The organism is Aureimonas altamirensis (assembly GCF_001463885.1).
GTDB classification, from domain to species: Bacteria; Pseudomonadota; Alphaproteobacteria; order Rhizobiales; family Rhizobiaceae; genus Aureimonas; species Aureimonas altamirensis.
The window spans coordinates 222,270-279,940 of record NZ_BBWQ01000010.1 but is presented as its reverse complement, the minus strand read 5'-3'; the positions used below and the strand labels follow the sequence as shown (position 1 = coordinate 279,940).

Sequence of the window (57,671 nt, the reverse complement as noted above, 5' to 3'; positions counted from 1 at the left end):
CCCTGTCCATGTCCGACCGGATCGTCGTGATGAGCGAGGGGCGGATCGAGCAGGTCGGGACACCCTTCGAGATCTATAACCGGCCGGCCAGCCGCTTCGTGGCGTCCTTCGTCGGCAATCTCAGCCTTCTGGAAGGGCGATCCGCGCCCGGCGGGCGGATATTGCTGGGCGAGGAGGCCGTCGCCATCGACGGCGAACAGGGTAGGGATGGCGAAGCCGTCACCCTGGCATTGCGGCCGGAAGCCCTGTCGCTGGACGCCACCGAGCGGCGCAGCAACGGCATATCCGGCACGGTGCAGCAGGTTGCCTTTCTTGGCTCTGTCGTCCGTCTGCGCGTGGCCACCGCAGGCGGCTCGGCCCTCGTCGATACGTTCAACGACCCGACGCGTCCGCCGCCCGGACAGGGCCAGCCGGTGCGCATATTCTTCGCGCCGGAGGATGGACAGGTAATCCGCTGACGCCCTTGATATTTGCGCACCGCAACCGACATGCCCGTCACCGAAACATAAGATGAAGGTAGTCGGATGATCGTTGCCGGGCCCGTCCTCTATGCCAGAGGCGCCGACAGGACCGCCGCGCATGTCACCGTGCTTGTCGTGACGCGGGAGGGCGATACCGCCCCCCGTGTTGCGGCCGCCGGGCAGGAAGACGCGATGGCCGTGGCAGCGCGGCTGGAAGGGCACGTCGTGTGGATGCGCGACATCGCGCTTCCGGTCGGCGACGCGGCGGACTACGCCGTCGACGGGACATCCTATCGCGTTCGAACCGATCTCGGCGGTGGGCTCCGTATCGGCTTCGTGTCCTGCAACGGGCAGGAAAACGGCGACGAGGACCGAGAGCACGAGCATCGCGACGTGATGTGGCGGCGGCTTCTGACCGAGCACCAGGAGCGGCCGTTCGCCCTTCTTCTGCACGGCGGGGACCAGCTCTACGCCGACGAAGCGGTGGAAAGCCACCCCGCCATTTCGGCATGGGCGAAGGACGAGCCAGCCCGCCGGGCACAGGAACCCTTCACGCCCGACATGGAAGCTGCGCTGCGGGGCTATTTCTTCCGCCGGTACCTCGACACGCTGACACAGGCCGCCGCCGCGCCGCTTTACGCAACCGTGCCATCCCTGATGATCTGGGACGATCACGATATCTTCGACGGGTGGGGCAGCCACCCGGATGCCCTGCAACAGAGCCCCATTGCCCAAGGCATCTTCAAGGTGGCGCGGGAGATGTTCATCCTGTTCCAGGTCGGCGCGGTGGAAGGCGGCCTGCCGCGCACCTGCCTCGACCCGTCCGGCGCCACGATGACGCAATCGGCGCATTTTCCCGGCTTCTCCGTATGCCTGCCCGACCTGCGCAGCGAGCGAACCCCCGATCGGGTGATGGGGCCGGCCGGATGGGCCGCCTTCGAGCGCGCGCTGGCGGATTGTCCGGACGGCGATGCGATCCTGCTGGTGTCGAGCGTGCCGGCGCTCGGCCCTCGTCTCAGCCTGGTGGAGTCCGTACTGGACCGCATGCCGCGCGCGCAGAAATACGAAGACGACCTGCGCGACCAGTGGCAAAGCCGCAGCCACCGCACGGAATGGCGCCGCCTGCTGACGCTGCTGGAAGCCAAGGCCGTTAAGGGCAATCGTCCGCTGACGGTGATCTCCGGCGAAATCCACTTGGCGACGCGGGCCGAGATGCGGTTGGAAGATGGCTCGACCATGCACCAGCTCGTGGCGTCGGGCATTACGCATCCCAAGCCCCCGGTGGCCTTTCCGCTGGCGCTCAGCCTGCTGTCGCGGCTGGGCGAATCGCCGCTCCGTGGACGACCCATCAAGGTTTTTCCGCTGCCGGGCCGGCGCATGCCCTACATCGCGGATCGCAACTATCTGGTCATTACGCGGCGCGACGGCCGGTGGAGTGCCGAATGGGAGCTCGAAGAAACCGGCCGCACCCCCGCGCTGGCCTTGTAGCGATGCTTCCCGCGCCCTGATTTTTGGTCTCGTTTTTCAACGGGGCGGCTTGCGGGTGAAAGGGCGTTCCATGCGCTCGCCTTCAACCGACGCGAATATTGCATTCTACTTGTGCAAGATTGACAGGCGGGCAGAAGCGCGGGAGCTTGAACTACAAGATTGATAGACAATTCCACGGAGATTTCATGATCCGCCTTCTGCCACGATTGCTCGCTCTCGGACTTGTCCTGTCGGTTGCTGCCCCCGCCATGGCGCAGACGGTCCTGCTGAATGTCTCCTACGATCCGACACGGGAATTGTACCGCGACTTCAACGACGCGTTCCTCAAGCACTGGACGGGGGAAGGGAACGCACCCGTTGCGATCCGGCAATCGCATGGCGGGTCCGGGGCGCAGGCCCGCACGGTGATCGACGGTCTCGATGCGGACGTGGTCACGCTGGCGCTGGAAGCCGATATCGACGCCATCGTGTCGGCGACGCAGAAGATTCCGGCCGATTGGCGCGGACGGCTGCCGCACAACTCGGCTCCCTATACGTCGACGATCGTCTTCCTGGTCCGCAAGGGCAACCCGAAGGGCATCACCGATTGGGGCGACCTCGTGAAAGAAGGCGTGCAGGTGATCACGCCCAACCCGAAGACGTCGGGCGGCGCGCGCTGGAATTATCTGGCGGCCTGGGCCTATGCCAACAAGGAGTTCGGCAACGATCCGGAAAAGACGAAGGAGTTCGTCGGCGAGGTCTATCGCCACGTGCCGGTACTGGACACTGGAGCGCGCGGTTCCACCACGACATTCGTGCAGCGTGGCATCGGTGATGTGTTGCTGGCCTGGGAAAACGAAGCCTTCCTGGCCATCGAGGAACTGGGGCCCGACCAGTTCGACATCGTGGTGCCCTCCATTTCCATCCTGGCAGAACCGCCGGTGACGCTGGTGGACGCCAATGTCGATGCCAAGGGAACGCGCGAGGTTGCGACCGCCTATCTCGACTATCTCTACTCGGCCGAGGGGCAGACCATCGCGGCGCGCCACTTCTACCGGCCGGCAGAACCGGAAAAGGTCACCGACAAGGCCGAGCTGGAGCGCTTCCCCGATGTGGAACTGGTGTCCATCGACGACGCCCAGTTCGGCGGGTGGGTCAAGGCGCAGCCCGAACATTTCGGCGATGGCGGCATCTTCGACCAGATCTACCGGCCCGGCAACTGAACGGTTTCACGGCTGATGCATGCTCGCGGGGTGGTGCTTTCGCACCGCCCCCTTTTCCATCGCCAGAAGTTGGGCCACACTTTTGACAGCACTTAATTCGCAATCCGGCCGGCCCAAGCACGAGGCGGCCGGTGGCCGCACCGGAACAAGGTCGTTCATGGCAAGGCGCTTTACCGTCAAGCAACCCAGTGTCATCCCCGGCTTCGGGATCGCCATGGGGTTCACGCTCGCCTATCTGGGCCTGATCGTCATCGTTCCACTGGCCGCGCTGGTATTTCGCAGCGCCAGTATCGGCTGGGCAGAGTTCTGGGCGCTGGCGCTGGACCCGCGCGTCATGGGGGCGATGCGCCTGTCGTTCGGGGCCTCGCTGGCCGCAGCCGGCATCAACGCCGTCTTCGGCCTGCTCGTGGCCTGGGTGCTGGTGCGCTATCGCTTTCCCGGGCGGCGCTTCGTGGACGCGATCATCGACCTGCCCTTCGCCCTGCCGACGGCGGTCGCCGGCATCGCGCTGACGTCCCTTTATGCCCCCAACGGATGGGTCGGGCAGTTCTTCGCGCCCGGCTCTGTCCTTGGCTCGCTGTTCGGTGACGGCGGGCTGCGGATCGCCTACACGCCCCTTGGCATCGTGGTGGCGCTGACCTTCGTTTCGCTGCCCTTCGTCGTGCGCACCGTGCAGCCCGTGCTGGAAGAGTTCGACGCCGAGCTGGAGCAGGCCGCCGCTACGCTGGGGGCGGGCCGCTGGCAGATCGTGCGCCGCATCATCCTGCCGTCGATCCTGCCGGCTCTCTTGACCGGATTTGCGCTGGCGCTCGCCCGGTCCATCGGCGAATACGGCTCCGTCATCTTCATTGCGGGCAACATCCCTTACGTCTCGGAAATCGCTCCGCTGTTGATCGTCATCCGCCTGGAAGAGTTCAACTATGGCGGCGCCACCGTTGTGGCGGCTCTGATGCTGATGGTGTCCTTCGCCATGCTTCTTCTCATCAATCTCATCCAGGCCTGGAGCCGCCGGAGGTACGGTCATGCCGTCTGAGCTCGTCCATCAGCGCGGCGTCACCACCGAAAGCCGGCCCGTAAAGTGGCTTCTGATCGGTATCGCGCTCGCCTTTCTCGGCTTCTTCCTGTTCCTGCCGCTGGTCGCCGTCTTCGTGGAGGCGCTGCGCAACGGCCTTGCCATGTACTGGTCGGCGATCACGGAGCCGGATGCCGTCGCGGCCATGAAGCTGACCTTGATGGTGGCGGCCATCGCCGTGCCGCTCAACCTCGTGTTCGGCGTGGCCGCGGCCTGGGCGATCGCCAAGTTCGAGTTTCGCGGCAAGAGCCTGCTCATCACCTTCATCGACCTGCCGTTTTCGGTGTCACCGGTGATCGCCGGCTTCGTCTTCATCCTGCTGTTCGGCGCGCAAGGCTATTTCCTGCCGGTGACGCAGTCGCTCGGATTGCAGATCGTCTTCGCGCTGCCGGGCATCGTGCTGGCCACGATCTTCGTGACGCTACCCTTCGTGGCGCGGGAACTGATCCCGCTGATGCAGGAGCAGGGAACGGGCGACGAAGAAGCGGCGATCTCGCTTGGCGCCGGCGGCTGGAAAACCTTCCTGCTGGTCACGCTGCCCAATGTGCGCTGGGCGCTCCTGTACGGCGTGCTCTTGTGCAACGCGCGCGCCATGGGCGAATTCGGCGCCGTTTCCGTCATATCCGGACGCATCCGGGGCTACACCAACACGATGCCGCTGCATGTCGAGATCCTGTACAACGAATATGCCTTCTCGGCCGCCTTCGCGGTGGCGACGCTTCTTGCGCTGCTGGCTCTCGTCACGCTCGGCGTGAAAACCCTCCTGGAATGGCGCTATGCGGGCGATCTCGCCGCCGCCTCACGCAACGGTCATTGAGGATCGCGCAACATGGACATCCATCTGAAGAACATCGCCAAGGAATTCGACGGCTTTCGCGCGCTGCACGATGTGTCGCTGGATATCCGCTCCGGCGAACTGATCGCGCTGCTCGGCCCCTCGGGAAGCGGCAAGACGACGCTTCTGCGGTTGATCGCCGGTCTTGAAATGCCGTCGTCCGGCAGGGTGCTTTTCGGCAGCGAGGACGCCTCGCACAAGAGCGTCCAGGAGCGCAATGTCGGCTTCGTCTTCCAGCATTACGCCCTGTTCCGCCACATGACGGTTGCCGACAATATCGGCTTCGGCCTGCGCGTGCGGAAAGGTTCGGCGCGGCCGTCCGCCGCCGATATCCGCCGCCGTGCGCTGGAGCTTCTGGACCTCGTGCAGCTTTCGGGCCTGGAAAACAGGTATCCGCAACAGCTTTCCGGTGGGCAGCGCCAGCGCGTGGCGCTGGCCCGGGCTTTGGCGATCGAGCCGCGCATGCTGCTTCTGGACGAGCCGTTCGGCGCGCTGGATGCCCGCGTGCGCAAGGATCTCCGCCGCTGGCTGCGCGAGCTGCACGACAAGATCGGCCATACCACGGTGTTCGTCACGCATGACCAGGAAGAGGCCGTGGAACTGGCCGACCGCGTGGTGGTGATGAGCCAAGGCCGCATCGAGCAGGTGGGGTCGGGCGACGACATCTACGACCGCCCGGCAACGCCGTTCGTCTACTCTTTCATCGGCCAGTCCAACATGCTGCCGGTCGAGGTCGAGAACGGCGTCATCTCGTGGCAGGGGCGCAGCCTGGGCCAGACGCCGCAGGAAAACGGCCGATGGCAGATGTTCATGCGGCCGCACGATCTGCAGGTGGTGAACGATGAGACGGCGTTGTCCGGCCGCGTCGCCGTATCGCGCCGCGCGGGCCGCTCGCGCTTTGCGGAGTTCGACATAGAGGCCACCGGCCAGCGCATCGAAGTGGAGCTTTCGCCGGAGCTGGAGGCACGTCCCGGAGACGTCATCCATGTGCAGCCGAAGCGTTGGGTGCTGTATCCGGCAGCCTGATTTTTGCGCCGATAGCTATTGGCGTTTGCATAAATAAATACTTGGCGAAACCGAGGGTTCATTGCGCAAGGTCTGAAAGCCGATACCGTAACTGGATAGTTTTAAGTCTAGTTCGGGCTTTTACCCTCATGTCCCCCGACGTCGCCATTTCGTCCAATGGCGCGCTGGAATGCCTCGTCATTCTTGCTGCGCTTCACAGCATCCCGGTTTCGGCCGAAAACCTGGCGCATCGCTTTCGCGCCTCCGATGGCGCTTTCGGTGAAACGGAACTGCTTCTGGCCGCGCGCGCAGCCGGCCTGCGGGCGCGCGGCACGATGTCGGCGCCCGATCGGCTGGCGCAATTGCCGCTGCCGGCCATCGCAATCGATACGGACGGCCGGTTCTTCGTGCTGGCCCGTGTGGACACGGCCCGCGGCCGCGCCCTGATCCAGGATCCGGCCGTCGGCCACCCGGCCTGGGTGCCGGTCGACGCACTTTTCGCCCGCTGGTCCGGCCGCGTGGTGCTGGCGCAGGCGATGCTGGGCCGCGGCGGCGAGATGACGCGGTTCGACTTCACCTGGTTCATCCCGGCCATGGTGAAGTATCGCCGCCTTCTGGGCGAAGTGTTCGCAGCGTCCTTTGCGATGCAGATCGTTGCGCTGCTGACGCCCATCTTCTTCCAGGTCGTCATGGACAAGGTTGTCATCCACGGCAGCCTGACCACGCTGGATACGCTGGCGATCGGGCTGCTGTGCATCGGCATCTTCGAAACGTTCCTCAGCTTCATCCGTGGCTACGTCTTCACCCATACGACGTCGCGCATCGACGTCGAGCTCAGCGCACGGCTGTTCCGGCATCTGATCGCGCTGCCCATGGCCTATTTCCAAAGCCGGCGCGTGGGAGATTCGGTCGCCCGCGTCCGCGAACTGGAAAACATCCGCGCCTTCCTGACGGGTAATGTCATCACCGTCATGCTGGATTGCCTGTTCTCGGTCGTGTTCGTGGTCGTGATGCTGTTTTACAGCAAGGTCCTGACGCTGATCGTCGTTCTGTCGCTTCCGGTCTATGCGTTGATATCGTTCGTCGTCACGCCGCCGCTCAAGGCGCGGCTGGACGAAACCTTCCGGCGCGGCGCCGAGAACCAATCCTTCCTGGTCGAGTCGGTAACCGGCATCGAAACGGTGAAGGCGATGGCGGTGGAGCCGCATGTCGCCCGCCGCTGGGAAGAGCAGACGGCCGGCTACGTCCACGCCAACTTCCGCACGCAGCAATTGTCCATCGCGGCCAATGAATCCGTCGGCCTCGTCGGCAAGGTGGTCAATGTCCTGACCCTGTGGTTCGGCGCCCGCTATGTCATTTCCGGCGAGCTTTCGGTCGGGCAGTTGATCGCCTTCAACATGCTGGCGGGGCGCGTCGCGCAGCCGATCCTGCGGCTCGCCCAACTATGGATCAACTTCCAGCAGACGGGCATCTCCATGCAGCGGCTGGCCGACGTGTTGAACGCACCGGCCGAAACGGCCGGTGTCTCGCGGTCCGTCATGCCGCGCCTGCGGGGCGACATCCTTTTCGAGCGGGTGTCGTTTCGATATCGCCTCGATGGGCCCGAGGTGCTGCGGGATATCAACCTGTCGATCCGGGCGGGGCAGGTGGTGGGCATCGCGGGACGGTCGGGCTCTGGCAAAAGCACGACGGCACATCTGATCCAGCGCATGCATGTTCCCGAACGCGGACGAATCCTGGTCGATGGCCACGACATCGCTCTGGCAGAAGCCGCGTCGCTGCGACGGCAGATCGGCGTCGTGCAGCAGGAAAACCTTCTGTTCCATCGCTCGCTGCGCGACAACATCGCCTTGACCGAGCCCGGCGCGTCGATGGAGCAGGTCATCGCGGCCGCACGCGCGGCGGGCGCACATGATTTCATCCTGGAACTGCCGGAAGGCTACGACACCATCGTCGGCGAGCGCGGCGCTTCCCTGTCCGGGGGGCAGCGGCAACGGGTGGCCATCGCCCGGGCGCTCATCGGCGATCCGCGCATTCTTATCCTCGACGAAGCGACAAGCGCTCTCGACTACGAATCCGAGCATATTATCCGGCAGAACATGGCGGCGATCTGCCGGGGGCGGACCGTGGTCATCATCGCGCATCGCCTGTCGGCGGTACGCCACGCCGACACGATCATCGTGATGGACCGGGGCGAGGTCCGCGAGACGGGCAGCCACGACGAACTCGTGGCGCGGCCCGACGGCATCTATGCCCATTTGTGCGCCCTGCAGGCAACGGGAAGGGACTGACGCGATGATCGTTCATGCGCTGCGCTCTCTTCTGACGCGTTACCGCGAGGCATTTTCCGAGGCATGGTCGGCGCGCCGCGGCATGGACGCCGAGCGCCGCACCGCAGAGGAGCTCGAGTTTCTGCCGGCGGCCTTGTCGCTGCGCGATACGCCGGTGCATCCCCTGCCCAGGCGGCTGTTGTGGGGCCTTCTGATCATGCTGGTGCTGGCGCTCGGCTGGTCCATCATCGGCCGCATCGACGTTGTCGCCATCGGTCGCGGCAAGGTCGTTCCGGGCAGCGGCAGCAAAACCATCCAGGCCGCCGAACTGGCGGTCGTCAAGACGATCCACGTGAAGGATGGGCAGGCGGTGAGCAGAGGCGATCCGCTGATCGATTTCGACAGCAGCCTGACGGAAGCCGATGTGGCGCGGATCTCCGGCGATATCGAGGCCCGGCGTATCGACGAGGCCATCGCCGCCGCGATGCTGGACTGCATGCAGCGCAACATCCGGCCCGAACCTCTGGACGCCACGCTGGCGGACCTTCCGGCGGAAACCATCGAGGCGGCCAATGTCCGCCTGATGGGCAGCTACCGGTCCATGCGCAGCGAGATCGACGAGAAGAACAGCGAGATGAGCCAGCTCGATACGCAGTTGGCCGCCGCGAAGGCGTCGGTGCGGGCGCTGGAGCGCATGGTGCCGCTGTCGCGGGAAATTTCGGCAAACCTGCGCTCCCTGTCGTCCAAGGAATTCGTGGCGCGCAGCCAGTATCTCGACAAGGAGCAGTTTCGTCTGTCGCAGGAGCGGGAGCTGGTCGCCCAGCAGTTCGATGCGCGCAAGGCCTCTGCCTCGCGGGAGTTGCTGTTGCGGCAGAAGGGCACTGTCCTGGCCCGCTGGCGCCTGACGACGCTCGATACGCTACATCGCGCCCGGGAAGAGCGGCGCTCTCTAGAAAAGGATCTCGAAAAGGCGGTGAGGCGCAATCAGATGATGCATCTTGCGGCACCGGTGGACGGCACCGTCCAGCAGGTCGTCGTCAAGACGGAAGGCGGCGTTGTGCAAGAGGCGCAGAGCCTGATGATCGTCGTTCCGAAATCCGACCCGATCGAGGTGGAGGCGATGCTTCCCAACAAGGATGTCGGCTTCGTTCGGCCCGGCATGGAAGTCGAGATCAAGGTCGATGCGTTCGAGTTCACGCGATACGGCCTCGTCAAGGGAACGATCCGTACCCTGTCGACGGACTCCATCGATACGGAAAACAGCGGGCCCGTCTATGCCATGCGCATCGTCGTCGACGAGACGCCGCCCTCGATTACCCTGTCGCCGGGCATGAGCGTTTCGGCCGAGGTCAAGATCGGCAGCCGGCGCATCATCGAATACTTCCTGTCTCCCTTGAACGTCTATCTCCATGACAGCCTGAGGGAGCGCTGACAGGAGCGGTGGGGAACTAAATTAGAAGTTGAAAAACAATAATATTTTCAATCTTAGAAAGCATTGAAAAGAAGACTGAGCGGGAATAGCGTATCGATATTGGTTGAAGTTTTTATTTATCAAAGAGTGTAGAAATGTCGTTTCTTCAAATACGAACGGCGTTATGCCGTCTTGCATTGCCGGGTATTTCCAGCGCGTCGCAGCCTTCACTCTATGGGCACTGCGCCCCGTTGTTCGGGAGGGGCGATTATGAGCCCGTCCGCCGGTGAGGGTCAGTGCAGGGTCCGTGCTCCGGGTAAGGATATGTCCGAAGCGGAGGCCGCTTCGATATTCGGATATGTCACCTGGCTCTGGCTGCGGTGCCCGCTCCACTGCAAATGGCCGGTCTGGCTGCTGAACGAGCATGTGCTGCCGGGGATCAGGGCCGGTTCCTTTGCCCTGTTCGAAGACGAGCACCGGCCTCTCGGCTTCCTGTCCTGGGCAAGTCTGAGCCCGGAGGCCGAGCGCCGCTACCTGAAGAACCCCAATTCCCTGTCGCAGGAGGATTGGAGTTCCGGGGACAGGGTCTGGATCGTCGATTGCGTCGCGCCATTCGGCCATTTCCCGTCGATGTACCGGTACATCAGGAGCCATTTCAGGCAGACGCATATCGTGGTGCGGGCGCTACGCCTTCATGCCGGGGAGGAGACGGCGAAGGTGGTGGAATACTTCAATCCCGATAGTCCTGAAGTTCTTCGCCGACATAACAGAAAGGATTTCCTGCAGAATTACGAGGCCGCTTTCGGCCCGCGGGATCACCTCGTTGAATCAGGAATGCTGCGTTTCTCATAAGATATTTTTAAATTGGGAGTAGAGCTATGCCAGCAAAAGCCAGCGTGCAGGCGTCGACCGTCCAGAAGACCGCCTACGACGTTCTTGAAAAACAACTTGGCTTGCAGTCTGATTTGCAGCGGATCGCTGCCGGCAGGAGCTATCTCGCACGCGTGTCGTCCGCCATCGACGGGCTGGCAACGGAGCTGGGGCTTGGCAGCGGCACTGGTTCGACGTCATCGCAATCGCAGACGCAGGGGGTGGGAGATCTCCTGGAGGCTGCGGCCAGTGAAGCCGCCCGGATGGCGGCGCTGGAGAAGCTTTGGCAGACCCAGCAATTCGAGACCACGGGAAAGTTCGGCGACTTCAAGGCGTTCTGGAGCGGCCTGACACCCGAACAGCGCGCGTATCCGGACGATTACCTGGATAGCTGGAACCTGACCGTCTGGCAGACCGGGCGTATGCTGCGGCTTGCCGGTATCGCCGATCAGGCACTCGATTATCTCTCTCTTCAACAGGCGCTCAATAGCGGCTCCGATGCCGCGATTGCAAGAATTTCGGATTCATCGAAATATTTCACGTACGCGTTCACCGCCAAGGGCAAGGTCATCACGCCGGTCGCCGTGAAACCAACGGCGTTCGAATCCCGGCAGGCCCTTATACTGCAGGCCGCTACCGTTCCCGTGGCGCTGGTGGGTGCAATCGGCACCACCCTCGATCTGGACTTGAACGACCCTGAAAAGGGCGGCAGCAACATTGCGACGCTGATCGTGATGTGGACGCAGCTTGCCGCGGAACTGGGTTTCGCGGTGATGCTGGGAATGAACGCTTCCGCCGCCAACGCCCCCACAAGCGGCGGCCAGACGGGCGAAAGTTCCGGTATCACGGCCGCCGGATGGGTCGGCCTTGCCGGCCATGTTACGCTTGCCGCCCTCTACGTTGCGGCTATCGTGGCGCGTGCGCTGGACAACACCGAGAAGACGGGTCTTGAGAAAGACATCAACGCCCTAAAATATGCCGCCAGCGCCATAAATTTGTCGCGCCCGGCTTTCGGCGCGGCGGGCATCATCGATCCGGTGATGGGGGCCACCCCTCTGTTCAAGGGGTCGGCGACGTTCCTTGCCGGCGCCGCGCAGGTACTCAACACCACCGCGTCGATCATGACGTTGACCAATATGAAGTTCAACGACGCGGACAACCGGCTGATCGCCGCCGCAAGCGTGGACATCGCATTCCAGACGGGCATGACCGTCGCGATCATGGCCATGGCGGCGTCCGGCGTCGGCGTGCTGCCGGCAGCGTTGCTGGCCACCGCCAACTTCTCGTCGTTCGCGGTTGCCGACATGTACTACGACATGGCCGACGCAGCCGATGCCCGCTACAAGAAGACGGGCTGGCTCGGCGATCGGGCGATTACGACATATTACAGGCAGCGGGGAAACGAGGCGGTCTTCAACGGCCTGCCGGTCATCAACATCGTTACCAGCCTGATGACCATGGCCGGCAAGGGGCTGACGGACATGTCCTTCATGCAGGGCGAGATCCTGGCCTCCTACGGCACGAAGCTGGATACCGACCCGGCCTACCGCAACAACCCGCGCTATGCGTACAGCAATGCTGACGAAAAGAAGGTGGCAGCGGTGCTGGCGTTCTGGGATGACGGCTTCGAAAGCCGCTTCTCCGAATCCGAGCGCAAGGCCTACCGGGCGCAGGCCGCCCAGTTGAAGGACGAGGCCAAGGTCGACCGGGTAACCGTCTACGTCACGCGGCAACTGGATGCCGACGCGGAAATGATGGGATGGGAGATCGGCGGCGACGTCCGCAACGGTATGCGGAGCGGGCGGAGCTACCAGTTCTCGAATAGCGACCAGGCCAGCGAGGGCTGGGATCCGTTTGCCGTCGGCACCAAGGATTACAATGTCGGCAAAGCCGGCGACACCGTCGATGTGACGCAATATGTAACCTTTGCCACCCCGTTTACCGGCGTCGAGCAGGAAGTGCGCGAGAATGTCGGCAGCGGCAAGAAGAGCTCGAACCGCCCGGTCCTGCCGACGGTACTGAAGTTCAGCGACGGAGCGGCCAGCACGACCTTCGACGCCAGAATGCTTACGCCGGCTGTGGCAATGGTTACCCGCAGCAAGACCGAGTGGGTCGACAAGAAGCTCGTCACCTCGACTTATGGGATCGAAAACGTCGACGACGTCGTCGGCGAAGAAGGCGGCATCGTGCTGTCCATGGGCGCCGGAAGCGACCGCGTGATCGCCGCTGCACGGGCGATGAGCGTGGATGGCGGCCAGGATGCCGGCGCCGCCGCCAGCAAGAAAACCGGATATGTCGAGCAGGATATCGTCGACTACTCGGGCTACTACAAGTCGAACGGCCGCATCAGCGTCACGCCCGGGAAAAGAGGCGGCTTCGAAGTCTTCAAGAAGGGTGTCGTCGAGATCGGCTATCGCTACGTCAAGGAAGAAGCGCAGGGCAAGAACAAGCCGATCAAGTATACGGCCGTCACCGAATTGCGGACCTACGACCTGAAGGGCAACACGGATATTCTGAAGAATGTCGAGGGCATCGTCGGAACGCAGAATGCCGATGACTTCCGTGGTGGCATCGGCAGCATTCTCGTGGGCCTCGGCGGGGCGGACCAATTCGCCTGGATCTTCAACGATACGGTGCTCGCCGGAGACGGTAACGACTCTGTCTCCGGGGGCATGACGTCCAGCATCGGCGCCGCGCTCGCAAAGGGCAGCTACGTCGACGGGGGCGACGGCAACGACCGCATCGACATGCGGACCGGAAACGATTCGATCATAGGCGGGCTGGGCCTCGACACGATCCTCGGCGGCGACGGCGACGACATCATCATCGGCGACCTTGCCGACGAAAAGCTCATCCCGGCTGGCTATATCGCCTCGCAATATGCCGACAGCCTCTCCGGCGAGGCCGGTGCCGACACCATCATGGGCGGGGTCGGCGCGGACACGCTATCCGGCGGTGGCGGCGGCGACCTTCTTTTCGGGGGCCTCGACGACGACCTGATCTACGGCGATGCCGGCGACGACCGCATATCCGGCGATGCCGGCAACGACCGTCTCTATGGCGGTGAGGGTGCCGATACGGTCTGGGGTGGTGAGGGGAACGACCTGATCGACCTTGGCGCCGGCGCCGATTATGCCTATGCGGGCGCCGGAAACGACACCGTGCTGGGTGGCGCAGGCCCCGGCAAGCTCTATGGCGAGGAGGGCAACGACTCTCTTGTCGGCGGTGCCGACAACGATGTCATCAATGGCGGCGATGGCGACGATCTCATCTATGGCGGCGGCGGAAACGATACGCTGATCGGCAGTTCCGGCAATGATGCCCTTTACGGCGAAGACGGCGATGACTGCCTGTTCGACGATACGGGCAAGTCGCTGCTCTACGGCGGCGCCGGCGACGACGTGATCGTTCTGGGGGCCGGCTCTCTGGCGTCCAGCACCATCTCCCGCGGCAGCGTGGTGGATGGCGGCGCCGGCGGAGACATCGTCAGCGCCCGGCTGGCCTCCACCGTCGGTGCCAACCAGATGCTGCTGGGCGTGGTCGCTTCCTTGAGCGCCGGCACGGATCTGTTCGGCAACGCGTTCACGACATCCAGCATGCGGTTTGCCCAAAGTGGCGCGCCGACCGCCGTCGACGCGGCACGGGGCGTCAGCCTGATCGGTATCGAGAACCTCGAAGGCTCGGCAGGCGACGACGCACTGACGGGCGATGGCGGCTCCAACGTACTCATCGGCCGCGAGGGGAGCGACTCGATCGCGGGGCTCGGCGGCGACGACATCCTTTACGGTGGCCGTGGAATGGATGTGATGTTCGGCGGCGAAGGCCACGACATCCTGTTCGGCGACGGCGGCGACGATGTGCTGATCGGCGGAGCAGGAGGCGACACATTCGTATTCGAGGGTGCTTTCGACAACGACAATCTGGACATCGGTACGGGCGGCAGGCAGTCCGACCAGAACGGCGACATCCTGTTGTTCATGGATGTCGATTATCGCGATCTTCTGCTACGGCCGATGACGGGCAATGCGCTGGAGATCAAGCGCGTCATGACGCTGTCCGACGGGTCCTACGGCCAGGAGTTCTTTACCGGCACGCGTGATGACTCCGTGCTTGTCTCGGCCTTCGGAAACGAGGTCGACGGCTATGCCGACATCTCGCTTGTCGCACGGGCCGGCAGCGGGTGGGCAGTGCTGACGGGTGCGGCGCTGCAGGTGCTGATCGGCGAGATGAACACCTTCCTCGGCGCGGAGGGCAACCTCGCCCTCGACTGGAACAACAGCATCGACCCGGCCTGGCGGCAGAAGGTGCTGCCCGCGCAGGAAGCCCTCTGGTCCGTGCAGTCGGCAGCATAAGGTTCGGGGCAGCGCCTGCGCGCTGCCCCGCCGCATCGTTCAGGCGGCGGCCGTCACGATGATCTCGACCTTGTATTCCGGCGCGGCAAGGCGGGCTTCTCCCGTGGCGCGGGCCGGCGGGTTGGCCGGGTCCACCCATGCGTCCCACACGGCGTTCATCGCAGCGAAGTCGCCCATGTCGGCCAGCCAGATCTGCACGTAGAGCAGCTTCGACTTGTCGGTGCCGGCCTCGGCCAGAAGCCGATCGATTTCCGCCAGGATGGTCCGTGTCTGGGCGCTGACATCCTCACCCGGCTCGCCGACCTGGCCGGCAAGGTACACGGTGCCGCCATGCACGACGCCCATGCTCATGCGCTTGCCGGGCTCGATCCTGCGAATGCTCATCTTTCAGACTCCTTGTGCCTGTCGGCGCGCGGGGAACTGGGCGCCGTACGGGACCGTCTGATACGGGAATGGGCCGCCGATGGGAATGGCTTCGCGCCTCGGATCACCGGCGCGCCCGGCCAGAGAGGCCGCAAGCACATGCGCTTCGGGCCAGTGTCCATGGCCGCTGTCGATATTGATGTGCCCTGCCTTGCCGGCGTCTACCAGCGCCGCCCCCCAACTGGCCGCGAAGGATCTGGATGCCGCAAAGCTCATGTAAGGATCGTCGCGCGACGCCACCAGGATGGAGGGGAAGGGCAGGCGGGCCGTCGGCATGTCGGCGAAGCTGGCAAAGGCCGCATCGGCCCGCGCCATGCGCGCGCCATCGGCCGGCGCCACCATCAGCGCGCCGACGACATGCGCTGCGGCCGGCCGGTCGGCCAGATGCGCGATCAGCAGCGCCCCCAGGCTATGCCCCACAAGCACGTTGTGCGGATGCTCCATAAGGGCCGCTTCCAGCCGGTGCAGCCAGTCGGCCAGGACCGGACGGTCCCAGTCGTCTTGCTCCACCAGCAGCGCGCCGGCCTCCGCGCGCAGGAAATGGTCTTGCCAGTGGCCCGGGCCGGAGCCGCGGTAGCCAGGTATGACGAGCGTTCTGACCATGTGATCCATCTCCGGTCATCCTTTCCGTTGCATTGGAAAGTAAAGACCGGGCCGGCGCGACGGAAAGCCAAATATACTAATTAGGTGGATGATTGCGAAAGCGTTGCCCCCTCTTCGCCGATGCGGGAACAAATCCGCGCCTCATCGCTTACTGGCCCGTCCTCCTCGAACAGAAGCGAGCGCGTCCGTGAACGTTCAGACCCCGCCCAAGATTGCATTGCAGCAGAAGCCGGCCAAGCCGGCCGTCAGCCGTACCCGGATACAATCCGGGCGGCCTTACCCCCTGGGCGCCACATGGGATGGCCTTGGCGTCAACTTCGCCATCTTCTCGTCCGCCGCCACCAAGGTGGAATTGTGCATCTTCGATGCGCAGGGCGAACGGGAGATCGAGCGCATCGAGCTGCCCGAATACACCAACGAAATCTATCATGGTTACCTGCCCGATGCGCGGCCGGGCTGGATCTACGGCTTCCGCGTCCACGGGCCGTACGAGCCGGATGCCGGACACCGCTTCAACCCGAACAAGCTGTTGCTCGATCCTTACGCCAAGGCGCATGTCGGCGACCTGATCTGGGACCATTCGATCTTCGGTTATACGATCGGGTCCGACGATGCCGACCTGTCCTACGACGAGCGGGACAGCGCCGCCTTCGTGCCCAAGGCCCGTGTGGTGGACCCGGCCTTCACCTGGGGTGACGAGCGGCGACCGAACATTCCGTGGGAATCCACGATCTTCTACGAGGCCCACGTCAAGGGCTTCACGCAGCGGCACCCATCCGTCAGCGACCATGACCGTGGCAAGTTCGCCGCCATGATGAATGCCGACGTCATCCGGTACATCCGCAGCCTGGGCGTCACCTCGGTGGAATTGATGCCGATCCACGCCTTCGTCGACGACAGCTATCTCGTCGACAAGGGGCTGCATAACTATTGGGGCTACAACACGCTCGGCTTCTTCGCGCCGGCGCCGCGCTATCTGACCAGCCCCTTCATCAACGAGTTCAAGGAATTCGTCTCCACCTTCCACCATGCCGGCCTCGAGGTGATCCTCGACGTGGTCTACAACCACACGGCAGAGGGCAACGAACTTGGACCCACGCTCTCCTTCAAGGGGATCGACAACGCCAGCTACTACCGGCTCATGCCGGACGAGAAGCGCTATTACATCAACGACACCGGCACCGGTAACACGGTGAACACAAGCCATCCGCGCGTCATGCAGATGGTGATGGACAGCCTGCGCTACTGGGCAGGGGAGATGCGCGTCGATGGGTTCCGCTTCGATCTTGCGACGATCCTCGCGCGCGAACCGACCGGCTTTTCGGAAGAGTCGTCCTTCCTTCATGCCTGCCAGCAGGATCCGCTTCTCAGCCAGGTCAAGCTGATCGCAGAGCCGTGGGATTGCGGTCCCGGCGGTTATCAGGTGGGGCGCTTCCCCCCAGGCTGGGCCGAGTGGAACGACGGCTACCGCGATACGATCCGCGCCTACTGGAAGGGCGACGAAGGCATGGTGCCGAAGGTTGCCAACAAGATCAGCGCTTCCGCCGATCTGTTCGACAACCGGGGCCGCAAGCCATGGGCGTCGGTGAACTTCGTGACGGCGCATGACGGTTTCACGCTGCATGATCTTGTCTGCTATAACGACAAGCACAATGACGCGAATGGCGAAGACAATCGCGACGGTCACTCGCACAATCTCTCGTACAATTATGGGCATGAGGGGCCAAGCGACGACAAGGAGCTGACGGACCTGCGCTTCCGCCAGTTGCGCAACTTCTTCGCGACGCTGCTGTTCTCACGCGGAACGCCGATGATCCTTGCCGGCGACGAGTTCGCCCGCACGCAGGGCGGCAACAACAACGCCTATGCGCAGGATAACGAGATCGGCTGGATCGACTGGGACGTGACGGACGAGGGGCGCGACCTTGCCCAATTCGTTCAGAAGCTCATTCGCGTGCGCCAGGCCTTGCCCATGCTGCGGCGCGGCCGGTTCCTGCACGGCGAGTATGACGAGGAGCTGGGTGTCAAGGACGTTACGTGGCTGACACCGGCCGGCGTGGAGTTCGAAGACGAAAACTGGGCCGACGACAGCACGCGCTGCTTCGGTGTCCTGGTGGACGGCCGGGCGCAATCCGAAGGCATCCGCCGTATCGGAACCGACGCCACCATGCTCATCGTCATGAACTCCTATGAGGATGTGGTGAACTTCAAGCTGCCGGAAGCGGCCGGCGGGGTGTGCTGGCATGCCGTCATCGACACCAACCAGCCCGAAATGGACGATCTTCCCGCCTTCGATTTCGGGTCGGAATACATGGTCACGGGCCGATCCTTCATGGTGTTCCTGCTGGAGCCGGAAGAAGGTGGAGAGACGACACGGGATTGGGAACGCTCGTTTACCTACGTGTCCGAAGCCTTCATCAGGGCTGCGGCCGACAGGGTTCGCTTCACGCGGGTGGACGAGCGCCAGCAGCAGTAGAGCAAAATCAGGCAGCCATGCAGATCGTGCATGGCTGCCTCTTGTTCATGCCTCTTCTTGTTGCACATCGCAGGGTCCATATTCCGTCTCAAGAGATGAAGGAGATGGATCATGACCGAACGTAGCTTCACCAGCCGCCTGCGCAGCCTGACTGATTTTGTTGGTGGCGTCGCCGCTTGCGCCGCTGCCGCCGAAGCCGGCCGTCGTCCCAGCCGTGCCGCCCTCAAGGCCGCCGGCATCGACGCTGACCAGTATTACGGCATCAGCCGCTAAGCCGATACGGCATAGCTTGGATCGTTTCGAGAGGCCGCGCCCGGCAACGGGCGGCGGCCTTTTGCGTGTCCGCAATCATGGGTCGATTGTTTGCGCTGTGACGCCGACGTAAGGTTCGCCGATTCTTCGACAGGACGGCCGGCATGACCAGCGACGACGACTATATCTACGACGAGGAAACCGGTGAGTGGCTCCCGGCTTCCGACATCGCGGCACGCAAGGCCGACGCCGCGACGGTGCGTGATTCTGCCGGCAATGTGCTGGCGGACGGCGACCAGGTCGTGCTCATCAAGGATCTCGACGTAAAGGGCGCGGGCCAGACGCTGAAGCGCGGCACGCTGATCCGCTCCATCCGGCTGACGGGCGACGCTCAGGAGATCGACTGCAAGTTCGATGGCATCAAGGGCCTCGTCCTGCGCGCCGAATTCGTGCGCAAGAGGTAGGTGATGCTGAGCGTCGCGCAGCTTCTGCCCTTCTGCATCGCGCTTGCCATTGCCGCCGCCGTGCCCGGTCCCGGCGTCGTCGCGCTGATTGCACGCGCGCTCGGCTCCGGCTTCGGCCATGGCCTGGCCTTTGCCGGCGGCCTGATCCTCGGCGACCTTACCTATCTTGCGGCCGCCTGCTTTGGCCTGGCGATCATCGCCGAGGCTTTCGGCGAGTTCTTCGTGGTGGTGCGGATTGCGGCGTCCCTCTATCTCGCATGGCTGGCCTACAAGCTCTGGCGTAGCGCCGCACAGCCCCGCACCGTCGAGGGTGCGGCCGGCGGCAGCCTGCGGGGAAGCTTCGCGGCCGGGTATCTGATCACGCTCGGCAATCCCAAGACGATCGTCTTCTATCTCGCCTTGCTTCCCACGCTGATGGACCTGTCGCATGTATCGCTGCCCAGCTTCCTCATGCTGGCCGGTGCGACCGTGCTGGTGCTGACGCTCGTCATGACGCCTTATGCCGCATTGGCCGCCAGGGCCCGCGGCTTCATGGCCCGGCCCGGCCGCCTCGAAAGGCTGAACCGCAGCGCCGCCGCCATTCTGGCCGCGACGGCCGTCTGGACGCTCGTGCGTCGCGTTTGAGCACGTGACTTTGCCGTCGTGATGCGGCATTGATCGCGCCATGAGGTGGGTTCGGCAAATCATCGGAGATCGGCTGTCCGGCGGCGTGCTTGCCGCCCTGACGGGCTATCTGCTGGTTTTGCAGGTGCTGATGACGGGCTTTGCCTGCGGCAGCACGGTCACGCTGCAGCCCGAGGCGGGCGTCCGCTTCGTCATCTGCCACCCGTCCGATGTGGTCGGAGCCTCTTCCGACGATGGAACAACGCAGGACAGCCAGGGTCATCGATGCCCTTGCGCAGTCTGCCATATGGCAGACCCGACGCTTCTGGCGGCACTTCCACAGGGGAGCGACCTTGGACCTGCATTCGCGCGTGCCGAGATGGCCGTGCCGTTGCCGCACCGCGTGGCGGACCCGCTGCCGACACCGCATCTGTTGGGTCTGGCGCGCGATACGCGCGGACCACCGCAAGCCTCCGCCTGATTGTCGGCCGTCCGCGAATGTGCGGCGCGGCCTTATCGATTTCGGTTTCGGAGAGACATCCCATGCTTAGACACGCCTTCGCCGCGCTGACGCTCGCGGCTTCGATCCTGGCGATCGCCCCCGCATCGGCCCATGATTACACCGCCGGTTCCCTGCATATCGACCATCCCTGGTCGCGTGCCACCCCGCCGACCGCCAATGTCGGCGCGGGCTACATGACCATCCAGAACAAGGGTCCAGAGGCAGACCGTCTGGTGGGCGCGTCCACGCCGGCCGCGCAGACGGTCGAAATCCATTTCATGGAAATGGCCAACGGCGTCATGAAGATGCGCGCCGTACCCGAGGGGCTGGAGATCCCTGCGGGCGGGGAGGCGGCGCTGGCGCCCGGCGGCTACCACTTCATGCTGGTCGGCCTGGAAAAGCCGCTGACCGAAGGCGAGAAGGTGCCGCTGGAGCTGCAGTTCGAGAAGGCCGGGACGGTGTCGGTGGAACTGGCCGTCGGCCCCATCGGCGGCGGCAGCGGCCCATCCGGCCATAGCGGCCACTGACGCCCTGAACGCAGGATAAGCGATCATGTCGTCTTCACCCCGACCGGGGGTGGGCGGAGCCGTGCGCGGCCGTCCGTCCGCCGACCTGTACCGCGCCGTCTGGCGCTGGCATTTCTTTGCCGGACTGTTCGTCCTGCCGTTCCTGATCACCTTGTCGATCACGGGCGCGCTGTACCTGTTCCGGAACGAGCTGGATGCCCTGATCCATTCGGATCTGAAGCGCGTAGAAATCCAGGAGGGCGCCGCTGCGGCGGCGCCGTCCGCCATGATCTGGTCGGCGCTGTCGGTACAGCCCGGCACCGCGATCAAGTTTACCCAGCCGCCCGCCGCCGACGCCTCGGCGGAGGTGACGGTCGTCACGCCGCTCGGAGATCGTGTCGCGGTCTATGTGAACCCGTATGACGGCACGGTGCTCGGCACTCTCGCCGACCGCGGGACCGTCATGTGGACGGTGCGCTATCTGCACAGCCTGCGCTATTTCGGGCCGGTGGCCCGCGGCGTCATCGAGATCGCCGGTGGATTGTCGATCCTTCTCGTGCTGACGGGGATCTACCTCTGGTGGCCGCGCGGGCAGGCCGGCGGCGTCGTAACCGTGCGTGGAGCGCCCGCAAAGCGCGTCTTCTGGCGCGATACGCATGCCGTTCTGGGCGTCGTCCTCGGCGGCTTCATCGTGTTCCTGGCCATTACCGGCATGCCATGGTCCGGCGTGTGGGGCGCGCAGGTGAATGCGTGGGCCAACGGCACGAATTTCGGCTATCCGTCGGGCGTGCGGGTCGACATACCCATGTCGCAGGTGAAACTGTCCGAAGAGGGGACGACGACCTGGTCTCTGGATCAGGCCCGGGTGCCGCTGTCCGCGCCACCCGCGACCGCCGCACCGGTGCCCATCGGCATCGACGATGCGGTCGCCGAATTCGACAGGCTGGGCCTGCACGCCGGCTATGCCGTCAACATTCCGTCCGGCCCCACCGGGGTCTACACCGGCTCGGTCTATCCGAACGATCTTGCGCAGCAGCGCGTCGTGCATCTGGACCAGTATACAGGCGCACCGCTGCTGGACATGTCCTATGCGGATTACGGGCCGCTGGGGCGCTGGCTGGAGTTCGGCATCAATGTCCACATGGGCCAGCAGTTCGGCCTTTTGAACCAGTTGCTGCTTCTGGCGGTCTGTATCGGCAATGTGGTCCTTGCGGTGTCGGCCGCCATCATGTGGTGGAAACGCCGGCCGGCGGGCTCCATGGGGGTGCCGCCCTTGCCGGGGCAACGCGGTGCCTTTGCCGGCATCCTCGTGATTCTGGCCATCGGCGGCATCGTCTTTCCGCTGGTCGGCGCAGCCCTCGTGACCATGCTGGCAATGGATATCCTCGTCGTGCGTCTTACACGCGCGATGCGCCGAAGACGGACCAGTCCGTCAGCGACGTAAGGGTTTCGAGCCCGAGCGTGCCCAGCCAACTATTGCCCATCGGGTCCAGCGCGGGAGAGTACACCGCGATCGAGGCCCGGTGGGGCGCAATGGCGAGGATGCCGCCGCCGACGCCGGATTTGGCCGGCAGGCCGACGCGATAGGCGAAGTCGCCGGAGCCGTCATACTAGCCGCACAGCATCATGATGGACAGGATGCGCCGCGCCCGCCGTGCGGCGGCGCGGGTGCGCTCGTCCTTGGCATGCGGGTCGTCCTGCATCAGAAAGCGGCCGGCGCGCGCCAACCCACGGCAGCTCATGGAGATGGCGCATTGGCGCACATAGGCATCCATGACCTTTTCCACCGGGTGGGTCAGATTGCCGAAATGGCTGGCCATGAACATCAGGGAGCGGTTCAGGTCGCCGCCCGTGCGGTCGCTTTCGGCCACGGCCTCGTCGATCTCGACCGTCTCGTCGCCGACCAGGTGTCGGACGAAGCTCTCCACGTGCCGGTTGGGGCCGGCACGGCCCGGCAGGCCCACCAGCATGTCGCAGACCACCAGCGCACCGGCATTGATGAACGGGTTGCGCGGAATACCCTTGTCGCGCTCCAGATCGATGATGGAATTGAAAGGATCGCCGGACGGTTCGCGGCCCAGCCGCTTCCAGACATCGTTGTTCAATGCCTCCAGCGCAACCTCCAGGGCGAAGACCTTGGAGATCGACTGGATGGGAAAGGAAATGCCCGCATTGCCGGCGGCGATGGTTTCGCCCTCGCGCGTGAAGACGGCGATGCCGAAGGCGTCGAAATCGCCCTTGCGCGGCTTCGGCTTGCCCTTCGCCTGCGCTGCCGCGATGGCTTCCTCGTAAAGCGATGGCGTGGCCTTGCGCACGCGATCCGCAACCTCGTCGACAATGGAGCGAAGCTTCGTTTCGTTACCTGCGATGTCCAAGAGGGTCTTTCCTTTCAAGCGCTGCAATGCTGGAAAGGGTCATAGGGCGCCAAGGCGCGCCTTCCATGTCAGCCGCCGCAATCGAAGGTCAGCCCATGCCGCATATCGCATCCATCGCCGTATTCTGCGGCTCCAACTTCGGCGGCGACGATGCCTATGCGCAAGGGGCGCGGCAATTGGGGCGCAGCCTTGCGGCCAACGGCATCCGCCTTGTCTATGGCGGCACGACCAAGGGTTTGATGGGCCAGGTGGCCGACGCGGCGCTGAAGGGCGGGGGCCAGGTGCATGGCGTCATCACCCGCCGCCTGCACGAAAAGGGACACAGCCATTCGGGGCTCAGCGAAGCCGAGATCATGCCCACCCTGCGGGCCCGCAAGGAGCGGATGGCCGAGTTGGCGGACGCCTTCATCGCCTTGCCGGGCGGCATCGGCACCCTGGAAGAGTTCATGGAAGTCTGGACGATGAACCAGTTGGCCGAGATCGACAAGCCGGCCGGCCTTCTGGACACCAAGGCTTTCTTTGCGCCGTTCCTGAGCTTCATCGACCACATGGTGACCGAGCGGTTTCTGCCGGCGGCGCACCGCCATTCCATTGCCGTGGACGCCGATGCCGACGCACTGGTGCGCAAGCTGAAGGAGTTTCAGCGGGTGGATGTGCCAAAATGGCTGTAAGGCGCTATGTGATCGTCGGCTGATCAATCGACAGGAGGCTTCCCATGATGAAGCGTCGACTGGGTATCCGTGGGCCCGAGGTTTCGGCTCTCGGTTATGGGTGCATGGGGCTGAACTCCGGCTATTCCGGAACCATCGGCCGGCAGGACGGCGTGACGCTGATCCGCCAGGCCTTCGATAGAGGCGTGACCTTCTTCGATACGGCCGAAGTGTATGGCCCCTTCACCAACGAGGAGCTGGTCGGCGAGGCGCTGCGCCCCATCCGCGACCAGGTGGTCATCGCCACCAAGTTCGGCTTCAGCATCGGCGACGGCAAGCGCGGCGGGTTCAACAGCCGGCCGGAGCATATCAGGGAGGTGGCGGATGCGTCGCTGACGCGGCTCGGCACCGACCGGATCGACCTGTTCTACCAACACCGGGTAGACCCGGACGTGCCGATAGAGGATGTCGCCGGTGCGGTGGCGGAGTTGATCGCAGCCGGAAAGGTCAAGCATTTCGGCCTGTCCGAGCCCGGCGCCCAGACGGTTCGCCGCGCCCATGCGGTGCAGCCGGTGACGGCCGTCCAGAACGAATATTCGCTGTGGACACGCGGTGTAGAAAGCAACGGAATTCTGGAGACCTGCGAAGAGCTCGGCATCGGCCTCGTGCCGTTCAGCCCGCTCGGACGCGGCTTCCTGACGGGGGCGCTGACGCCGGAAACGACCTTCGGCGAGGGCGACCTGCGCAACTCGCTTCCGCGCTTTTCGCCAGAGGCGATGCAACGTAACCGGGCCATGGTGGATCTGCTGCAGCGCATTGCCGCCGCCAGGAATGCGACGGCCGCGCAGATCGCACTGGCGTGGCTGCTGGCGAAAAAGCCCTGGATCGTGCCAATACCGGGTACGACGAAGCTGCACCGGCTCGAGGAGAACTTAGGGGCGGTGGATATCGTGCTGACCGAAGACGATCTGGCCGAAATCGAGAAGGCCGCCGCTGCGATCGAGATCGCGGGGGAGCGCTATCCCGACCATCTGCTGCAGGCAACCGGCCGCTGACGCGGCCGGCTGCGCAATCGCATCAATCTTCGTCGGCAGCCATCTGCGACAGGACGGCGCCACGGCCGCGTGCACGCATGATCATCGGCACCACCAGGGCCAGCAGGGCCAGGGTGAGCAGGATGATCGTCAATGGCGAGTGGATAAGCACCATCGGGTCGCCCTGGCTGATCGCCAGCGCGCGGCGCAGTTGCTGCTCTGCCATCGGGCCGAGGATCAGGCCCACGACGACCGGCGCGATCGGATAGCCGAAGCGGCGCAGCATGTAGCCACCGAGGCCGAACAGCAGCAGCATGCCGAGCTCGGTGGACGAGTTGTTGGCGCCGATGCAGCCGAGCGTCGCGAACACAAGGATGCCGGCATACAGCCACGGCCGCGGGATGGTCAGAAGCTTCACCCAGAGGCCGACGAGCGGCAGGTTCAGCACCACCAGCATCAGGTTGGCGATGAGCAGGCTTGCGATGAGGCCCCAGACCAACTGCGGCGACGTCATGAACAGGAGCGGGCCGGGCTGCAGGCCGAACTGCTGGAACGCCGCCAGCATGATCGCCGCCGTCGCCGATGTCGGCAGGCCGAGCGTCAGAAGGGGCACCAGCGTACCGGCCGCAGAGGCGTTGTTGGCAGCCTCCGGCCCGGCGACGCCTTCGATGGCGCCATGGCCGAACTCTTCCTTGTGCTTGGAAAGGCTCTTTTCCGTCGTGTAGGACAGGAAGGTGCCGATCTCGGCTCCGCCCGCCGGCATGGCGCCGATGGGAAAGCCGATGACGGTGCCGCGCAGCCACGGCTTCCAGGACCGTTTCCAGTCTTCGCGGTTCATCCAGACCGAGCCCTTGACCGCCACGACCTGCCCATCGTCGCGCGAGGAGCCACCCGCCACCACCAGCGCCTCGCCGATGGCGAAAAGCGCCACGGCAAGCGTCGTGACTTCGATACCGTCGAGAAGCTCCGGTACGCCGAAGGCAAGCCGCGCCTGGCCGGTCTGCAGGTCGATGCCGACGAGGCCCAGCGTCAGTCCGAGCACCAGAGCGGTCAGACCGCGCAGGGCGGAATCACCGAAGGCGGCAGAGACGGTCACGAAGGCCAGGATCATCAGCGCGAAGTACTCGGCCGGCCCGAAGGACAGGGCGAAACGCACGATGTAGGGGGCGATGAAGGCAAGGCCCAGCGTGGCGATGAGGCCGGCCACGAACGAGCCGATGGCGGCCGTGGCGAGCGCCGGCCCGCCGCGCCCCTTGCGGGCCATCTTGTTGCCCTCGAGCGCGGTGATGATCGAGGCGCTTTCACCCGGCGTGTTGAGCAGGATCGAGGTTGTCGAGCCGCCATACATGCCGCCGTAATAGATGCCGGCGAACATGATGAGCGAGCCGGTGGCGTCGAGCTGATAGGTCACCGGCAGAAGCAGGGCGACGGTGAGCGCCGGCCCGATGCCCGGCAGCACGCCGACCGCTGTGCCGAGGGTAACGCCGATCAGCGCATAGAGAAGGTAGATCGGTTGGGCGGCGGTAAGGAGGCCCTGACCGAGAAGTGCGAGCGTGTCCATGATTTACGAGCCCGACATGGTCAGATGAAAAGGGATTCGAGCGGGCCTGCCGGAAGGCGAAGCCGCAACAGGCCGAAGAAGACGCCCCAGACGGCCAGCGACAACAGGATGCCGAAGGGTATGGTCTTCCAGAGCTGGCGCTTGCCGAAGGCACGGGCCGTCGCCGCGAAGAGAAGTCCGGTGGCGATGGAGAAGCCGGCCGGATGCAGCAGCAGCGCCTGCGCGGCGAGGCCGCCGACGATCCAGGCGATGGGGCCGATCCTGTCCTGCTCACGCGCGGGAAACTGGCCGCGCCAGGCTTCCACGAAGGTCCAGCCCGACAGGACGATCAACGCCGCTGCGATGGCGTAGGGAAAGGCCGTCGGGCCGATCTGTGCATAGGAGCCGCCGGTGAGGCGGCTGGCGTCGTATCCGACGAGAAGGCCGAGAAAGCCGAGCGCCGCGCCGATGGCGAGCGCCGCCCGGTCGGGGCGGCGCTGCCCGGCAACATCGTGCCGAAGGTCGGTCATTTACTTGACCAGACCGATCTTGGTGAGGATCTCACGGGTGTTCTCGGTATCCACCGCCAATTGCTGCTTGAAGGCATCGCCGGCCAGGAACGTGTCCTGCCAGTTGTTGCGCTCCAGCGTTTCCTTCCACTCCGGGCTCTGCACCATCTTTTCGATGTTGGCGGTGATTTCGGCGGCCTGTTCCGGCGTGATGCCGGGCGCAGCCGAAACCATGCGCCAGTTTTCCAGCGCCACGTCGTAGCCGGCTTCCTTCAGCGTCGGGGCATCGACGCCCTCGATGCGCTCTTCGGTGGAGACGGCCAGAAGACGCAGCGTGCCGGCCTGGATCTGCGATTCGAATTCGCCGTAGCCGGAGATACCGGCGGCAACCTGCGCGCCGAGGATGGCGGCCAGCGCTTCGCCGCCGCCCGAGAAGGCGATGTAGTTGATCTTGGTCGGATCGACTCCGGCCGCTTCGGCAAACAGGCCGGCGGCGATGTGGTCGGTACCGCCGGCAGAGCCGCCCGCAATGGCGACGGCGCCCGGGTTTTCCTTCAAGGCGGCGGCCAGGTCGTCGATCGTCTGGAACGGCGAGGATGCCGGCACCACGACGACTTCCGCCTCGCCGGTCAGGCGGGCGATGGGGGTGACCTGATCGAGCGTTACGGGCGAATTGTTGGTCAGGATGGCGCCCACCATGACATAGCCGCCGACGATCAGGGCGCTCGGATCGCCTTCCTTGCCGCGAACGAACTGCGCCAGGCCGATCGTTCCGCCGGCACCCGGCACGTTGACCACCTGCACGTCGCTGGCGATGCCGCTGTCCTGCAGAACGGTCTGCATGGCGCGGGCGGTCTGGTCCCAGCCGCCGCCGGGCGAGGCGGGCGCCAAGATTTCGTAGGATGCACCCTGTGCCAGCGCGCTCGTGGAAAGGCCTGCCGCCAGAATGGCGGCGGCGAAGAATCGCTTCATGATTTCCTCCCGGATGCGCCAATTCAAGGCGCATGAAACACGTGAACCACGCATGCGGCGCTCCCCGCGCCAAACATGGAACGCTTCAAGGTTATGCGCGCCGACCTGTCGTAATCCTGTCATGCGTCACGGACCGACGATTTCGAGCCATGTTTCCAGGAAGCGGGCGCGCCTTTGGCGGTCCAGTGCGACGAGCAGGCCGGGGCCGAGTGCGATCGGCTGCACGGCGCCGCGGCCAAGCGCCGCAATGCGCTCGGCGCTGAACGCGCCGGACGATCCGGGGATGACGGCGCCCAGTGCGGTCGGGCCCGCAAGGATGGACTGCCCGTCGGGCGACAGGGCAAAGTCGATGAAGGCTCTTGCAAGATCGGCGCGGGGCGCGCCTTCGGGGATCAGCAATGTGCGCGTCAGCACCAGGACGTAATCGTCCGGCACCACCACGCCGATCCGGTGTCCGGCCGCCTGGCGCGCCAGCGCGTAGGAGCCGAGCACATTGTAGCCGAGCGCAAGCTCGCCTGCCTCCACCCTGTCGAGTATGTCCGGGCTGCTTCCCGAAAGCTGCGCATCGGCGTGCCCGAAGGCGCTGGCAAGGCGCCAGAAATAGGACGAGATCGTTTGGTCCTGCGCGGCAAGAAGATAGCCGACGCCGCTTTTCGCGATGTCGTAGGTGGCGACCTTTCCGGAGAAGCGTTCGGGAAACCGCTCCAGCAACTCGGCCAGCGCGATGCGGGTGCGGGGCACCTCGCCCTCGGTGACGAGATCGGGGTTGTAGACGATCACGGCCGGCTCGAAGGTGAAGCCGAAGACTTCGCGCCGCCATTGCGCCCAGCGGGGCAGGGCGGCAAGGTTGGGCGGCTCGTGCGACTGGGCAAAGCCGTCATTGGCCAGCTTTACCTGCAGATCCGTCGCCGAGCTCATCACGAGGTCGGGTTTCGGGTCGGCGCGCGCCTCGGCGACCTCCAGATAGATCGGCAGCGTCTCGCCTTCCTCGTAGGCCACGGTCACGTCGGGCCACAGGCGCTGGAAGCCCTCGACCAGCGGTCGGAACAGGGGCGTATCCGTGGTGCCGAGGATCGTCAGCACCTCGCTCGTCTGGCCGGATGGTGCGGGATAGGTTTCCAGCGCCAGAGCGGGCCCGGGCGCCGCCGCCATCAAGCCAAGCGCCAGAAACAAGGCGACGAGCGCCGCCGCGGCGCGGCGCGCCGGCAGGCGCACGCGCGCGGTCAGCCCGCCGCCGGGTGTGTCGTCCAGAAGGAAGCGGCCTCCGGCGGCTGCCGCCACGCGGGCGACGATGGCAAGGCCGAGGCCCGAGCCGCTGGTGCCCTCGGAGGCGCTGCCGCGCCGGAAGCGCTCCGTGACGGCTTCCCGTTCCTCGGGCGCGATGCCGGGACCATGGTCGATCACCGACAGGATCGCCGCGCCATCGTCGGCTTCTGCTTCCACCAGGACCGGGCCGGGGGCATAGATGAGCGCGTTGTCGATCAGATTGCGCAGCATTTCGCGCAGCACCACGCGGTCCATGTCGATCACCAGCTCCCGCGCGGCGCGCGGCACATCGACATCCAGCCGCTCTGCGAGGTCCGGCGACAGGCGGCCGACCACCTCGCCCACGATATCGCCAAGCTGCACCGGGTCGATGCGGCGCGCTTCCAGCCGGTGAGCCACCGTTGCGTCCATAAGGAGCTGGTTCACCAGATGGCTGGCCTGCACCGCGCCCTGGTGGATGCGCTGGACGCGCCCGCGCAGCATGGCCGGGTCATCTTCCGACAAGGCCACTTCCGCCTGCGCACGCAACGAGGCGAGGGGGGTGCGCACCTCGTGCGCCGCTTCCGCCACGAGGGCGCCCAGCCGCTCTGTGGTCTGACGCAGACGCGCGATGAAATCGTTGAGGGCGTCGACGAGGCGGCGCACCTCCACCGGAACGACTTCGGCCACGGGGGACAGATCGTCCGGCGTGCGGCGGTTGAGGTTGCGCTCCAGAAGGGTGAGCGGACGGAAGGCGCGGCCGATGGCAAACCACACGAGGGCAATCGCCAGAAGCGTCATGGCGACGATGGGCAGCAGCGCATTGCCGAGGATCTCGCGCGCCAGCACCGCGCGCTCGCCCTTGGTTTCGGCGACGCGGATGGTGACCCAGCCGGTGCCCGATGCGGTGGACACGAGCCGTCCGACCGTTGCCACCCGCACGAGTTCGCCGCGAAAATCGATATCGGCGTAACCGGGTTCGGAGTCCGTCGCCGGCGGGAGATTGTCACCGAGTTCGGGATAGCCGGTCACGAAGCCGCCGTCCGGCCCGGCGACCGAATAGAAGACGCGGTCGTCGTCGGAGAACATGGCGAAGGAGGCGAGCGGCAGTTCCACCGTCACCCGCCCGGCTTCCGCCTGCACCGCGCCGGCAATGGTGAAGGCCGATGCAGACAGCAGCCTGTCATAGGCGGTGTCGGACGAGCGCTGGGCATAATCCAGCACGAAGACCACAAGCGCCAGCGCCGCGGCCACAAGCAGCGCGATGGCCAGCCATAGAATGCGCCGGCGGATGGAGAAGCCGTCAGCCGCCATCGGTGATCCGTGCCACATAGCCGACGCCGCGGACGGTGGCGATCTCCAGTGCCGCGCCTTCCAGCTTGCGGCGCAGGCGCGAGACGTAGAGCTCCAGCGCGTTGACGGATACCGCTTCGTCGAAGCTGAAGAGCTGCGACATCAGGCGCTCCTTGGGCACGACGGCGCCGATGCGCGCCAGAAGGATTTCCAGAAGACGGAACTCGCGGCGCGACAGTTCCACCGCCTGCCCGGACACGCTGACGCTGTGGCCGGCAAGGTCCACGACCGTATCGCCGAATTCCATCAGGCTGGTGGTGCGGCCGGCCGGGCGCCGCAGCACGGCACGCAGCCGCGCATCCAGCTCGCGCAGGTCGAACGGCTTGACGAGGTAGTCGTCGGCCCCACGGTCGAGAAGGCTGACCTTGTCGTCGATCTCTGCCCGGGCGGTCACCACCAGGATGGGAATCGCATTCCGTGCGCGCCGCAGCTCCTCGATGATGGACAGGCCGTCGCGTCCGGGCAGCGTCAGGTCGAGGATAAGGGCGTCATAGGGCTCGGCGGCGACGGAATCCAGCGCGGCCTCGCCCCGCCGCACCCATTCCACCGAATGGCCGGCATTGCGCAGATGGCGGAAGACGGCGTCTCCCAGATCTTCGTTGTCTTCAGCTAGCAGCAGCCGCATGGCCCGTCCGTGATCCCTTGTCGGGGAGAGCATAGACCGCTGACGTCCGTGTCGTCTCGGCCGATATCCGTCAATGCCGGGCCGTTTCATAATAACCGCAATTCATGCACTTGCAAATCATTTGCAAAAACGTAGATTGTTGCAATGCAAAGGCAACATTGGCGTCGAGGTCGCATGAGGCAGGGTTTGAGAGTTTGGTTCGGCAGGCGCCTGGCGCCCGCCCTTGGCCTTGTCGCGCTGCTGGTCGCTGCCGGCGGCCCGGCGCGTGCCGCCGAGCCGCTGCACATCGTTGCCACGACGGGCATGATCGCCGATGCCGTAACGCAGGTGGGGGGCGACAGGGTCGAGGTGGTCGCCTTGATGGGCCCGGGCGTCGACCCGCATCTCTATCGGCCGACCGCGTCGGACATCGCGCGCATGGCGCGTGCCGATGCCGTCTTCTACCACGGCCTCAATCTGGAAGCGCAGCTACGCGAATTTTTGGAGCGGCTGGGGGCGCGGGTGCCGGTCGTGGCCCTTGCCGACGGCCTGCCCCATGACCGGCTCCACGAGAATCCCGATTATGCCAACCAGTTCGATCCGCATGTCTGGATGGACCCCCGGCTGTGGCGCGGCGTGGTCATCGAAGCTGCCGATGCGCTGAGCCGGATGGATCCTGCCGGCGCGGAAATCTATGCCGCCAATGCTAATGCCTATCTGGCAGAGGTGGATGCGCTGGCCGATTACGGCGACAGGGTTCTGTCCAGCGTGCCCGAGGGGGCCCGCGTGCTGGTGACGGCGCATGACGCGTTCGGCTATTTCGGGGCCGCGCATGGTTTCGAGGTTCTGGGCATCCAGGGCATCTCCACCAACAGCGAGGCGGGCGTGCGGCAGATCGAAAGCCTCGTCGATACGCTGGTCAGCCGCGATATCGGGGCGATCTTCATCGAAAGCTCCGTGTCCGACCGCAATGTCCGGGCCCTTATCGAGGGGGCGGCCGCGCGTGGCCATACGGTGAAGATCGGCGGCGAGCTCTATTCCGATGCGATGGGCACGCCGGGCACCTATGAAGGCACCTATATCGGCATGATCGACCATAATGTCACGATCATCACGGACGCGCTCGGCGGCGAAGCGCCCGACGGCGGCATGAACGGCCGTCTCGCCGTTGCGGGGCTGTGAGGGCTGGACGATGGATACGATGACTGTGACACAGACCAACCCGCCGCTGGCCGTGCAGGGGCTTTCCGTCGCCTATAATGGCAAGGTCGTCCTGTCCGACGTGGATACGATCGTGCCGGAGGGTGCGATGCTAGCCATCGTCGGGCCGAACGGTGCCGGCAAGTCGACCTTCCTGAAGGCGACGCTGGGCCTGGTGCCGACCCTGTCCGGGCGCATCCGGTTCTTCGGGAAAAGCTTCGGCGATGTGCGACGCCGCATCGCCTATGTGCCGCAGCGCGCCAGCGTGGACTGGGATTTTCCGACATCGGCATTCGGCGTGGTCATGATGGGCTTTTACGGACGCCTCGGCCTGCTGAGGCCGGCCGGCCGGCGCGAGAAGGCGCGGGCCCTGGAATGCCTGGAACGTGTCGGCCTCGGCGACTTCGCCGCGCGGCAGATCGGCCAGCTTTCGGGCGGGCAGCAGCAACGCGTCTTCCTGGCGCGGGCGCTGGCGCAGGACGCCGAGCTGATCATCATGGACGAGCCCTTCGCCGGGGTCGACGCCGCAACGGAAAGCGCCATCGTCGAGGTACTCAAGGGGCTGCGCGCAGGCGGCCGTACCGTCGTCTGCGTCCATCACGATCTGTCGACGGTGCCCGCCTATTTCACCCATGTCCTGTTGCTGAACGGCTCCAAGATCGCCGACGGACCGGTGGATCAGGCCTTCACCTCCGAAAACCTCAATATCGCCTATGGCGGCCGGCTTGCCGCGCCGGCCGGGGTGCGCTGACGTCATGGACTTTTCGGTCTTCCTTTCGGCGCTCGTCTTCGATGCCGGCTACAACACGGCGCTGGTCGGGGCGGGCTCGGCACTGCTTGGCGCATCCGCCGGTGGCATCGGAGCCTATGTGATGCTGCGCAAGCGCAGCCTGATGAGCGATGCGATCAGCCACGCCACGCTTCCGGGCCTCGTCATGGCCTTCATCCTGATGGCCGCAACCACCGGCAACGGCCGCTTTCTGCCCGGTCTGATGATCGGCGCGGCGGCCAGCGCCTTTGCCGGATTGTGGATCGTGGAATGGCTGGGCCGGCGCACCCGCCTGCCGGAAGACTCGGCCATCGGTGCGGTCCTGTCGGTCTTTTTCGGCTTCGGAATCGTCCTCCTGACGGTGGTGCAGACCATGCAGACCGGCGGGCAGGCGGGTTTGGAAGGCTTTCTGCTCGGCTCGACGGCCTCGATGCTGCGCAGCGAGGCGGAGACGATCGCAATCGCAGCCGCCGTCACCGGTCTCGCGGCCTTCTGCCTGCGACGCTCCTTCACGCTGGTCGCCTTCGACCCGGTCTATGCGGCGACCACGGGCGTATCGGTGCGCCGGGTGGACCTTGCATTGCTGCTGCTGCTGCTGACCGTAACGGTTATCGGCCTGCGCGTTGCCGGCCTTGTGCTGATCGTCGCGTTGACCATCATTCCTGCGGCGACGGCGCGGTTCTGGACCGATAATGCCGGCCGCCTTGCGGCGCTCGCAGCCCTGTTCGGCGCGGTCAGCGCCCATGTCGGGGCAGCGCTTTCGGCCTCCGGCCCTTCGCTGCCGACCGGCGCCGTCATCGTGTTGACGGCTTTCGCCCTGTTCGTCGCCTCGCTCGTTCTGTCACCGCGCAGGGGGCTTGTCGCAGGCATCATCTCAGGCCTGCGGGCCCGCCGGAGCCTTGCATAATGGCCGATTTCTTCTTTCTGACCTTCGTGCCGCTGCTCGTCGCGGTTCTGTCGGCTTCATGCTGCGCGCTGGTCGGCAATTTCCTCGTGCTGCGGCGACAGGCTCTGGTGGGCGATGCGATCAGCCATGTCGTGCTGCCGGGCATCGTTGTCGGGTTTCTGGTGTCGGGCACCATGAACGCCTGGCCGATGCTGCTGGGCGCGGCGGCGGCGGCGCTGCTGTCGGTCATGCTGATCGAGTTCGTGCGTCGCGCCGGCGGGGTAGAGCCGGGTGCGGCCATGGGCACGGTTTTTACAGCCATGTTCGCGGCCGGGGTCCTGTTGATCGAACAATCGGACACCAGCGGCGTGCATCTGGATGTCGAGCATGCACTCTATGGAAGCCTGGAAAGCCTGATCTGGTTTTCCGGCACCGGGCCGGGCGCGCTTCTGGACCCTGCGGCACTGGCGGATATGCCGCAGCAATTGCCGCGTCTCGTGGCGATGCTGGCCGTGACGGTGCTGTTCATTACCGTCTTCTGGCGCAGTCTCGTCGTTTCCACTTTCGATCCCGCCTATGCGACGGTTGTCGGCGCGTGGCCACGGCTGACGGCCGTGCTGCTTGTGGCGGTCACGTCGGCCGTCGCCGTGACGGTCTTCGACGCCGTCGGCTCCATCATCGTGATCGCCATGTTCATCTGCCCGCCGGCGGCCGCGCGGCTGATTACGGATACGATGGCCGGCCAGATGATGTGGAGCATCGTGTTTGCCGTGCTGGCGGCGGTTTTCGGTTACCTTCTTGCCGCCGAAGCGCCCCTTGCACTCGGCTGGGGCGCCAGCGTTTCCGCTGCCGGCATGATCGCGACTGTCGCAGGCCTGTTCCTGATGGCCGCGGCCCTTTGGGGGCCGCGGCGCAAAGGAGCCCAATTGCCGGGGTGACGTTCACAGAACCGCGATTGTTATGCCTTGCTGAACGAAGACGTCGACAAGGTCCGTTCGAACGATCGAGTATGTCTGGAAATTGTAGTTGATGGTTCCGCCGAGCATGTAACCGGGCCGGCCTTCCAGGAATTGCACATCAAGCGTGTCGCCTTCGTCTCCCTTGACGAGCAATTGTGCGCGTCCATCGTCCATGAATACGTTCGCCCGCGACATCGCGATGACGCTGTCCTCGCTCACCCACAGCATGCTGGCGCTGCCTCCGGCCAGAAGATCGACGATTTCGATATTCTCGATGGGGCTGTCGCCGGTTACCGCGGCACTGCCTGCCGTCAGGTCTCGCAGATCGATCGTGGTGCCGTTGTAGTATTCTGCGATCTTCATCGTATCGATGCCGGACCCTCCGTCGATGCGACTGGAGCGAGGCGCGCCAGGGTCGGGATTGGCGAGCGAACCGAGGAAGCTCGGATGCACGATGAACGTGTCGTCGCCAGCTCCGCCATATCCGACCGAATCCGGGCCGGTCATATAAATCTGGTCGTTTCCGCCACGTCCCATCATCGTGGTGCCAACGCCATCGCTGTTGAACGCGTCGCTGTCGCTGGTGCCGTCATACTCCACCATCGTGGCTGGGGCGAAGGCGCCTCCGGACGATCCGAACAGGATATAGGCGCCGGCCTGGCCGCCTGCGCCGGGCGAGCCGATGATAAGATCGTCATAGCCGTCTCCATTGGTGTCGCCCGCCTGGATCGTGTACCGGAACACGAGCGTATCGCCGCCATCCACGCGCTGGAATACGGCATGGCGTATGGTGTTGCCCACCATGATGGCCAGCGCCGGCGGGGTGCCGCTGGACGCAAGCTGGACGTTTTCGCTGAACGAGACCCCGAACTCGACATAGTCGCCCACGGAAGAGGCGGAATTGGAACTGTTGCTCTTGCCGAGGAAGCTGATGTCGAGGACGGTGGGCGCAAGCGTATCGACGGCGATCTCCTGGCTTTGCGCCGGCATGCCGCTGTTTCCGGCCATATCGTGGTAGGCGCCGGTGGCGACAGTGATGACGGCGTTGCCGGAGCCGGCAGAAGCACTTGCCGAGAACGTAGCGGTATAGACGGTCCGGTCGCTTTGGGATTGAACGAGGTTGCTGATCAGGCCGTATGTGGCTTCGATGCCTGCAATGTCGAAATCGACCGGTTCGGTGCTGAAGGTGAACGTGACCGTGGCCGTATCGCCGGCCTTCAGAGCCTGCCGGTCGATTGCGATCTCAACGGTGGGAGAGCTTGTGAGGACCTGCGCGGCAAGCGTGGCGCCGGCGCTTGAATTTCCGGCCGCATCCTTTTGCCGGGCAATCACCATGCCGGCCGGATAGGTGCCCGCGACAAGGTTGAACCGATGGATATCGCCGCCGGTTGTCCACGTTGCGCCGGCATTGGTGGAATATTCCCAGGCTGCGCCGTCCGCGATGCCGCCGACATCGACGATGCCGTTGGCCGTTATCCCATCGACGGAGCTTGCGCCCGTATCCTGATTGAACGCCAGAGTTGGCGTGGGCGGCGGCATGAAGTCGACCGCGAAGCTTGTCGAGACCGTCGAGCCGTTCGGTCCGGCATTGCCCACCCGGGCCTGGATCGTGACGGTTTCGTTCTGCTCCGAAGACATGCTCGACACGGGAATCGCAATCTGGACCTGTCCGGATACGATGTTGTCGAAGGTCAGCACATGGGCGGCCTGCGACACTCCGTTGACGTTGATGTAAAGCGTGTTGCCCGCTACCGCGCTCGATGGCAGGTCGACCCTGGCGACGATCGTTTCGCCGAGCTGCGCCAGCCCGGCACGGTTCATTTTCGCGTCGCCTTCCGGCAGGGGCACCGCCGATCCGGTTACTGTCAGCAATGCCAGGCCGATCGGCCTGTCGGATGCACCCAGATTCACATCGCGGACGATAAGGGTTGCATCGTCCCGGTTGGCGCTCGATTCGTAGAGGACCGCGCCGCGATCCAGCATGGCGAGTCCATCGGCCGAGAATGCGCCCTCGGCACCGGCTGCCGTGTAATGGGGCAGCAACTGGTCGAGCGTCTGGCCGATGCCGCCGCTGACCCGATCGAGGCCTGAAAGCTTGGCCAGCGCCTGACCATAGGCTTCGGCGGCGCTGATGCCGTCCGCTTCGTCGTATGCCGAATCGAGGACAGTGACGACGCCCTGCGACAGATCGATGCCGAAGGCGGCCGCGACGGCCGCATTGACTTTCCCGACCGCTGCCGCATCGGCAGGTACGGTTGCATCCGTGATACCGGAAGCGCGCACGGCAAATTCCGTGATGGGCGAGACGATGAAAGTGGGGTTGCCGTCCGATACGACGAAGAGACCACGCAGACTGTCGCCGAGTGAAACCGTGTTGCCCGTTGCCTCGTCGACATAGTCGCTGACGTCGCCGTTGACGCTGCTGACCCGGATCATGATCGGACCGCTGAACCGACCAGCGATGACGGCGTGCGCCGCGCCGCTTGCGTCGGTCATGCCCGAGGCAAGCACGACGCCGCCCGGACCGATGATCTGGTAGCCCAACTGCGCGTTCATCGGCCCGGCAACCGCCCGAAGCGAGATCGTGGTTTGTGTGGTTTGTGTGTCGGGCGTGACGGGTTGCTCGGGCGTTGCAGGGTCTTGAACGTGGGTATGGCTGCCGCCTCCCGCCGCCAGCGCGACGAACCCGCCCGCAGCGGCAAGCGCGCCAAGTGCGATGACCGGTTTGGCAACCGGAGCGCCCGCGTGGTGGGTCGGCTCGTGATCGGTGGCGAGAACGTCATAATAGCGGGCGAAACTGTCGGTGAGGCCCGAAAGGGTTGCCTGGTCACCTGTGATGTGGAGCAGCAGCGACCCGTCGCCGCCGGTTGCGATTGCGTGGGATGTGCCGTCGATGATTACGACGCCGCCCTTGCCGTCCGGCAGCTCGATATCGCAGCTACCCTTGCGGCACAGCTTCATGAAATCGTCCAGCACGACGCGCGTATGCCCGTCGAGAAGCAGCACGAGGTCGCCGCCGTCCTTGGGCGACGCAATGGCCACCACGTCTTCCACGGGAGTGGCCTTTCCGCCCTTGCCCACCCGCGCAATCTTCAGGCGCCCTGCCGCGGGCTTGATGCGAATCGTCTCGCCCGGGGCAACGGGAAGCCGCCCATTGGCGTCGACAATGACGAAACCCGACTTCATGCGAGCAGCAGTAACCATCGAAACAAGCTCCAGATAAACGTTATACTATGCAGATTATTTGTTTCCGGCTTGTTGTAAACAGCGATTATCGCTGTTCGACGACGGCGTCTTCAAATCATATAAGGATCGGTTTATATGATGCTCCAAACGACGAGGAGCCGGACATGAGCGCCACGACCGACACGATCTTTGGCGGGGGTAAAACCCGCAGCCGGGCCGAACGCATCGCCGCGCTGTACGAGGCGGCAAAGCAGCGGATCCTTATCCTCGACGGAGCGATGGGCACGCAGATCCAGGGCCTGGGTCTTGGCGAGGAGCATTTCCGTGGAAACCGGTTCGTCGGGTGCGAATGCCATCTGGCGGGCAACAACGATCTTTTGATCCTGACGCAGCCGAAGGCCATCGAGGACATTCATTTCGCCTACGCGATGGCGGGGGCGGACATCCTCGAAACCAATACCTTCTCGGCCACCACCATCGCCCAGGCCGATTACGGCATGGAGCAGGTTGCCTATGAGTTGAATGTCGAAGGCGCAGCCGTTGCGCGACGGGCCGCCGACAGGGCCGAGGCAGCCGACGGGCGGCCGCGCTTCGTGGCCGGCGCCGTCGGGCCCACCAACCGCACGGCCTCGATTTCGCCGGACGTGAACAATCCGGGCTTCCGGGCGATCTCCTTCGATGGGTTGCGCACAGCCTATTCGGAGCAGATCCGCGGGCTCGTCGACGGCGGCGCGGACATCATCCTGATCGAGACGATCTTCGATACGCTCAACGCCAAGGCCGCCATCTTTGCCGCCGAGGAAGTGTTCGCCGAAACGGGCGAGCGCCTGCCCGTGATGATCTCCGGCACGATCACCGACCTGTCCGGGCGTACGCTGTCCGGCCAGACGCCCACCGCCTTCTGGTACTCGGTGCGCCATGCGCAGCCCTTTACCATCGGGCTCAATTGTGCGCTCGGGGCGGATGCCATGCGCCCGCATCTGGCGGAGCTGTCCGGCGTTGCCGACACCTTCGTCTGCGCCTATCCCAATGCAGGCCTGCCGAACGAGTTCGGCCAGTACGACGAGACGCCCGAGATGATGGCGGCGCAGGTGCGCGGCTTTGCCGAGGAAGGGCTGGTCAATGTGGTGGGCGGCTGCTGCGGCTCGACGCCGGAGCATATCCGCGCCATTGCCGATGCCGTCGCCGGCCTTGCGCCGCGCGGCTTCGAGCCGGCGGAACCGCTGTTGCGGCTGTCGGGGCTGGAGCCATTCACGCTGACGAGCGACATCCCCTTCGTGAATATCGGCGAGCGGACCAACGTCACGGGCTCGGCGCGCTTCCGCAAGCTTATCACCGCCGGCGACTTCGCGGCGGCGCTGGACGTCGCGCGCGACCAGGTGGCCAACGGCGCGCAGGTCATCGACATCAACATGGACGAAGGCCTGATCGACTCCGAGCGGGCGATGGTGGAATACCTCAACCTCATCGCGTCGGAGCCCGATATCGCCCGCGTGCCGGTGATGATCGACTCGTCCAAGTTCTCGATCATCGAGGCCGGGCTGAAGTGCGTGCAGGGCAAGCCGCTGGTCAACTCCATCTCCATGAAGGAGGGGGAGGCGGCCTTCCTGGAGCAGGCCCGCAAGGTGCGTGCCTACGGTGCCGCCGTGGTGGTGATGGCCTTCGACGAACAAGGCCAGGCCGATACCTATGAGCGCAAGGTCGAGATATGTTCCCGCGCCTACAAGCTGCTGACCGAAGAGGCGGGCTTCCCGCCCGAAGACATCGTCTTCGACCCCAACGTGTTTGCGGTCGCCACCGGCATCGAGGAACATGACGGCTACGGCGTCGCCTTCATCGAGGCGACGCGCTCGATCCGCCAGCAACTGCCGCACGCCCACATATCGGGCGGGGTCTCCAACCTGTCATTCTCGTTCCGTGGCAACGAGCCGGTCCGAGAGGCGATGCACGCCGTATTCCTGTACCACGCCATCGCGGCGGGCATGGACATGGGCATCGTCAATGCCGGGCAACTGGCCGTCTACGAAAGCATCGACGCCGAACTGCGCGAGGCCTGCGAAGACGTGATCATGAACCGCCGCGCGGACTCGACCGAGCGGTTGCTGGAGATCGCCGAGCGGTTCAAGGGCGGGCCCGGGCGAGAGGCGAAGGCGCGCGACCTGTCCTGGCGGGAGCAGCCGGTGGAAGCGCGGCTGTCGCATGCGCTGGTGAACGGCATCACCGAGTTCATCGAGGCCGATACCGAGGAGGCGCGGCTGAAGGCCGAGCGTCCGCTGCACGTGATCGAAGGGCCGCTGATGGCCGGCATGAACGTGGTGGGCGACCTGTTCGGCGCCGGCAAGATGTTCCTGCCGCAGGTGGTGAAATCGGCCCGCGTCATGAAGCAGGCCGTGGCCTATCTGCTGCCCTTCATGGAAGAGGAGAAGGCCGGCGAGGGCGGTGGACGGCAGTCGGCCGGGCGCATTTTGATGGCAACGGTGAAGGGCGATGTCCACGACATCGGCAAGAACATCGTCGGCGTGGTCCTGGCCTGCAACAATTACGAGGTTATCGACCTCGGCGTCATGGTGCCCAGCAACAAGATCCTGGAAACCGCCCGCGCCGAGAAGGTGGATATCATCGGGCTGTCGGGGCTGATCACGCCCTCGCTGGACGAGATGGTCCATGTTGCGGCGGAGATGGAGCGCGAAGGCTTCGACATTCCGCTGCTGATCGGCGGCGCGACGACGAGCCGCGTGCACACGGCGGTGAAGATCGACCCGCGCTATGCGCGCGGCCAGACGGTCTACGTCACCGATGCCAGCCGCGCCGTGGGCGTGGTGTCCAACCTTCTGTCGCCCTCGGCGCGCACGCAATACATGGATACCGTGCGGGCAGAGTATCGCAAGGTCGCCGAGGCGCATGCCCGCTCGGAAGCCGAGAAGCGCCGCCTGCCGCTGGCGTCGGCACGGGCCAACGCGCACAAGGCCGACTGGTCAGCCTGGCGTCCCGTGGCGCCGTCCTTTCTGGGTACACGCGCCATCGACGATTGGGACCTTGCCGATCTGGCCGCCGCGATCGACTGGACGCCCTTCTTCCAGACCTGGGAGTTGAAGGGCCGTTTCCCCAAGCTTTTGGACGATCCGAAGCAGGGCGAGGTCGCACGCTCGCTCTATGCCGATGCGCAAGCCATGCTGGAGCGGATCGTCGCTGAAAAATGGTTCCGGCCGCGCGCCGTGGTGGGTTTCTGGCCGGCCAATGCGGTTGGGGACGACATCCGGCTTTTCAGCGATGAAGCGCGCACCGACCAGCTCGCAACCTTCTTCACCCTGCGCCAGCAATTGTCCAAGCGGGACGGGAGGCCCAATGTCGCCTTGGCCGATTTCGTCGCGCCGCTGGATACGGGCGTCGCGGATTATGTCGGCGGCTTCGTGGTCACGGCCGGCGCCGAAGAGGAAGAGATTTCCGCCCGCTTCGCCGCCAACCACGACGACTACCAGTCGATCATGGTCAAGGCGCTGGCGGACCGGTTCGCGGAGGCCTTCGCCGAGCGGCTGCACCAGCATGTGCGGCGCGAGCTTTGGGGATACGCCCCGGACGAGACTTTCAGCAACGATCAGCTGATCGACGAGGCCTATGCTGGCATCCGGCCGGCTCCCGGCTATCCCGCCCAGCCCGACCACACCGAAAAGGAAACGCTGTTTCGCCTTCTGGATGCGGAAGCGGCAACCGGCGTGCGCCTGACGGAGAGCTTCGCGATGTGGCCGGGTTCGTCCGTGTCGGGCCTGTATATCGGGCATCCCGAAAGCTACTATTTCGGGGTCGCCAAGGTGGAGCGCGATCAGGTGGAGGACTACGCCCGGCGCAAGGGAATGCCTTTGCCGGAGGTCGAGCGCTGGCTGGCGCCGATCCTGAACTATGTTCCCGTCCGGGAGGAGGCCGCCTGACCGACGCTCTGGTCAGGCCAAAGCCGCTGGTCTAGAAGCGTTGCCAACAAGGCATGCGGAGGCAAGATGTCGCAGAAGGTTGAGACCGTCCTTTCCATCGGCGAATGCATGATCGAGCTGTCGCCGACGGGGCAGGGCACATACCGGCAGGGCTTTGCCGGCGATACGTTCAACACCGCGTGGTATCTGCGCCGGCTTCTGCCGCAGGAGCGCGAAGTCGCCTATTTCACCAATGTCGGCGACGATCCGCTCAGCCATGCCATGATGGCCTTCATCGAAGGGTCGGGCGTGTCGACGCGCCATATCAAGGCGATGCCGGGCCGCGTCGCGGGCCTGTACCTGATCACCCTGGACGGGCATGAGCGGAGCTTCTCCTACTGGCGCGACACGGCCGCCGCCAAGGCCCTCGCCGATGACGAGGCGCGGCTGACGGCAGCGGTGGACGAGGCGGCGCTGGTCTACTTTTCCGGCATCACGCTGGCGATCCTGCCACCCGAGCGGCGCGCCGCCTTCCTGTCCATCCTGAAGTCGGCCCGCAACGGCGGCAAGCGCATCGCCTTCGATCCCAATATCCGCGACCGCCTGTGGGCCGGCCGCGCCGCCTGCGCGGAAGGCATCGAGGCGGGGGCCGAGGTGGCGACGATCTGCCTGCCCAGCTTCGACGACGAAGCCCGCATCTTCGGCGACGCCGATGCCGCGGCCACGGCCGCGCGATACCGCGAGATCGGCTGCGAGGAAGTGGTGGTGAAGGATGGCGGCGGCGACGCGCTGCTGCTTGTCGCCGGCATGCAAGAGCCCCTGGTCGTTCCGTCCAACCCGGTGGAAAAGCCGGTAGACACCACCGGCGCGGGCGATTCCTTCGGTGCGGGATACCTGGCCGCGCGTCTTCAAGGCCAGTCGCCGAAGGATGCCGCGCTCAGCGCGCATGCCACCGCCGCGCGAGTGATCCAGGGCTATGGCGGGCTCGTCGAACTTTGACGATTGCAGAATTGGCCTGACCAATATATCGCATAGTGCCATGAGGTGAGGGGCGGTGCGGGCGCAATGCCTGCCGCCGCATGGACATGCGCTAGGAGGTCAGGCCAATGTCGCTGAAAATCACAGGTTACCGCACATTCGACATCCGCTTCCCGACATCGCAGGGGTTGGACGGGTCGGACGCCATGAACCCCGATCCGGACTACTCCGCCGCCTATGTCGTGCTGGAAACCGACCGCGCCGGCGTCGAGGGCCATGGGCTCACCTTCACCATCGGGCGCGGCAACGACATCGTGAAACAGGCCGTGGAAGCGGTCGCCCGCCGGCTGGTGGGCAAGACGCTGGACGAGATGACCGCCGACATGGGCGCCTTCTGGCGCTATGTCACCGGCGACAGCCAGTTGCGCTGGCTGGGGCCGGACAAGGGCGTCATGCACCTTGCCACGGGCGCCGTCGTCAATGCGGTGTGGGATCTGTGGGGCAAGGTCGAGGGCAAGCCCGTCTGGCAGCTCGTGGCAGACATGAGCGTCGAGCAGGTCCTGTCGCTTATGGATTTCCGCTACCTCACCAACGCCCTAACGCGCGAAGAGGCCGGAAACATCCTGGAGGCCGCGCGGGCCGGCGCGGCCGACCGGCGCGAAACGCTGGTCGCGAAGGGCTACCCCACCTACACCACCTCGGCCGGCTGGCTCGGCTACAGCGACGAGAAGATGCGTCGCCTGTGCCAGGAGGGGATGCAGGTCGGCTGGACGCATTTCAAGCTGAAGGTCGGGCGCGACCTGCAGGACGATATCCGCCGTTGCCGCATCGTGCGCGAGGAGATCGGCCCCGATCGCACGCTGATGATCGATGCCAATCAGGTCTGGGAGGTCGGCCAGGCGATCGAGTGGGTCAATGCGCTGGCCGAGTTCAAGCCATGGTTCATCGAAGAGCCGACGTCGCCCGACGACATCCTCGGCCATGGCCAGATCCGCGCGGGGGTTGCCCCGATCAAGGTGGCGACCGGCGAGATGTGCCAGAACCGCATCCTGTTCAAGCAGTTCCTGCAGGCCGATGCGATCGACGTGGTGCAGATCGACGCGGCGCGGGTCGGCGGGCTGAACGAGAACATCGCGATCATGCTGATGGCGGCCAAGTTCGGCAAGCCGGTGTGCCCGCATGCCGGCGGCGTCGGCCTGTGCGAATATGTGCAGCATCTGTCGATGATCGACTACCTGGTCATTTCCGGCACGATGGAAGGGCGCGTCGCCGAGTATGTCGACCATCTGCACGAGCATTTCGTGTATCCGTGCGACGTGCGGGACGGCCGTTACATGCCGCCGCGCGCACCGGGCTTTTCCATCGAGATGAAGGCGGCGTCGATCGAGGCGCATCTCTACCATGGATAGGCGATGCGGCCTTTCGCTCGCGGTCTTGCTGTTCTAAGCAGGAGCACGATTCACGCGAAGGGGGACTTCATGGAGGACGCGGTGAACCTTGCCCGGCTCCTGTCCGAACGCCTCGGCGCCGGGGCGGTCCTGACCGACCCGGCCGACATGGTGCGCTACTGCCGCGACTGGCATGGCGACGTGACCACGGGGGCCGTCGCCGTGCTGCGGCCGGCCTCGACCGAGGCGGTGTCCGCCGCCGTGCGTCTTTGCGCGGAGCTCGGCTTGTCCATCGTGCCCCAGGGCGGCAATACGGGGCTGGCGCTGGGCGGCATCCCGGACAGGCCGCAGTCAGAGGTCGTCCTGTCTCTCGAGCGGATGAACCGGATCCGCTCCATCGCTCCGGACGATTTTTCCGCAATCGTCGACGCCGGCTGCGTGCTGGAGGCGATCAAGGCGGCGGTGGACGCCGAAGGTTGCTATTTCCCGCTGGCGCTCGGTGCGCAGGGGTCGTGCCAGATCGGCGGCAACGTCTCTACCAATGCCGGCGGCATCAATGTCTTGCGCTACGGCATGACGCGCGAGCTGATCCTCGGGCTGGAAGTGGTGCTGGCCGACGGCACGGTGTGGGATGGCCTGTCGACCTTGCGCAAGGACAATCGCGGCATCGACCTGAAGCAGCTTTTCATCGGGGCGGAAGGCACGCTGGGTATCGTCACCGGGGTGGCGATCAAGCTTCTGCCCAAGCCCGAGCACGTGGAAACCGCACTTCTGGCGCTGCCCAGCGTGGAGGCGGCGATGGCCCTGTATCGCCGGGCGCGCCGCGATTGCTGCGACCTGATCAGCGCCTTCGAGCTGATGCGGCCGGAAGCCTTCAGCTTTGCGCGCGATGCGCATCCCGACCTGCCGCAATCCCTGCCCACCGATTATCCGGCCTATGTGCTGACGGAACTGACGGCCACCGGCCCGATCGATCTGCGCGCGATGCTGGAGGCCTTCCTTGAGAAGGAGATGGAGGCGGGCGAGATTCTCGACGGCGTCATTGCGGCGTCGCGCCAGCAGGCGCTGAACCTGTGGAAGGTGCGCGAAGGCATGAACGAGGGGCAGGCCATGCGTGGTCCGCATCTGCGCACCGACCTGTCGGTGCCGCTGTCGCGCGTTGCCGACTATATCGCAGAGGTCAGCGCCGCCATCGCGCAGAGCATGCCGCAATGCGACGTCGCGGCCTATGGCCATGTCGGCGACGGCAACATCCACTTCAACGTCATTCCGCCGCGTGGCGCCTCACGCGCCGAGGCGGAGGCCGTCATCAAGACGGCCAAGACGATCCTCTACGACATACTGGACAGGTATGATGGCAGCCTGAGTGCCGAGCACGGCATCGGCCGGCTCAAGAAGGCGGATTTCGTGCAGCGCATGCCCGAGGCGCAGGAGCGCCTGCTGCGGGCCCTGAAATCCGCGCTGGACCCGGAATGGCAGATGAACCCGGGCTGCCAGATCGACCCACGCCCAAGAGAACCGAAGAAAGAAATATGATGGCCGACGTAGTGCTGACACCTGCCGAGCTTCTGGAAACGCGCGTTTATGCGGCGCTGGTGGAAGCGGGGGCCGACGAGCCTTCGGCCGCGGCCGCGACGCGCGCGATGATGCATGCCTCCAAGCTTGGCGTGGACAGCCATGGCGTGCGGCTGACGCCGCATTACAGCCGCGTCTTGAAGGGCGGCCGGGTCAATGGCCGTCCCGACATGACGGTGAAGGAGAATTCACCGGTTTCCTTTGCGCTGGACGCCGACCACGGGCTCGGCCATCCCGCCATGTACAAGGCGGTGGACGTTGCCACCGATGCCGCCGCGCGCATGGGCATCGCGGCGGTAGGCGTTCATCGCTCGTCGCATTTCGGGGCGGCCGGCGCCTATGCCATGGCGGGGCAGGAGCGGGGCTGCATCACCATCTGCGTCGCCAACAGCGATTCCATCGTGGCGCTGTTCAACGGCGCGGAGCGGTTCCACGGAACCAATCCGCTGGCCATCGGCATCCCCGTGCCGGGCGAAAAGCCCTGGCTCCTGGACATGGCCACCTCGTCGGTACCGATGAACCGCGTTCTTCTGTACCGGGTGCTGGGCATACAGTTGCCGGAAGGCGTGGCCGCCGACCTTGCCGGCACACCGACGCGCGATGCCAAGGAAGCTGAAATGCTGATGCCGCTGGGCGGCGCCGATTTCGGCTTCAAGGGCGCGGCGCTGGCCGGCTTCATCTCGATCATGTCGTCCGTTGTCGCCGGCGCGACGCCCGATCCGTTCGTCATCGACATGGTGGGCGAGGATGTCTCCACGCCGCGCAATATAGGCCACTTCCTGATCGCCATCCATCCGTCGTTCTTCGGCGGCGGCTCCAATTACGGCGAGCAGATTAAGGCCTATCTCGGCGCGCTGCGCGGCAGCCGCGCGCGGGAGGGCGGCGTGATGGCGCCGGGCGAGCGTGAATGGAAGGTCGAGATCGAGCGCGCCGCCAACGGCATCCCGGTCGATCCCGAGACGGCCGCATTCCTGGGCCTTGCCTGATGCACTGAAGCCGGAGGTCGCATGCCCGCTCTGATCTTCGATGTCGATGGAACGCTTGCCGAAACAGAGGAGCTGCATCGGCAGGCGTTCAACCGGGCCTTCGCCGATCATGCCATCGGCTGGCAGTGGGATGAGACGCTCTACCGCGACCTCCTGAAGGTCACCGGCGGCAAGGAACGCATTCTTGCCTACGCAGAGGGGCGGGGCGGGATGGCCGTGCCCGATGCGGCCCGGCTGCATGCCGCAAAGACGCGCCATTACGTAGAGGCGGTGGATGGTGGCCGGCTTACCCTGCGGCCCGGCATTGCCGCGCTGATCGCCGAGGCGCGGCGGTGCGGCGTCGCGCTGGCCATCGCCACCACCACCAGCCGCGACAATGTCGACAGCCTGCTCGCCCATACGCTTGGGGTGGATCATGGCTTCGATGTCATCGCATGCGGTGACATGGTGCCGGCCAAGAAGCCCGCGCCGGATATCTACGAGCTTGCGATGCAAATGCTGGGCATGCCGCCCGGCGAATGCCTTGCCATCGAGGATTCCGCCAACGGACTTCGGGCCGCCAGGGCGGCCGGCCTGCGCTGCGTGGTGACGCCGGCGCTTTATACGGCGGCGGACGATTTCACCGGCGCGGACATCATTATGGACGGTCCGCTCGATCCGCGCCGGGTCATGGCGATGCTGGGCCTGTAAGGCGGTTCAGGCCGCCTTGCGGGCGGCCTCCACGCTGTCCCGGATCGCCTGCATGTTGCGGGCATAATGCTCGGGCGTGCCGCCCTTGAAGATGGCCGAGCCGGCAACCAGCACGTTTGCCCCGGCTTCCACGACGAGGGGCGCGGTATCCGGCGCGACGCCGCCATCGATCTCGATGTGGATGGGCCTGTCGCCGATCATCTGCTTGACGCGGCGCACCTTGTCCACCACGGCCGGAATGAAGGCCTGGCCGCCGAAGCCGGGATTGACGGTCATCAGCAGGATCAGGTCCACCCTGTCCAGCACGTATTCGATCGCCTGTTCCGGGGTGCCCGGGTTCAGCGATACGCCGGCCTTCTTGCCGAGATCGCGGATAGCCTGAAGAGAGCGGTCCAGATGTTTGGTCGCCTCCGCGTGGATGGTGATGTAGTCCGCGCCGGCCTTGGCGAAGGCTTCGAGATAGGGGTCGCAGGGCTCGATCATCAGGTGGCAGTCGAAGATCTTGTCCGTCGTATGCCGCACCGCCTTCACCACCGGCGGCCCGAAGGTGATGTTGGGTACGAAGTGCCCGTCCATGACGTCGAGGTGGATCCAGTCGGCGCCGGCCTTGTCCACGGCGACGATCTCTTCGCCGAGACGCGAGAAGTCCGCGGAAAGGATCGAGGGTGCGATGATGAGCGTCATTCCGTATCCTTCTCGGTTTGCGGCGCTGCGCCGGCCAGTACGCGGCTGACGGCGATGTCGCAAGCTTCGATCCGCGATAGATCGTCCGCTGTCAACGCCCCGTTGCCGCTTTCGAACAGGCGGTTGGCCTGCCGCAGCCGCGCCCTGTCCAGCGCGTTGCGGATGGAGCGCGCATTGGCGAAATGCGGCTGGCGCCGGCGCATGTCGATATAGCGCGCCATCACCGCCTGCGCCTCGGGCGCGAAGCGATAGCCCTGCCGTTCCAGCATGCCCTGCGCGATGGCCAGCAGTTCCTCGCCCGCATAATCGGGAAAGTCGATGTGATGCGCGATCCGGGAACGAAAGCCCGGATTGCTTTCGAAGAAGCGTTCCATGCGGTCTCCATAGCCCGCCAGGATCACGACGAGGTCGTCGCGCTGGTTCTCCATCACCTGCAACAGGATCTCGATGGCCTCCTGCCCGTAGTCGCGCTCGTTTTCAGGCCGGTACAGGTAGTAGGCCTCGTCGATGAAGAGGACGCCGCCCATCGCCTTCTTCAGGATCTCCTTGGTCTTGGGCGCCGTGTGGCCGATATACTGGCCCACGAGATCGTCCCTGGTGACGGAGACCAGATGGCCCTTGCGCACATATCCGAGGCGGTGGAGCAGGTCCGCCATGCGCAGGGCGACGGTAGTCTTGCCGGTGCCGGGATTGCCGGTGAAGCTCATGTGCAGGGTCGGCGTCTCGAAGGCCAGGCCGAGGCGCCGGCGGGCCCGCTCCACCAGAAGCAGGGCCGCCGTCTCCCGGATACGCTGCTTGACCGGAGCCAGCCCGATGAGCGAGCGGTCGAGAGCGTCCAGCACCTCCGCGACGCCGGATTCGACGAAGTCGCGCCGCAAATCCACGGCCTCGGCCGCTGCCGGCTCCCGTTCCATGGCGGCGGCCGTCATGCGTAACGCTCGCCTTCCGGCCGGTCGCCAGAATAGGTCTCGGTCGTGTAGCGGATATTGCGGCCCTCCGCCTCCTGCCGCCGCAGGCGGAAGCCCGGCTCGGCGGTGGGACGGTCGACGATGAAGGACAGCTTCACCGACTCCCAGCCATGGCCGGAATCGAATGCCGACAGGCGGATGTAGAGATGGCCGTTCACCTTGCGGCAGGCGTTCAGCTCCATCATCACGCCGGCGGCGTCGGCAATGTCGAACATCGGATGCCCCCACATGTCCCAATAGGTGTTGCGGGGATGCGGGTCGTCGGTGAACTCGATGTTCACCGCCCAGCCATTGTCGAGGCAGTATTGCACCTGCGCGGCGATCTGCGTGTCCGTCAGGTCGGGCAGGAACGAGAATGTCCCCTGGGTCACCCTCATGATCGTATCTCCTTATGCTCGGGTTGGGATGGTCCGTGGCCGTCAGGCGGCTACGGAAACGCTGGTCTGGTAATCGGGGGCATCGGTGGACGCGTAGTTGAACGTGACGTTCTTCCACGTATCGAGAGCCTGCTTCAGCGGCGTGCAGTCGCGCGCGGCCGCCTCCAGAATGTCCGGCCCTTCGTTGACGATGTCGCGGCCCTCGTTGCGCGCCAGGATCATCGCCTCCAGCGCCACGCGATTGGCTGTCGCCCCTGCGGCGATGCCCATCGGATGGCCGATCGTGCCGCCGCCGAACTGCAGCACGACATCCTCGCCCAGAAGGTCCAGAAGCTGGTGCATCTGGCCGGCGTGGATGCCGCCCGAGGCAACGGGCATCATCTTGTTCAGCGATGCCCAGGGCTGGTCGAAGAACACGCCATTGGCAAGGTTCTGCGGCGTGAACTCGTCCCGGCAGATGTCGTAGTATCCGCGCGTCGTGGCCGGATCGCCCTCCAGCTTGCCGACCACCGTGCCGGCATGGATATGGTCCACCCCGGCCAGCCGCGACCATTTGGCAATGACGCGGAAGGACACGCCATGCGTCTTCTGCCGCGTGTAGGTGGAATGCCCCGCGCGGTGCAGATGCAGGATCATGTTGTTGCGGCGGGCCCATTTGGCCATCGACTGGATGGCCGTCCAGCCGATGACAAGGTCGATCATGATGATGGCCGAGCCGAGGTCGCGTGCGAATTCGGCCCGCTCGTACATGTCTTCCATCGTGGCGGCCGTGACGTTGAGATAGGTGCCCTTGATCTCGCCGGTCGCGGCCTGCGCCTTGTTGACCGCCTCCATGCAGTAGAGGAAGCGTTCCCGCCAGTGCATGAAGGGCTGGGAGTTGATGTTCTCGTCATCCTTGGTGAAGTCGAGACCGCCCTTCAGCGCCTCGTAGACGACGCGCCCGTAATTGCGCCCCGAAAGGCCCAGCTTTGGCTTGACGGTGGCCCCCAGCAGCGGCCGGCCGAACTTGTCCAGCCGCTCGCGCTCCACCACGATGCCCGTGGCGGGCCCCTGGAAGGTCTTCACGTAGGCGGTCGGCAGGCGCATGTCCTCCAGCCGCAGCGCCTTCAGCGGTTTGAAGCCGAAGACATTGCCGATGATCGACGCCGTCAGGTTGGCGATGGACCCCGGCTCGAACAGATCGAGATCGTAGGCGATGTAGGCGAAGTAGCTGCCTTCCGCATTCGGCACCGGATCGATCCTGTAGGCCTTGGCGCGGTATTTTTCCGCCGCCGTCAGCCGGTCCGTCCAGACGACAGTCCATGTCGCGGTGGAGGATTCGCCCGCCACGGCGGCCGCCGCCTCGATCGGATCGACGCCGTCCTGCGGCGTGATGCGGAAGCAGGCGATAAGGTCCGTGTCCTTCGGCTCGTAATGCGGCTCCCAGTAGCCCATGCGCTTGTATTCCATGACGCCGGACTTGTAGCGCTCCTTGCCGGTGACGGTCTGCGATTGCTCTGACATGACTTTCTCTCCCTCGTTGGAACCTTGCATGCGGGGGTCAGGCCGCATCCCTGTATCGGTTGGCCTGCCGCAACTCGCCGCCGGCATATCGGCGCGCCATCTCGGCCATCGATCTGGGGCGTATGCGCGCGGCGTTGCCGGCGGTGCCGAAGGCCTCGAACCGCTCGCGGCAAAGCTGCCGCAACTGATCCATCGCCGGCTGCAGGAATTTGCGCGGATCGAATTCGTCCGGCTTCTGGCTGGCGATGCGGCGGAACTCGGCCGTCATCGCCAGCCGGCAATCGGTGTCGATGTTCACCTTGCGCACGCCGTGTCGGATGCCGCGGACGATCTCGTCCACCGGCACGCCCCATGTCGGGCGCATCTGGCCGCCGAAGCGGTTGAACATCTCCTGCAGCGGCTCCGGTACGGAGGAAGAGCCATGCATGACGAGGTGCACTCCGGGCAGGCGGCTGTGGATCTCCTCGATCACGTGCATGGCCAGGATGTCGCCGTCCGGCCGGCGGCTGAACTTGTACGCCCCGTGCGACGTGCCCATGGCGATGGCCAGGGCATCGACATCGGTCCGCGCGACGAACTCCTGCGCCTGTGCGGGGTCGGTCAGAAGCTGGTCCGTCGCCAACTGCCCCTCGAAGCCATGGCCGTCCTCGGCTGCGCCTTCGCCGCTTTCCAGCGAGCCGAGGACGCCGAGCTCGCCCTCTACCGACGCGCCCACAGCATGGGCCGCTTCGGCGACCTTGGCAGTGATGGCGACATTGTAGTCGAAGCTGGCCGGCGTCCTGGCGTCGGCTTCCAGCGAGCCGTCCATCATGACGGAGGTGAAGCCGTGCTGCAGCGCGGTCAGGCAGGTGGCTTCGTTGTTGCCGTGGTCCTGGTGCAGGCAGATGGGGATGGCCGGGAACATCTCCACCAGCGCATCCACCATGTGCGCCAGCATGATGTCTCCGGCATAGGACCGCGCCCCGCGCGACACCTGAAGGATCACCGGCGCGTCCGCCCCGGCGGCGGCCTCGAGAATGGCGAGGCCCTGTTCCATGTTGTTGATGTTGAAGGCGGGGACGCCGTATCCGTGTTCCGCGGCGTCGTCCAGAAGCTGCCTCAGCGTGATCTTGGCCATCTTGGCTTTCCTTTCGTTGCGTCAGAGCACCCGCCGCCGGCGCTCGATGAGCTGCAGGATCAGCGGCGTGAGAATGAGTTGCATGGCGAGATCCAGCTTGTTGCCCGGCACGACGATGGAGTTGGGCCGCGACATGAAGCTGTCGTGGATCATCGACAGGAGGTACGGAAAGTCGATGCCGCGCGGGTTGGCGAAGCGGATGACGAGCATCGATTCATCCGGCGTCGGTATCCACCGCGCGATGAAGGGGTTGGACGTATCGACGATCGGCACCCGCTGGAAGTTGATGTTGGTCAGCGTGAATTGCGGGCAGATGGTGCGCACATAATCCGGCATGCGCCGCAGGATCACGTCCATCACGGCCTCGGTGGAGTAACCGCGCGAGGCCTTGTCCCGATGGATCTTCTGGATCCATTCGAGGTTGATGACGGGCACGACGCCGATCTTCAGGTCGACATGCGAGGCGAGGTCCAGCGTATCGGTGCGCACGCAGCCGTGCAGCCCCTCGTAGAACAGAAGGTCGCTGTCGCCCGCAAAATCCTGCCAGGCGCTGAATGTGCCTTGCGGCGCGCCGTAGATTGCCGCCTCGGCGTCGTCGTGCACGTAATGCCGCGTGCGGCCCGTTCCCTTTCGCCCGTACTCGGCGAAGATGTCCTGCAGCGTTTCCAGGATGTTCGCATCCGGGCTGAAATGCGAGAACTCGTGATTGCCGGCGGCTTCCTCCTCGGCCATCCTGGCCTTCATCGCCGCACGGTCGTAGCGGTGAAAGGCATCGCCCTCGATGAAGTCGGCCTTCACCTCCTCGCGGCGGAAAATCTGCTCGAAGATGCGCTTGACCGATGTGGTGCCGGCGCCGGAAGAGCCTGTTATGGCGATTATGGGGTGTCTGGCGGTCACTGGTTCGGTTTCCCTTACGCGCGGAACAGGCTGCGGCGGCCGAAGAGCGGCGAGCGCTCCCCGATGGCCGACGGATCGGTGAGATATCGGGCAACGCGCTGCACCTCGTGCGCCGAGCCGAAGACGAAGGGCGTGCGCTGGTGCAGGGTCGCCGGGGCCGTATCCAGAAGAGGCCGGATGCCGTCGGTTGCCGCGCCGCCGGCCTGCTCGACGATGAATGCGACGGGGTTCGCCTCATAGAGCTGGCGCAGGCGGCCCTCGCGGTAGGGGCGGCGGGCGTCGGCCGGATACAGAAAGACGCCGCCGCGCGTGAGGATGCGCGACAACTCGGCCACCAGCGAAGCCGTCCAGCGCATGTTGAACTCCCTGCCACGCGGGCCGTCGGCGCCGGCCAGGCAGTCGTCGACATAGAGCCGCACCTCTTCGTCCCAGTGCCGATAGTTGGATGCGTTGATGGCGAATTCGGACGTCTTCTCCGGTATCGGAGCAGCGTGCTGCTCTTCCACGAAACCGCCGAACGAGGGCGAGTAGGTGAAGACGAGCGTGCCCCGCCCGAGCGTCAGGATCATCTGGCAGCGCGGCCCGTAGACGATGGTTCCCGCAGCGAGCTGGTTGCGGCCCGGCTGGGCGAAGGGCGCTTGCCCCGCTGCCGGCAGCAGCGAGAAGATCGAGCCGATGGACGCGTTCGTCTCGATGTTCGACGAGCCGTCGAGCGGGTCTATCGCCAGAGCCAGCGTTCCGCCCGGATGCATGGGCAGGGGTTCGGCGCGTTCTTCCGACGCCATGATGGCGATGTTGGCCTGCCACGCCGCGGCGGTGAAGATGCGGTCGGCCTCGATGTCCAGCCAGGTCTGGATGTCGCCTGCGGCGTTGGTGGCGGACGGTGTCGGGGCGGGTGGCCCGGCAGGCTCTTCCATGATGACGCCGCGCAGCTTGATGGCCGCGACGCCGAGCTGGCGTACCGCCTCGGCGATGTCGTTGCGGAGCGGATCTTCCCCCGCGAAGGCACGCAGATGAGCTTCGAGCGACGAACGCATGATCAACACCCTCCCGATGTCAGGCAGGACTATCGATCAGGCAGTGGACTAAGTAAAATTTATTTGCTTAAGTCGCATAGTCAGAAAAAATTATGCACGGGGAGGGGCCGGTGTCCTTGCAGGCGATAACCTTGCGGCAGCTTCGCTCCGTACAGGCGGTCAACCGTCTTGGAACGATCGCGGCGGCGGCGCGCACCCTGGGGCTGACGGCGCCGGCCATCACGCTTCAGATCAAGCAGATGGAAGAAGCGTTCGGCCTGCCGCTCTTCGACCGCACCAGCGATGGAATGCGCATCAAGGAGGCCGGTGCCTGCGTTCTGTCCGCCGCCAATGCCATCGAACACGCGCTGCGCGACATGCGCGACGAGATCGACGCGCTGAAGGGCTTGAAGCGCGGGCGGGTGCGGCTCGGGGTCGTTTCCACCGCCAAATATTTCGCGCCGTCCATCCTTGCCGCCTTCGGGGCGGAGCACCCCGGCATCGACATAGAGCTGGAGGTCGGCAACAAGAGCCGCATTGCGGAGGATCTGCGCACCATGGCCCTGGACATCGCATTGATGGGCACGCCCCCGCGCGACCTGCCCATCCGGGCGCGCGTGTTCGGCGACCATCCACTGGTGGTGGTGGCCGCGCCCGGGCATGCCCTGGCCGCGCGCCGCAGCCTGGAGCTGCAGGATCTGGCCGGCCACCGCATGCTGGTGCGCGAACGCGGATCGGGCACGCGCCGCTCGCTGGAGCTGTTCGTGCGCGACATGCCGGAGCTTCTCGACGACCGGTTGCTGGAGCTGGATTCCAACGAAACGATCAAGCAGTCCGTCATGGCGGGCCTGGGCATCGCCTTCCTGTCGGCCCATACGGTTGCACTGGAGGTCGAGCTTGGCCGCCTGGTGATCCTGAATGTCGCGGGAACCCCGATCCGGCGCCAATGGTTTGCCGTGACACGGGCCGACAGGGTGCCGACGCCGGCCGAGTCCGCCTTCTGGGATTTTCTGATGCGCCGGGCGGCGCGGTTTCTGCCGGTCCTGCCCAATCTCTACGATGAGGCGAATGTATGATGTGGGGAGGTGTTGGCCGCGCTTGTGAAAGCGCAACGGGCTGTTACACTTAAGGCAACGAAAGATTCTGATTGGTCCAGGAGCGCTTCCGCGTGAGGCCTGCTCCGGAGTTGGTATTTGTGGTTCAGGATACAGAGCGGGAGCGGCGTGCCGCCTCCCACCACCAGATGACGGAGACGGCCCAGCCGGCCGATAAGGCCGGCAGGCTGTCCAAGCGCCAGCGCCGACGGCGTCGCAAGCCAGCGACGGCGGCGGCAAAAGGCGTTGTCGATGGCGATCTTCCGCCGTCGCTCGGCGAAAAGCTTGCCAAGGCCGAAAGCGCCGTCGCGCGCCAGAACCCGGACCCCCGCAAAAAGAGCCGGCGTCGGCGCCGGCGTCGCGGGGCCGCCGCCACGGAGGCGCCGGACGCGTCCTGCAAGGTGCAGCGTCCGCCGCAGCGCGCCGTGGACAAGGGGCGTCCGCCGCTTTACGCCGCGCTGGATCTCGGCACCAATAATTGCCGGTTGCTGATCGCCGTGCCGGGGCGCCCCGGCCAGTTCCGCGTCATCGACGCCTTCAGCCGCATCGTCCGCCTGGGAGAAGGTCTGGGCCGCACGGGCAGCCTCGCCGCCGGCGCGATGGACCGGGCGCTGGCGGCGCTGGAAATCTGCAGCCAGAAGCTGGCGGCGCGCGATATCCGCGCCTTGCGGCTGATCGCTACCGAGGCATGCCGCTCGGCCGCCAACGGGCCCGAGTTTTTGGAGCGTGTCAAGCGAGAGACGACCCTGGATCTGGAGATCGTCAGCCGCGAAACCGAAGCCCGCCTGGCGGTGTCGGGCTGCGGGTCGCTGGTGGATCGTTCGGCGCGCGGGGCGGTTCTGTTCGATATCGGCGGCGGCAGTTCGGAGATCGCGCTTCTGGACCTCGGGCAGGGGCCAAGCCGCCGGCTGTCCAATCACATCGTGGCCTGGACCTCCCTGCCGGTGGGTGTCGTCACCCTGGCCGAGCGTTATGGCGGCCGCACGGTGACGCCCGAACTGTTCCAGCAGATGGTGGACGAGGTTTCCGGTCATATCGAGCGCTTCAAGGGGCGCAACCGCCTTGCGCCCTATGTCGGCAGGGCAGGTTTTCACCTTTTGGGCACCTCCGGCACGGTCACGACGCTGGCCGGGGTGCATCTGGGGCTGGAGCGCTACGACCGGCGGCAGGTGGACGGGCTGTGGCTGCGCGATGCCGAGGTTTCGGAACTGGTTGCGCGTATCGCCGGCTGGAGCTTCGAGGAGCGCATGGCCAATCCCTGCATCGGCAGCGAGCGCGCCGACCTTGTGCTGGCCGGCTGCGCCATTCTGGAAGCCATACGCAAGGTCTGGCCGGCGCCGTCGCTGCGGGTTGCCGACAGGGGCCTTCGGGAAGGATTGTTGATCGAGATGATGGTGGCGGACGGCGTCTGGCGGCGCGACACGCAGGGCAACCGAGCGAGGCAGGGCGCGTGACGGGCGGCAAGAGAGGCGATCGCGGGCTTTCGGTGCGCGTCAAGAAAAAAGGCGGCATCAAGGCATCGTCGCGCCGGTGGCTGGAGCGGCAGTTGAACGACCCCTATGTCCGCCGTTCCAAGGCGGAAGGCTACCGTTCGCGTGCGGCCTACAAGTTGATCGAGATCGACGATCGCTACAAGCTGCTGAAGCCGGGAATGCGGGTGGTGGATCTTGGCTGCGCACCGGGCGGCTGGTGCCAGGTGGCGGTGCAGCGCACGGCGGATACGCCGGACAAGGCGCAGGTCGTCGGTATCGACTATCTGCCGGTGGACCCGATCCCCGGTGCGACCATCTTCGAGATGGATTTCCTGGACGACGCCGCACCCGGCCGCCTGCTGGAGGCGCTGGGCGAGGCGCCGGACATCGTCCTGTCGGACATGGCCGCGCCAACCACGGGCCACCGCCGGACCGACCATCTGCGCACCATGCATCTGGTGGAGGTGGCGGCGGATTTCGCCATACGGACGCTGCGGCCGGGCGGCCACTTCCTGACCAAGACCTTCCAGGGCGGCACCGAGGCCGACCTTCTGACCATGCTGAAGAAGAACTTCACCAGCGTGCACCACGTCAAGCCGCCCGCCTCGCGCGATGGCTCGGTGGAGCTGTTCCTGCTGGCCAAGGGCTTTCGCGGACACTTACGCCGTGACGACGCCGAGGCGGCCGCAGACGAAGGCTGACCGCCGCTATCGGCGGCCGGATATCTCCGATCCGGCCGAGGCCGGCAGCGACCGGAAGCAGAACAGCGCGGCAACGGTGACGCACCCCGCCGCGATGAAGGCGACGGTAAAATCGGCCGGAACGGGCAGGACACCGCCGCGCAAGACGACCCCGGCCTCCAGTATGCCGCCGGCCATGGCAACGCCGGTGGCTATGGAAACCTGCTGGAAAGCGGCCAGCATGGCGGTTGCATCGCCGGCGCG

At 65.3% G+C, this 57,671-nt stretch carries 48 protein-coding genes and 1 pseudogene (2 of these 49 cut by a window edge); 32 read left to right on the top strand and 17 right to left on the bottom strand.

Going from position 1 to position 57,671, the window contains the following annotated elements; translation table 11 throughout:
• The 10 genes from AUL31_RS07420 to AUL31_RS07375 form a co-directional block, all read left to right on the top strand.
• On the top strand, window positions 1-458 hold the final stretch of the coding sequence (locus tag AUL31_RS07420) for an ABC transporter ATP-binding protein (protein WP_060603702.1). Its footprint begins 589 nt before the window's first position; the window shows 458 of its 1,047 coding nt (coding positions 590-1,047); the start codon falls outside the window, past its left edge; it ends in the stop codon at window positions 456-458.
• Between the two features lie 66 nt (window positions 459-524).
• On the top strand, window positions 525-1,949 hold the full coding sequence (locus AUL31_RS07415) for an alkaline phosphatase D family protein (RefSeq protein WP_060603698.1): 1,425 nt from the start codon (window positions 525-527) through the stop codon (window positions 1,947-1,949).
• A gap of 185 nt (window positions 1,950-2,134) precedes the next feature.
• On the top strand, window positions 2,135-3,151 hold the full coding sequence (locus AUL31_RS07410) for a sulfate ABC transporter substrate-binding protein (RefSeq protein ID WP_060603696.1): 1,017 nt from the start codon (window positions 2,135-2,137) through the stop codon (window positions 3,149-3,151).
• A 157-nt stretch (window positions 3,152-3,308) separates the two neighbouring features.
• Window positions 3,309-4,184: a sulfate ABC transporter permease subunit CysT gene (gene cysT / locus AUL31_RS07405; protein ID WP_060603693.1), complete on the top strand. Its 876-nt coding sequence runs from the start codon at window positions 3,309-3,311 to the stop codon at window positions 4,182-4,184.
• Window positions 4,174-5,040: a sulfate ABC transporter permease subunit CysW gene (cysW, locus tag AUL31_RS07400; RefSeq protein WP_060603690.1), complete on the top strand. Its 867-nt coding sequence runs from the start codon at window positions 4,174-4,176 to the stop codon at window positions 5,038-5,040. Before cysT ends, cysW begins: the two co-directional genes overlap by 11 nt.
• 12 nt (window positions 5,041-5,052) lie before the next feature.
• Window positions 5,053-6,084 (top strand): sulfate/molybdate ABC transporter ATP-binding protein, encoded by a 1,032-nt coding sequence (locus tag AUL31_RS07395; RefSeq protein ID WP_060603687.1) that lies wholly within the window; start codon window positions 5,053-5,055, stop codon window positions 6,082-6,084.
• A gap of 128 nt (window positions 6,085-6,212) precedes the next feature.
• Window positions 6,213-8,354 (top strand): type I secretion system permease/ATPase, encoded by a 2,142-nt coding sequence (locus AUL31_RS07390; RefSeq protein WP_060603684.1) that lies wholly within the window; start codon window positions 6,213-6,215, stop codon window positions 8,352-8,354.
• A 4-nt stretch (window positions 8,355-8,358) separates the two neighbouring features.
• Window positions 8,359-9,765: an HlyD family type I secretion periplasmic adaptor subunit gene (locus AUL31_RS07385; RefSeq protein ID WP_060603680.1), complete on the top strand. Its 1,407-nt coding sequence runs from the start codon at window positions 8,359-8,361 to the stop codon at window positions 9,763-9,765.
• A 249-nt stretch (window positions 9,766-10,014) separates the two neighbouring features.
• Window positions 10,015-10,596: a toxin-activating lysine-acyltransferase gene (locus tag AUL31_RS07380; RefSeq protein WP_159439800.1), complete on the top strand. Its 582-nt coding sequence runs from the start codon at window positions 10,015-10,017 to the stop codon at window positions 10,594-10,596.
• A gap of 26 nt (window positions 10,597-10,622) precedes the next feature.
• Window positions 10,623-14,966, top strand: a complete 4,344-nt coding sequence (locus tag AUL31_RS07375; RefSeq protein ID WP_143190189.1) for a calcium-binding protein — start codon at window positions 10,623-10,625, stop codon at window positions 14,964-14,966.
• Between the two features lie 39 nt (window positions 14,967-15,005).
• Here the strand turns inward: AUL31_RS07375 and AUL31_RS07370 are convergent, their stop codons facing one another.
• Window positions 15,006-15,350, bottom strand: coding sequence for a RidA family protein (locus AUL31_RS07370; protein WP_060603674.1), 345 nt, complete (start codon window positions 15,348-15,350; stop codon window positions 15,006-15,008).
• Window positions 15,351-15,353: 3 nt separating this feature from the next.
• Window positions 15,354-15,992 (bottom strand): RBBP9/YdeN family alpha/beta hydrolase, encoded by a 639-nt coding sequence (locus AUL31_RS07365; RefSeq protein ID WP_060603954.1) that lies wholly within the window; start codon window positions 15,990-15,992, stop codon window positions 15,354-15,356.
• Between the two features lie 187 nt (window positions 15,993-16,179).
• Between AUL31_RS07365 and glgX the strand changes: the two genes are divergently transcribed.
• From glgX to AUL31_RS07335, 7 genes are all read left to right on the top strand, one after another.
• Entirely contained in the window at window positions 16,180-18,468 is a 2,289-nt protein-coding gene (gene glgX / locus AUL31_RS07360) for a glycogen debranching protein GlgX (protein WP_409359950.1), read from the top strand.
• Window positions 18,469-18,579: 111 nt separating this feature from the next.
• Window positions 18,580-18,741 carry a hypothetical protein gene (locus tag AUL31_RS20260; RefSeq protein ID WP_156417287.1) on the top strand — a complete coding sequence of 54 codons (162 nt, stop codon included), beginning with the start codon at window positions 18,580-18,582 and terminating at the stop codon, window positions 18,739-18,741.
• 143 nt (window positions 18,742-18,884) lie between these two features.
• Entirely contained in the window at window positions 18,885-19,184 is a 300-nt protein-coding gene (locus AUL31_RS07355) for an alkylphosphonate utilization protein (RefSeq protein ID WP_060603670.1), read from the top strand.
• A 3-nt stretch (window positions 19,185-19,187) separates the two neighbouring features.
• Window positions 19,188-19,808: a LysE family translocator gene (locus AUL31_RS07350; RefSeq protein WP_306302605.1), complete on the top strand. Its 621-nt coding sequence runs from the start codon at window positions 19,188-19,190 to the stop codon at window positions 19,806-19,808.
• 40 nt (window positions 19,809-19,848) lie between these two features.
• Window positions 19,849-20,268: a hypothetical protein gene (locus AUL31_RS07345; protein ID WP_060603667.1), complete on the top strand. Its 420-nt coding sequence runs from the start codon at window positions 19,849-19,851 to the stop codon at window positions 20,266-20,268.
• Window positions 20,269-20,330: 62 nt separating this feature from the next.
• On the top strand, window positions 20,331-20,816 hold the full coding sequence (locus AUL31_RS07340) for a copper chaperone PCu(A)C (RefSeq protein ID WP_060603664.1): 486 nt from the start codon (window positions 20,331-20,333) through the stop codon (window positions 20,814-20,816).
• A 25-nt stretch (window positions 20,817-20,841) separates the two neighbouring features.
• Window positions 20,842-22,239, top strand: a complete 1,398-nt coding sequence (locus AUL31_RS07335; RefSeq protein ID WP_060603661.1) for a PepSY-associated TM helix domain-containing protein — start codon at window positions 20,842-20,844, stop codon at window positions 22,237-22,239.
• Here the strand turns inward: AUL31_RS07335 and glsA are convergent.
• Window positions 22,193-23,164: pseudogene (glsA, locus tag AUL31_RS07330) on the bottom strand (glutaminase A). The gene AUL31_RS07335 and the pseudogene glsA sit on opposite strands and share 47 nt — an antisense overlap.
• Before the next feature lie 71 nt (window positions 23,165-23,235).
• Here glsA and AUL31_RS07325 point away from each other — a divergent pair.
• Together AUL31_RS07325 and AUL31_RS07320 are read left to right on the top strand one after the other, a co-directional pair.
• The gene (locus tag AUL31_RS07325; RefSeq protein WP_244489342.1) at window positions 23,236-23,841 is read left to right on the top strand and encodes an LOG family protein; all 606 of its coding nucleotides are present in this window, start codon (window positions 23,236-23,238) and stop codon (window positions 23,839-23,841) included.
• Between the two features lie 44 nt (window positions 23,842-23,885).
• Window positions 23,886-24,875: an aldo/keto reductase gene (locus AUL31_RS07320; RefSeq protein ID WP_060603658.1), complete on the top strand. Its 990-nt coding sequence runs from the start codon at window positions 23,886-23,888 to the stop codon at window positions 24,873-24,875.
• A 22-nt stretch (window positions 24,876-24,897) separates the two neighbouring features.
• On the opposite strand, the gene AUL31_RS07315 is transcribed toward AUL31_RS07320, so the two are convergent.
• The 5 genes from AUL31_RS07315 to AUL31_RS07295 all read right to left on the bottom strand — a co-directional run bounded on the left by AUL31_RS07315 (window position 24,898) and on the right by AUL31_RS07295 (window position 31,098).
• Entirely contained in the window at window positions 24,898-26,415 is a 1,518-nt protein-coding gene (locus AUL31_RS07315; RefSeq protein WP_060603654.1) for a tripartite tricarboxylate transporter permease, read from the bottom strand.
• Between the two features lie 20 nt (window positions 26,416-26,435).
• Window positions 26,436-26,924, bottom strand: coding sequence for a tripartite tricarboxylate transporter TctB family protein (locus AUL31_RS07310; protein WP_060603651.1), 489 nt, complete (start codon window positions 26,922-26,924; stop codon window positions 26,436-26,438).
• Window positions 26,925-27,875 carry a Bug family tripartite tricarboxylate transporter substrate binding protein gene (locus AUL31_RS07305; protein ID WP_060603941.1) on the bottom strand — a complete coding sequence of 317 codons (951 nt, stop codon included), beginning with the start codon at window positions 27,873-27,875 and terminating at the stop codon, window positions 26,925-26,927.
• 126 nt (window positions 27,876-28,001) lie between these two features.
• On the bottom strand, window positions 28,002-30,434 hold the full coding sequence (locus AUL31_RS07300; RefSeq protein WP_060603648.1) for a sensor histidine kinase: 2,433 nt from the start codon (window positions 30,432-30,434) through the stop codon (window positions 28,002-28,004).
• Window positions 30,424-31,098, bottom strand: a complete 675-nt coding sequence (locus AUL31_RS07295; protein ID WP_060603645.1) for a response regulator transcription factor — start codon at window positions 31,096-31,098, stop codon at window positions 30,424-30,426. The genes AUL31_RS07300 and AUL31_RS07295 overlap by 11 nt, the downstream gene beginning before the upstream one ends.
• 186 nt (window positions 31,099-31,284) lie before the next feature.
• Here AUL31_RS07295 and AUL31_RS07290 point away from each other — a divergent pair, with 186 nt between their 5' ends.
• Genes AUL31_RS07290 through AUL31_RS07275 form a run of 4 tightly spaced genes read left to right on the top strand, consistent with a single transcriptional unit; the run spans window position 31,285 to window position 34,870 of the window.
• Complete coding sequence (locus tag AUL31_RS07290; RefSeq protein WP_244489341.1) at window positions 31,285-32,259, top strand: metal ABC transporter solute-binding protein, Zn/Mn family; 975 nt, start codon at window positions 31,285-31,287, stop codon at window positions 32,257-32,259.
• 19 nt (window positions 32,260-32,278) lie between these two features.
• The gene (locus tag AUL31_RS07285; RefSeq protein ID WP_143190191.1) at window positions 32,279-33,028 is read left to right on the top strand and encodes a metal ABC transporter ATP-binding protein; all 750 of its coding nucleotides are present in this window, start codon (window positions 32,279-32,281) and stop codon (window positions 33,026-33,028) included.
• A 4-nt stretch (window positions 33,029-33,032) separates the two neighbouring features.
• Complete coding sequence (locus tag AUL31_RS07280) at window positions 33,033-33,953, top strand: metal ABC transporter permease (protein WP_082646843.1); 921 nt, start codon at window positions 33,033-33,035, stop codon at window positions 33,951-33,953.
• Window positions 33,953-34,870, top strand: a complete 918-nt coding sequence (locus tag AUL31_RS07275; RefSeq protein ID WP_244489340.1) for a metal ABC transporter permease — start codon at window positions 33,953-33,955, stop codon at window positions 34,868-34,870. The genes AUL31_RS07280 and AUL31_RS07275 overlap by 1 nt, the downstream gene beginning before the upstream one ends.
• Before the next feature lie 3 nt (window positions 34,871-34,873).
• Here the strand turns inward: AUL31_RS07275 and AUL31_RS07270 are convergent, their stop codons facing one another.
• Window positions 34,874-38,095, bottom strand: a complete 3,222-nt coding sequence (locus tag AUL31_RS07270) for an Ig-like domain-containing protein (RefSeq protein WP_082646826.1) — start codon at window positions 38,093-38,095, stop codon at window positions 34,874-34,876.
• A 146-nt stretch (window positions 38,096-38,241) separates the two neighbouring features.
• Between AUL31_RS07270 and metH the strand changes: the two genes are divergently transcribed.
• From metH to AUL31_RS07240, 6 genes are all read left to right on the top strand, one after another.
• Window positions 38,242-42,003: a methionine synthase gene (metH, locus tag AUL31_RS07265; protein WP_060603619.1), complete on the top strand. Its 3,762-nt coding sequence runs from the start codon at window positions 38,242-38,244 to the stop codon at window positions 42,001-42,003.
• Window positions 42,004-42,069: 66 nt separating this feature from the next.
• Window positions 42,070-42,981: a sugar kinase gene (locus AUL31_RS07260; protein ID WP_060603616.1), complete on the top strand. Its 912-nt coding sequence runs from the start codon at window positions 42,070-42,072 to the stop codon at window positions 42,979-42,981.
• A gap of 107 nt (window positions 42,982-43,088) precedes the next feature.
• Complete coding sequence (locus AUL31_RS07255) at window positions 43,089-44,369, top strand: L-fuconate dehydratase (protein ID WP_060603613.1); 1,281 nt, start codon at window positions 43,089-43,091, stop codon at window positions 44,367-44,369.
• 69 nt (window positions 44,370-44,438) lie between these two features.
• Window positions 44,439-45,884 carry an FAD-binding oxidoreductase gene (locus AUL31_RS07250; RefSeq protein ID WP_060603612.1) on the top strand — a complete coding sequence of 482 codons (1,446 nt, stop codon included), beginning with the start codon at window positions 44,439-44,441 and terminating at the stop codon, window positions 45,882-45,884.
• Entirely contained in the window at window positions 45,884-46,909 is a 1,026-nt protein-coding gene (locus AUL31_RS07245) for an Ldh family oxidoreductase (protein WP_060603938.1), read from the top strand. Before AUL31_RS07250 ends, AUL31_RS07245 begins: the two co-directional genes overlap by 1 nt.
• A 21-nt stretch (window positions 46,910-46,930) precedes the next feature.
• A complete protein-coding gene (locus tag AUL31_RS07240) occupies window positions 46,931-47,599 on the top strand; it encodes an HAD-IA family hydrolase (RefSeq protein ID WP_060603610.1) in 669 nt (222 codons plus the stop codon).
• Window positions 47,600-47,605: 6 nt separating this feature from the next.
• Here the strand turns inward: AUL31_RS07240 and rpe are convergent, their stop codons facing one another.
• From rpe to AUL31_RS07205, 7 genes are read right to left on the bottom strand one after another with little or no spacing between them, the layout of a single operon-like run.
• A complete protein-coding gene (rpe, locus tag AUL31_RS07235; RefSeq protein ID WP_060603607.1) occupies window positions 47,606-48,283 on the bottom strand; it encodes a ribulose-phosphate 3-epimerase in 678 nt (225 codons plus the stop codon).
• Window positions 48,280-49,197, bottom strand: a complete 918-nt coding sequence (gene cbbX / locus AUL31_RS07230; RefSeq protein WP_082646842.1) for a CbbX protein — start codon at window positions 49,195-49,197, stop codon at window positions 48,280-48,282. Before cbbX ends, rpe begins: the two co-directional genes overlap by 4 nt.
• Window positions 49,198-49,208: 11 nt before the next feature.
• Window positions 49,209-49,628, bottom strand: coding sequence for a ribulose bisphosphate carboxylase small subunit (locus tag AUL31_RS07225; RefSeq protein WP_060603600.1), 420 nt, complete (start codon window positions 49,626-49,628; stop codon window positions 49,209-49,211).
• Window positions 49,629-49,670: 42 nt separating this feature from the next.
• Window positions 49,671-51,131 (bottom strand): form I ribulose bisphosphate carboxylase large subunit, encoded by a 1,461-nt coding sequence (locus tag AUL31_RS07220; RefSeq protein WP_060603595.1) that lies wholly within the window; start codon window positions 51,129-51,131, stop codon window positions 49,671-49,673.
• A gap of 37 nt (window positions 51,132-51,168) precedes the next feature.
• Window positions 51,169-52,248 carry a class II fructose-bisphosphate aldolase gene (fba, locus tag AUL31_RS07215; protein WP_060603593.1) on the bottom strand — a complete coding sequence of 360 codons (1,080 nt, stop codon included), beginning with the start codon at window positions 52,246-52,248 and terminating at the stop codon, window positions 51,169-51,171.
• Window positions 52,249-52,269: 21 nt separating this feature from the next.
• On the bottom strand, window positions 52,270-53,145 hold the full coding sequence (locus AUL31_RS07210; RefSeq protein WP_060603590.1) for a phosphoribulokinase: 876 nt from the start codon (window positions 53,143-53,145) through the stop codon (window positions 52,270-52,272).
• Between the two features lie 14 nt (window positions 53,146-53,159).
• Entirely contained in the window at window positions 53,160-54,182 is a 1,023-nt protein-coding gene (locus AUL31_RS07205) for a class 1 fructose-bisphosphatase (RefSeq protein ID WP_060603935.1), read from the bottom strand.
• 116 nt (window positions 54,183-54,298) lie between these two features.
• On the opposite strand from AUL31_RS07205, the gene AUL31_RS07200 reads away from it, so the two are divergent.
• The 3 genes from AUL31_RS07200 to AUL31_RS07190 all read left to right on the top strand — a co-directional run bounded on the left by AUL31_RS07200 (window position 54,299) and on the right by AUL31_RS07190 (window position 57,428).
• A complete protein-coding gene (locus tag AUL31_RS07200; RefSeq protein ID WP_060603931.1) occupies window positions 54,299-55,237 on the top strand; it encodes a LysR substrate-binding domain-containing protein in 939 nt (312 codons plus the stop codon).
• Between the two features lie 167 nt (window positions 55,238-55,404).
• Window positions 55,405-56,709 carry a Ppx/GppA phosphatase family protein gene (locus AUL31_RS07195; protein WP_060603587.1) on the top strand — a complete coding sequence of 435 codons (1,305 nt, stop codon included), beginning with the start codon at window positions 55,405-55,407 and terminating at the stop codon, window positions 56,707-56,709.
• The gene (locus AUL31_RS07190; protein WP_060603583.1) at window positions 56,706-57,428 is read left to right on the top strand and encodes an RlmE family RNA methyltransferase; all 723 of its coding nucleotides are present in this window, start codon (window positions 56,706-56,708) and stop codon (window positions 57,426-57,428) included. Before AUL31_RS07195 ends, AUL31_RS07190 begins: the two co-directional genes overlap by 4 nt.
• A gap of 6 nt (window positions 57,429-57,434) precedes the next feature.
• Here the strand turns inward: AUL31_RS07190 and AUL31_RS07185 are convergent, their stop codons facing one another.
• On the bottom strand, window positions 57,435-57,671 hold the 3' end of the coding sequence (locus AUL31_RS07185) for an MFS transporter (protein ID WP_060603580.1). 1,140 nt of this gene lie beyond the right edge of the window; 237 of the gene's 1,377 nt are visible here — the last part of the coding sequence; its start codon lies off the right edge, out of view; its stop codon occupies window positions 57,435-57,437.

Coding starts and splice junctions, on each gene's coding strand:
- AUL31_RS07375 (WP_143190189.1), top strand. CDS start 10,623: ATGCCAGCAAAAGCCAGCGTGCAGGCGTCGACCGTCCAGAAGACCGCC.
- AUL31_RS07295 (WP_060603645.1), bottom strand. CDS start 31,098: ATGCGGCTGCTGCTAGCTGAAGACAACGAAGATCTGGGAGACGCCGTC.
- AUL31_RS07390 (WP_060603684.1), top strand. CDS start 6,213: ATGTCCCCCGACGTCGCCATTTCGTCCAATGGCGCGCTGGAATGCCTC.
- AUL31_RS07340 (WP_060603664.1), top strand. CDS start 20,331: ATGCTTAGACACGCCTTCGCCGCGCTGACGCTCGCGGCTTCGATCCTG.
- AUL31_RS07370 (WP_060603674.1), bottom strand. CDS start 15,350: ATGAGCATTCGCAGGATCGAGCCCGGCAAGCGCATGAGCATGGGCGTC.
- metH (WP_060603619.1), top strand. CDS start 38,242: ATGAGCGCCACGACCGACACGATCTTTGGCGGGGGTAAAACCCGCAGC.
- cysT (WP_060603693.1), top strand. CDS start 3,309: ATGGCAAGGCGCTTTACCGTCAAGCAACCCAGTGTCATCCCCGGCTTC.
- AUL31_RS07345 (WP_060603667.1), top strand. CDS start 19,849: ATGAGGTGGGTTCGGCAAATCATCGGAGATCGGCTGTCCGGCGGCGTG.
- AUL31_RS07380 (WP_159439800.1), top strand. CDS start 10,015: ATGAGCCCGTCCGCCGGTGAGGGTCAGTGCAGGGTCCGTGCTCCGGGT.
- AUL31_RS07350 (WP_306302605.1), top strand. CDS start 19,188: ATGCTGAGCGTCGCGCAGCTTCTGCCCTTCTGCATCGCGCTTGCCATT.
- fba (WP_060603593.1), bottom strand. CDS start 52,248: ATGGCCAAGATCACGCTGAGGCAGCTTCTGGACGACGCCGCGGAACAC.
- AUL31_RS07415 (WP_060603698.1), top strand. CDS start 525: ATGATCGTTGCCGGGCCCGTCCTCTATGCCAGAGGCGCCGACAGGACC.
- AUL31_RS07255 (WP_060603613.1), top strand. CDS start 43,089: ATGTCGCTGAAAATCACAGGTTACCGCACATTCGACATCCGCTTCCCG.
- AUL31_RS07325 (WP_244489342.1), top strand. CDS start 23,236: ATGTCAGCCGCCGCAATCGAAGGTCAGCCCATGCCGCATATCGCATCC.
- rpe (WP_060603607.1), bottom strand. CDS start 48,283: ATGACGCTCATCATCGCACCCTCGATCCTTTCCGCGGACTTCTCGCGT.
- AUL31_RS07320 (WP_060603658.1), top strand. CDS start 23,886: ATGATGAAGCGTCGACTGGGTATCCGTGGGCCCGAGGTTTCGGCTCTC.
- AUL31_RS07315 (WP_060603654.1), bottom strand. CDS start 26,415: ATGGACACGCTCGCACTTCTCGGTCAGGGCCTCCTTACCGCCGCCCAA.
- AUL31_RS20260 (WP_156417287.1), top strand. CDS start 18,580: ATGACCGAACGTAGCTTCACCAGCCGCCTGCGCAGCCTGACTGATTTT.
- AUL31_RS07195 (WP_060603587.1), top strand. CDS start 55,405: ATGACGGAGACGGCCCAGCCGGCCGATAAGGCCGGCAGGCTGTCCAAG.
- AUL31_RS07250 (WP_060603612.1), top strand. CDS start 44,439: ATGGAGGACGCGGTGAACCTTGCCCGGCTCCTGTCCGAACGCCTCGGC.
- AUL31_RS07285 (WP_143190191.1), top strand. CDS start 32,279: ATGACTGTGACACAGACCAACCCGCCGCTGGCCGTGCAGGGGCTTTCC.
- AUL31_RS07385 (WP_060603680.1), top strand. CDS start 8,359: ATGATCGTTCATGCGCTGCGCTCTCTTCTGACGCGTTACCGCGAGGCA.
- AUL31_RS07240 (WP_060603610.1), top strand. CDS start 46,931: ATGCCCGCTCTGATCTTCGATGTCGATGGAACGCTTGCCGAAACAGAG.
- AUL31_RS07260 (WP_060603616.1), top strand. CDS start 42,070: ATGTCGCAGAAGGTTGAGACCGTCCTTTCCATCGGCGAATGCATGATC.
- AUL31_RS07300 (WP_060603648.1), bottom strand. CDS start 30,434: ATGGCGGCTGACGGCTTCTCCATCCGCCGGCGCATTCTATGGCTGGCC.
- AUL31_RS07275 (WP_244489340.1), top strand. CDS start 33,953: ATGGCCGATTTCTTCTTTCTGACCTTCGTGCCGCTGCTCGTCGCGGTT.
- AUL31_RS07355 (WP_060603670.1), top strand. CDS start 18,885: ATGACCAGCGACGACGACTATATCTACGACGAGGAAACCGGTGAGTGG.
- cbbX (WP_082646842.1), bottom strand. CDS start 49,197: ATGGAACGGGAGCCGGCAGCGGCCGAGGCCGTGGATTTGCGGCGCGAC.
- AUL31_RS07305 (WP_060603941.1), bottom strand. CDS start 27,875: ATGAAGCGATTCTTCGCCGCCGCCATTCTGGCGGCAGGCCTTTCCACG.
- AUL31_RS07395 (WP_060603687.1), top strand. CDS start 5,053: ATGGACATCCATCTGAAGAACATCGCCAAGGAATTCGACGGCTTTCGC.
- AUL31_RS07220 (WP_060603595.1), bottom strand. CDS start 51,131: ATGTCAGAGCAATCGCAGACCGTCACCGGCAAGGAGCGCTACAAGTCC.
- AUL31_RS07365 (WP_060603954.1), bottom strand. CDS start 15,992: ATGGTCAGAACGCTCGTCATACCTGGCTACCGCGGCTCCGGCCCGGGC.
- AUL31_RS07410 (WP_060603696.1), top strand. CDS start 2,135: ATGATCCGCCTTCTGCCACGATTGCTCGCTCTCGGACTTGTCCTGTCG.
- AUL31_RS07225 (WP_060603600.1), bottom strand. CDS start 49,628: ATGAGGGTGACCCAGGGGACATTCTCGTTCCTGCCCGACCTGACGGAC.
- cysW (WP_060603690.1), top strand. CDS start 4,174: ATGCCGTCTGAGCTCGTCCATCAGCGCGGCGTCACCACCGAAAGCCGG.
- AUL31_RS07310 (WP_060603651.1), bottom strand. CDS start 26,924: ATGACCGACCTTCGGCACGATGTTGCCGGGCAGCGCCGCCCCGACCGG.
- AUL31_RS07280 (WP_082646843.1), top strand. CDS start 33,033: ATGGACTTTTCGGTCTTCCTTTCGGCGCTCGTCTTCGATGCCGGCTAC.
- AUL31_RS07270 (WP_082646826.1), bottom strand. CDS start 38,095: ATGGTTACTGCTGCTCGCATGAAGTCGGGTTTCGTCATTGTCGACGCC.
- AUL31_RS07335 (WP_060603661.1), top strand. CDS start 20,842: ATGTCGTCTTCACCCCGACCGGGGGTGGGCGGAGCCGTGCGCGGCCGT.
- AUL31_RS07245 (WP_060603938.1), top strand. CDS start 45,884: ATGGCCGACGTAGTGCTGACACCTGCCGAGCTTCTGGAAACGCGCGTT.
- AUL31_RS07205 (WP_060603935.1), bottom strand. CDS start 54,182: ATGCGTTCGTCGCTCGAAGCTCATCTGCGTGCCTTCGCGGGGGAAGAT.